Raw genomic sequence first — 46,244 nt, 5'->3', positions numbered from 1 at the left:
ACCGACCTGCGCCCCACCGGCCTCGGCACCCCCGCCCCCGTCGGGGGCGGCTTCGACACCGCCGCCGACGGCCGACTCCTCCCCACCGACGGCCGGGCTCCGGCACCGCTGTGGACGCTGGGGTCGATGCGGCGCGGCAACCTGCTGGAGACGACCGCCATCCCGGAGATCCGCTGCCAGGCCGACGACCTCGCCCTGCTGCTGGGCCGCAGCGCGGTGGCGGCGCCGAGCGGGCCGGGAGCGCCGAACGGAGCCGTACCGGCCCGCTGAGCGGGCGCGCACCTCAGCGGCCCGCGGCGCGACCGGACGCGCCGCGGGCCGCGGTCCTACCCGGCCGGGCCCGGTCAGGCCTGGCCGGTCGTCGAGAGCACCACCACCTTCGTCACCGAGCCGTCGTCCCCGACGACGTCACGCAGGTGCCGGAAGCCCAGCCGCCGGGACATCGCCAGGCTCGGGGCGTTCTCCGCGCCCACCATGCCGAAGACCTCCTTGAGCCCCAACTCGTCGGCGGCGTACCGGACCAGGCCGCGGACCACCTCGGTGCCCAGGCCCCGGCCCCAGAACTCCGGGGCGAGGGCGGTGACCAGCTCGTGGCCGTCGACGTTCCCGGTCTTCTTCACCTCGGCGTGGCCCGCGTACCGCCCGTCCAGCCACAGGCCCCACACGTCGAAGAGCTGCTGCGGGTAGACGTCGGTCAGGATCGCGCGGAACAGCGCGCGGATCTGCGGCTCGGGCACCAGGTCCTGGCCCATCCAACTGCACACTTCAGCGTTGCGGAGGAGGGAGACGAAGGCGTCCTCGTCCTCGGCCCGGTAGGGGATGAACTCCAGGTGTTCGGTGCGCAGCGAAGGGGTCACGGTCAGCTCCTCGGGGTTGTCGTGGGACGGGCGTGCTACGGCCGGTCAGGATCCGGCGTTCTCCATGCGCTCGCGCAGGCTCCGCGGCCGCATGTCGGTCCACACCTCGTCGACGTAGGCGGTGCACTCCGCCTCGGTGCCCTCCTGGCCGACGGGCTGCCAGCCGGCGGGCACGTCGAGGTCGACCGGCCAGAGGGAGTACTGCTCCTCGTCGTTGCGCAGCACCTGGTAGCGGGTGTTCTCGTCCATGTCGTGCTCCTTCGTCGTTGTCGGGTTTCCAGCGGTGGTCTTGCGGCAGTGCCCTTGCGGTGGTGGTCCTTTCAGCGGCGGGTGGGCGGCCGTCACCGTCCTCCCCGGGCGTGCCGGGCGATGTGCCGCAGCGCCGCGGCGAACTCCTCGGCCGCCCGGCGCACGCTCGCCGTGTCGTGCAGGGCGGGGCGGTGGTGCCAGGTGAAGGCGAGGCGCCCGTGCTGCGCCGCGCCCACCACCTCCACCGGGTGCGAGCCGCCGTCCCGGGGGTCGTGGTCCTGCCCGAAAGAGCCGTGCTCGGCGCGGACCAGGCCGTCGCCGGCGGTCTCGGGCCGCGCGTCCCACTGGCCGAGGTAGTTGAAGACCACCTGGCCGTGCGCGCCGGCGGCCAGGCGCTCACGGACCTCGGGCGGGCCGAAGGTGCGCAGGGCGCCGAAGCCCAGCCCGTTGCCCGGCACGGCGCGCAGCTGGCGGCGGACCGACTTCACCAGGGCGCGCCAGTCGCGGTCCGGGCCGAGGTCCTCGGGATCGGGGACGTGGAAGGTGACGGGGTACATGGTGGTGAACCAGCCGACCGTGCGGGACAGGTCCACGCCCTCCACGACGTCCTCCCGGCCGTGCCCCTCCAGGTCCAGCCGGATCCGCTCGTGGCCGGTCCAGCGGGCCAGGGCCAGGGCGAGGGCGGTCAGCAGCACGTCGTTGACGCGGGTGCGGTAGGCGGCCGGGGCCGCGCGCAGCAGTGCCTCGGTGTCCTCCTCGTCCAGTTCGACGGTGACCGTCGCGGTCTCGGCCGCACCGGGGTCGGCGGTCCCGGGCTCGGCGGCACCGGGGTCGGCGGGTCGGCCGGGCAGCGCCTCGGCGGCGCTCACCGCCTCGTCCCAGTAGGGCAGTTCGTGGTCCAGGCCGCCGTCGGCGACATGGACCGCGAGCCGGAGCGCCCAGTCCCGGTAGGAGGTGCCGCGCTCCCCCAGCGTGATCGCCGCGCCCAGGACGGCCTGCCGGTAGGCGCTCTCCAGGTCGTCGCGCAGCAGGCGCCAGGAGACGGCGTCGACGACCAGGTGGTGGGCGACCAGCAGCAGGAGCGCCGGGCGGTCCGGGGCGCCGGTGAACAGGGCCGCCCGCAGCAGCGGGCCCCGGGCCAGGTCGAAGCCGGCGTGCAGTTCGTCGGCCGCCTTGGCCATGGCCGCGTCGGCGGCCTCGGCGCTCTGCCCGGTCAGGTCGTACCGGACGAGGACGTCCTCGGCGGGGGCCGGCGGCGGGTTGAACTGGTGCCAGCCCGCCTCGTCGTGGGTGAAGCGCAGGCGCAGGGCGTCGTGGTGTTCGAGCAGGGCGTCCAGCGCGGCCCGCAGTGCCAACGGGTCGGGGTCCGCGCCGAGTTCGAGCAGGGTCGACTGGTTGAAGTGGTGGTGGGCGGCGCGCGGGGTGGTCAGGAACCACTCCTGGATGGGGGTGAGCGGCACGTCCCCGGTGACCGGGCCGTCGTCCTCGCGGTCGGGGGCGGTGCGCACCACGGTGGCCAGTTCGGCCACCGTCTGGTGGGTGAAGAGCTCCCGGGTGGCGAGGTAGAGGCCGTCCCGGCGCAGCCTGGACACCACCTGCATGCTGAGGATGGAGTCGCCGCCGAGCAGGAAGAAGTTGTCGTCGGCGCCGACCTCCTCGATGCCCAGGACGTCGGCCCAGATCCGGGCGATCCGGCGTTCGGTGTCGGTGCCCGGCTCCCGGCGCGGACCGGCCGCGGCCTGCGTGGGCCCGGGTTCGGGCAGGGCCCGCCGGTCGAGCTTGCCGTTCGGGGTGAGCGGCAGCCGGTCCAGCGGGACGAACACCGACGGGACGAGGTGCGGCGGCAGCAACCCGGCCAGGTGGGCGCGCAGTTCGGCGGCGGGCAGGCCCGCAGTGGCCTCGCCCTCGTCGTCGCCCTCCGGTGCGGCCCCCTCCGGTGCGGCGCCACCCGGCACGGCACCGACCGCTGCGGCCCCGACCGCCGGGACGACGTAGGCGACCAGCCGGCCGGCTCCGGAGCCCGCGCCGCTCCCGGGGCCGTCGGCGCGCACGGTGACGACGGCGTCGCGCACCAGGGGGCTGCGGCGCAGCGCGCTCTCGATCTCGCCCGGTTCGATCCGGAAGCCGCGCAGCTTGACCTGGTCGTCGACGCGGCCGGCGAAGCGCAGTTCGCCGTCGGCGTCCCGGTGGGCGAGGTCGCCGGTGCGGTACATCCGCTCGCCCGGCGCGCCGAACGGGTCGGCGAGGAACCGCCCGGCCGTCAGTCCCGGGCGGCCGAGGTAGCCGCGGGCGAGGCCGGGGCCGGCCAGCCAGAGCTCTCCGGTCACGCCGGGCGGTACCGGCCGCAGGGCGGCGTCCAGGACGTAGCTGCGGGCGGCGCCGCCGGGGCGGCCGATCCCCGGGGCGCCGGTGCCGGGCGACAGCGGGCCCGTCCAGGTGGCGACCACGGTGGCCTCGGTGGGGCCGTAGGAGTTGATCATCCGGCGGCCGGGGGCCCAGGTGTCGACCAGATCGGCCGGGCAGGCCTCCGCCCCGACGACCAGGGTGCGCAGGGCGGGCAGGGTCGCGGCCGTCTCCGGGTCCACGGTGGCCAGGGCCGCCGGGGGGATCAGGACGTGGGTGATGCGCCGTTCGACCAGGGCCTCGGCCAGCCGCTCGCCAACGAGCGGCCCCTCCTCCCCCGTGACCAGGGTGGCCCCGCTGAGCAGGGAGACGCACAGTTCCAGGACGGAGGCGTCGAAGCTGGGCGAGGCGAACTGGAGCACCCTGGCCCCGGGGCCGGCGGTGTACTGCTCGGCGGCGGCCGCCGCGAAGACGGCGAGTCCGGCGTGGGTCACCAGGACGCCCTTGGGCGTGCCGGTCGATCCGGAGGTGTAGATGACGTAGGCCGGGTGTCCGGGGGTGAGCGGGGTGGCGCGGTCGGCGTCGGTGGGCGGGGTCGGCGGATCGTCGGTGGACCACACCTCGGCCGGGTCGTCGAGCACCAGGTGGGCGCCCGCGTCGCGCACCATGAACTCCCGCCGGGGCGCCGGGTAGTCCGGGTCGACCGGGAGGAAGGCGCCGCCGGCCTTGGCGACGGCGAGCTGGGCCACCACCGCCGCCGCCGAGCGCGGCAGGGCGAGGGCGACCAGCCGCTCCGGCCCGACGCCGCGCCGGATGAGCCGGTGGGCCAGCCGGTTGGCCGCCCGCTCCACCTCGGCGTAGCTCAGCTCGCGGCCACCGTCGAGCAGCGCCACCGCGTCGGGGGTGCGGGCGGCCCAGCGCTCGAAGAGTTCGGCCAGGGTCGCCTGGGGGACGGCGCGGAAGGTGCCGCGCGCCCGGTCCAGTTCGGCGGCCAGCTGGTCGTCACCGGCCAGCGGCAGCGCGCCGATGGCGCGGTCCGGGTCCTCGGCGACGGCGGTCAGCAGGGTGGCGAGCTGGCCGGCCATCCGCTCGGCCGTGGCCGGGTCGAACAGGTCGGTGTTGTAGGTGATCAGGCCGTGCAGCGCGCCGGAGTCGGCCTCCGCGAACTCCAGCGCGAGGTCGAAGGCCGCCTGCGTGGTGTCGGTCTCGACGTCGGTCACGTGCAGGCCGGGGAGGTCGAGGTCGGCGGCCGGGGTGTTCTGGAGGACGACCAGGGCCTGGAAGAGCGGGCTGCGGCTGGTGTCGCGCACCGGCTGCACCTCGTCGACCACGCGCTCGAACGGCACGTCCTGGTGCGCGAAGGCGTCCCGGACGGTCTGCCGGACCTCGCCGAGGAAGTCGCCGAAGGGCTGCCCGGGTTCCACCCGCGAGCGCAGCACCAGGGTGTTGACGAAGAACCCGACGAGGCTCTGGGTCTCCGCCTGCTCGCGGCCGGAGGTGACGGTGCCGACGGCGATGTCCTGGTCGCCGCCGAGCCGGGCGAGGTAGGCCTGCGCGGCGGCGACCAGGGTGGTGAACAGGGTGGCGCCGCGCTCCCGGCCGACCCGGGCCAGCCGGCGGGCCGTGTCGGCGGGCAGCTCCAGGCGGGCGGTGGCCCCGTTGGTGGTGCGGACGGCGGGCCGGGGCCGGTCGGTGGGCAGGCGCAGCGTCGGGACGTCGGCCAACTGCTCCTTCCAGTAGGCGAGTTGGTCGGCCCCGGCGGCACCGACCGTGCGCTGCCAGTGCGCGTAGTCGGCGTACTGCACCGGCAGCGGCGCCAACCGGCTCTCCCCGGAGCCGAGTTCGACGCGGTAGAGGTGGGCCAGATCGGTGAGCAGGACGGCGGTCGACCAGCCGTCGGTGACGATGTGGTGCAGGGTCAGGGCCAGCACGTGGTCGCCCTCGGCCAGCCGCACCAGGGCGGTGCGCAGCAGCGGTCCGCGGCGCAGGTCGAAGGGGCGGGCCCGCTCGGCGGCGAGCAGGCCGCGCAGGGCCTCCGCCCGCGGCTCCTCCGGCCGGCCGGACAGGTCGTGCAGCGGCAGCGGCACGTCCTGCGGCGGGTGGACGAGCTGGACGCCGTGGCCGTCGACGCTGTCGAAGGTGGTGCGCAGCGACTCGTGGCGGGCCGCGAGGGCGCGCAGGGCCGCGCCGAGGGCGTCGGCGTCCAGGGCGCCGCGCAGGCGCAGCGCGAGCGCGGTCACGTACTCGGCGCCGCCGGGTGCGAACTCCTCCAGGAACCAAAGGCGTTGCTGGGCGTAGGACATCGGCGCGGCGCCGTCGCGGGCGACCGGGAGGACGGGCGGGCGCCCCGGGCTTCCCGGGCGGCCCTGCTCCTCGGTGAGCAGGCGGGCCAGGCCGGCCGGTGTGGGGTGGTCGAAGACGGCGCGGGGGGTGAGGTCGGCGCCGAAGGCCTCGGACAGGCGGGCGGCGAGCCGGATGCTGAGGATGGAGTCGCCGCCCAGCTCGAAGAAGCCGTCCTCCACGCCGGGCGGGCGGATGCCCAGGACGTCGCCGAAGACCTCGGCGGTGCGGCGTTCGGCCTCGGTGCGCGGCTCGGTCCGCGTGCGGCGCCCGCTCCCGTGCTCCTCGTCCGGCACCGGGAGGGCCGCCCGGTCGACCTTGCCGTTGCGGCTCAGCGGGAGGGCGGCGAGCGGGACGAAGGCGGCGGGGACGAGGTAGTCGGGCAGCGCGCGGGCGGCGAAGGCCCGCAGTTCCCCGGGTTCGGCGCCCGCCGGGCCGACCACGTAGGCGACCAGGCGCCGGGCGCCGGGCCGGTCCTCGCGGGTGACCACGGCGACGTCGGTGACCTGGGGGTGGCGGGCGAGTGCGGCCTCCACCTCGCCGGGTTCGACCCGGAAGCCGCGGATCTTCACCTGGTCGTCCGCGCGGCCCAGGAACTCGACGGTGCCGTCCGGGCGCCGCCTGGCCAGGTCGCCGGTGCGGTACATCCGGGCGCCGGGCGGGCCGGAGGGGTCGGCGAGGAAGCGGGCCGCGGTCTCGCCGGGCCGGCCCAGGTAGCCGCGGGCCACGCCCTCGCCGGCCACGTACAGTTCGCCCGCGCAGCCCGGCGGGACGGGCCGCAGGCGCCGGTCGAGGACGTGGACGCGGCGGTCGTCCAGGGGGTGGCCGATCGGCAGGGTGTCGGGCACCGCCGCCGCCTGCGCGACGGCGAAGGCGGTGGCGAAGGTCGTGGTCTCGGTGGGCCCGTAGCCGTCCACCACGGTCAGCCCGGGGCAGGCCGCCAGGACGCGGCGCACCGCGGCGGCGGGCACCACGTCCCCGCCGGTCCACAGCGTGCGCAGGCCCGCGAAGCAGTCCGGCGCGTCCTGGGCGAGCAGCCGGAAGAGCCCGGCGGTGAGCCACAGCGCCGTCGGCCCGCCCGGTCCGGCGAGCCTCCGCAGCAGGGCGGCGTCCACCGGGCCGTCGGGGGCGACGAGCACGCAGCCGCCGCCGAGCAGCGGCGCCCAGACCTCGAAGGTGGCGGCGTCGAAGGCGACCGGCGAGTGCAGCAGCACCCGTGCGCAGCGGCCGTCGGCGAAGCGGCTGTCGGTGGCGAGCGAGGTCACGTCGCGGTGCCGCACCGCCACCGCCTTGGGCACCCCGGTGGAGCCCGAGGTGAACATCACGTACGCCAGCCGGTCGGGGTCGGCGGGCGGCAGGGTCGCCGCCGCCGGCCCGGCCGCGCCGGTGCGCACGGCGGCGACCAGCTCTGCGGCGACCTGCTCGGCGGTGAGCCGCAGGGCGGCGCCGACCTGGTCGAGCAGGGCGCGGCGGCGCTCCTCGGGGGCCCGGAGGTCGACGGGCAGGTAGGCGCCGCCCGCCTTGAGGACGGCCAGTTGGGCGGCGACGAGTTCGGCGGAGCGGTCCATCAGCAGCGCCACCCGGCCTTCGGGGGCCAGGCCGTCGGCCAGCAGCCGGGCCGCCAGGCGGTCGGACCAGTCGTCGAGCTGGCGGTAGGTCAGTTCGCGGTCGCCGTCGCGCACGGCGGGCGCGCCGGGGGTGCGCCGGACCTGCTCGGCGAAGACCTGGAGCGGGCTGCGGGGCGCCGCCGGGCGGGCGGTGCCGTGCCAGGAGGCCAGCTGCTCCCGGTCGGCGGGGGTGAGCCGGTCCAGCTCGGAGACATCGCCGTCGCGGCCGTCGGCGAGGGCGTCGGCGAGGGCGGTGAGCAGCAGGACCAGGCGGTCGGCCGCGCCGTGGGCCGTCCGGTCGTCGAAGAGCGCGGGGTCGTAGGCCAGGTCGAAGCCGAGCCGCTCGGCCAGGTGGGCGCGCAGGCACCAGGGGAAGGTGGTGGCGTCGTCGGCGCGCACCTCGACCACCCGCACCCCGGTCCGGTCGGCGGCCGACTCGTCGACGGGGTAGTTCTCGAAGACCGCCATGCTGTCGAACAGCGGCTCCCCGGCGGGCACGTCGCTCAGGGCCTGGACGCGCGGCAGGGCCAGGTGGTCGAAGCGGCGGCCGTCGCTCTGGCGTTCCTGGAGCTCCCGCAGCCAGGGCAGCACGCCGCCCGAGGGGATCGGGACCCTGGTCGGCACGGTGTTGATGAACAGGCCGATCATCGACTCGACGCCGGGCAGTTCGGCCGGGCGCCCGGACACGGTGGTGCCGAAGACCACGTCGTCGCCGCCGCTGTAGCGGGCCAGCAGCAGCGCCCAGGCGCCCTCCACCACGGTGTTGACGGTCAGTCCGGCAGCGGCGGCGTTCTCGCGCAGCCGGCGGGAGAGCGCCTCGTCGAGTTCGCGGTGGGCGGCGGCGCCGGAGCGGGCGCGGTGGGCCCGGGTCGGCGGGCGGTCGTACGGCAGCGGGGTCCGGCCGGTGAACCCGGCCAGCAGGCCGCGCCAGTGGGCCTCGGCCGCCTCCTCGTCCCGGTCGCGCAGCCAGCCCAGGAAGTCCGCGAACGGCCGTCGGACCGGCCGGGGCGCCTGCGGGCCGCCGGTCAGCGCGGCGTACTCCTCGCACACCTCGGTGAGCAGCTGACCGGTGCTCCAGCCGTCCAGGATCAGGTGGTGGGTGGACCACAGCAGCAGGACCTCGTCACCGGGCAGCGCGGCCAGGGTCAGCCGGGTGAGCGGCGCGGCGGCGAGGTCCATCCCGGCGGCGCGCTCCTCGGCGAGCAGCCGCTCCGTCCGGTCGGCGCGCTGCCCGGGCGTCAGGTCGCGCCAGTCGAGGTGGCGGACGGGCAGTGCGGCGTGCCGCGCGACCAGCTGGACGGGGTGCGGCAGGCCGCGCCAGTGAACGCTGGAGCGCAGGGCCGGGGTGCGGTCGGCGACCTGCTGCCAGGCCTCGGCGAAGGCCCGCGGGTCGGCGACCCCGGCCAGGCGCACCGCGATCCGGTCGACGTAGGCGCCGTCGGCGTCGACGAGCCCGTGGAAGAGCATGCCGGACTGCAGCGGCGTCAGCGGCAGCACGTCGTCGGTCCCGCGCCCGTCGCCGACGAGCCGGTCCAGCCCGTCCTGGTCGAGGCCGGCGAGCGGGAAGTCCGACGGGGTGCGGCCGCCGGCGTCCGGGCGGGCGCAGTGCGCGGCCAGCTCGTGCAGCGCGGCGACCGTCTCCTCGGCGAGCCCGCGGACGGTGGCCTCGTCGTAGACGGCGGCGGGGTAGGTCCACGCCAGTTCGAGGCGGCCGTCCTGGACCGCGCCGGTGATGTCCAGCAGGTAGGGGCGGGGCTCGTCGGGGTCGGTGTCGCGACCGGCCGGGGGCAGCGCGCCGCGGACCAGGCCGTCGGCGCCGCCGCGGGTGTCCCACCGGCCGTGGTAGTTGAAGCCGATCTGCGGCGTCGCCGCGCCGGTCGGCGGGCCGTCCGGCCGCAGGTGGCGCAGCGCGCCGTGGCTGAGTCCGCGCAGCGGGACGGCGCGCAGCTGCTCCTTGACCGAGCGCAGGGTGTCGTGCCATCCGGCGTCGGGGTCGACGCGCAGGGCGAGCGGGAACTCGGCGGTGAACCAGCCCACCGTCCGGGAGAGGTCCAGGTCCTCGAAGAGGTCCTCGCGGCCGTGCCCCTCCACCCCGACCAGCACGGTGTCCCGGCCGCACCAGCGGGCCAGGGTGCGGCCCAGGGCGCTGAGCAGGACGTCGTTGACCTGGGTGCGGTAGACCTCGGGGACGCGGCGCAGCAGCGCCTCGGTGGTCCGCTCGTCCAGCGTCACCTGGACGGTGGCGGCGGTGCCGTGGGTGTTGGGGGCGGGCCGGCCGGCGGGCAGGTCGGCCGGGACCGCGCCGGTGCGCGTCCAGTGGCCGAGGTCGCCGTCCAGGGCTCCGGCGCGGGTGTGCCGCTCCAGCCGGGTCGCCCAGCGGCCGTAGGACGTGCCGGTCGGCGGCAGGGCGACGGGGGCTCCGGCGCGGGCCGTGCGGTACGCCGCTTCGAGGTCGGCCAGCAGGATGCGCCAGGAGACGCCGTCCACGGCCAGGTGGTGGACGGTGAGGACGAGTTGGCCCGGCTGCCCGGGGCCGGGGTCGAAGAACAGGGCGCGCAGCACCCGGCCCTCGACGGGGTCGAGGCAGCGCTGGGCCTCGTCGGTGGCACGCTGGACCCGCGCTTCCACGTCATGGCCGGTGACGTCGTGGTGGGTGAAGACGCCGTCCGCCCCCTGGGCGAGCACCTCCTGGCGCCAGCCGGCCTCGGTGCGGTGGAAGCGGGTGCGCAGGGCCGCGTGGTGTTCCACCAGGGCCAGCACCGCCCGACGCAGGGCCGCCGGGTCGGTGCCGGGGGCCAGTTCCAGGCGCTGGGTCATGGTGAAGCGCAGGGTGTCGCCGGGGCGGCGGCCGTCGAGGTACCAGTGCTGGATCGGGGTGAGCGGCGCCTCGCCGGGCTCGGCTTCACCGATTTCCTGGTGTTCCGTCAGATCTCCGGCACACAGGGCGAGTTCGGCGATGTTCTGGTGACGGAAGACGTCCTTGGTGGTGAGGGCGATCCCGGCGGCGCGGGCGCGGGAGACGATCTGGATGCTGAGGATGGAGTCGCCGCCGAGCGCGAAGAAGTTGTCCCGGGTGCCGACGCGCTCCACGCCCAGCACCTCGGCCCAGATCGCGGCGAGCCGTTCCTCGGCGCCGGGCCGCGGCGCGACGTACGGGGTGGTGCGGTCGGGCTGGGCGGGCGGCGCGGGCAGCGCGCGCCGGTCGGTCTTGCCGCCGGTGGTCCGGGGTATTCGGGCCAGCGGGACGAACGCGGCGGGCACCAGGTGGTCGGGCAGCGTCCGCCGCAGCCAGGTCCGCAGTTCCTCGGCGGGCGGCACCCGGCGGCCGGCGGGCACCGGGTAGCCGACGAGCAGCGTACGGCCGGCGTGCTCGCGCGCGGCGACCGCGCAGTCGGCGACGTCCGGGTGGGCGAGCAGGGCGGCCTCCACCTCCCCGGGCTCGATCCGGAACCCGCGGACCTTGACCTGTTCGTCGGCCCGGCCCCGGAACTCCAGCTGCCCGTTCGCGTCCCAGCGGGCCAGGTCGCCGGTGCGGTACATCCGGGCCCCGGGCGGGCCGTAGGGGTCGGCGAGGAAGCGGGCGGCCGTCAGCCCGGGCCGGTTCAGGTAGCCGCGGGCGACCTGCTCCCCCGTCAGGTACAGCTCCCCCGGCATGCCGGGCGGCACCGGCCGCAGGGCGGCGTCCAGCAGGTAGGCGCCCAGGTTGCGGCCGGGGCGGCCGATGACGGGGCGCTCGGGGTGGTCCGCGCACCGGGCGTAGGCGGCGTCGACGGTGCACTCGGTGGGCCCGTACATGTTGTAGGCGGTGACGCCGAGGTCCGCGTGCGCCGCGCACAGCTCCCGCCAGGTGGCGGCGGGGACGGCCTCACCGCCGACCAGCAGCAGGCGCGGGTGGTGCGGGCCGGGGGCGAGCAGTCCGGCGGCGGTGAGTTCGCGCAGGAAGGAGGGGGTGACGTTGACCAGGTCCAGGCGGCGGTCGACGACCTGGGCGCAGAACGCCTGCGGGTCCAGCCGGACGTCCTCGTCGATCAGGTGGAGCTCCTGGCCCAGCGCGAGCAGCAGCGGGCCCTCCCAGCTGGTGTCGAAGGAGAAGGAGGCGCTGAGCGCGGCCCGCAGCCGCCCTCCGTCGGCGGTGTGCGGCGCGACCAGGCCCTCCTGGTGGTCCCGGCAGAGGTTGACCAGCTGGCGGTGTTCGACGACGACGCCCTTGGGGCGGCCGGTCGAGCCGGAGGTGTGGACGAGGTAGGCGGCGTGCTGCGGCAGCAGGGGGGCGGTCCGCTCGGCGTCGGTCAGGTCGTGGACGGGCAGCGCCTCCCACGGCACCTCGCGCAGGGCCGCCTCGGTCAGCACCACCCGGGGCCGGGTGTCGTCGAGGAGCAGGGCGGCCCGCTCCTCGGGCAGGTCCGGGTCGACGAAGAGCAGGGCGGCGCCCGCCTTGAGCACCGCGAACAGCGCCACCAGCAGGTCCGAGGTGCGCGGCAGCCGGACCGCGACCACCTGCTCCGGGCCGGCGCCGAGGGCGACGAGGTGGCGGGCGAGCCGGTTGGCCCGCGCGTTGAGGGCGGCGAAGTCGAGGGTGGCGTCCCGGGCGACCAGGGCGGTGGCGTCCGGGGTGCGGGCGGCCTGCGCCTCGAACAGGGCGGGGAAGGTGGTGTCCGGCGCGGGCAGCGTCGCGCCCCGGCCCTGCCGCAGCACCCGGCGCCGTTCGTCGGCCGTCATCAGCGGCAGCGCCCCGACGGCCGTCTCCGGCGCCTCGGCCGCGGCCTCCAGCAGGGTGCCCAGCCGGTCGGCCAGGTGCTCGGCGGTCCGCGCGTCGAACAGCCCGGTGTTGTACTCCAGGTAGCCGGTCAGGCCGCCGTCGCGCTCGACGAAGTCGAAGGACAGGTCGAAGGTGGCGCCGTGGACGGGCGGGGTGACCGGCTCCACCGCCAGGCCCGGCAGGTTCGGCACCTCGGCGCCGAGGTTGTGCAGGGCCACCATGACCTGGAAGAGCGGGGTGCGGCTGGTGTCGCGCTCCGACTGGAGGGCGTCCACCAGCCGCTCGAAGGGCACCTCCTGGTGGGCGAGCGCGTCCAGGACGGTGCCGTGGGCGGCGGCCAGCAGTTCGCGGAACGACAGCTCCGGCCGGACGGCGCCGCGCAGCACCAGGGTGTTGACGAACATGCCGACCACGTCGTGGAGTTCGCCCTGTTCGCGGCCCGAGGTGACGGTGCCGACCGCGATGTCCTGCTGCCCGGACCAGCGGGCGAGCAGGACCTGGCAGGCCGCCAGGAGGGTGGTGTAGAGGGTGCCGCCGGCCTCCCGGCCCCGTTCGCGCAGCCGCGCGGTCAGCCCGGCGGGCAGGGTGAAGGCGACCAGCGCGCCGTCCCGGGTGCGGACGGCCGGGCGCGGCCGGTCGGTGGGCAGCTCCAGCGGGGTCAGGCCGTCCAGGGCCCGGCGCCAGTGGGCGAGGTCGGCCTCGGCGAGGTCGGTGCGCGCGCGCTGCCAGGCCGCGTAGTCGGTGTAGCGCACGGGCAGCGCGGGCAGCCGTGGCGGGCGCCCCTCGCGGGCCGCCGCGTACAGCTCGCCCAGGTCACGGCCCAGGACGCCCATCGACCAGCCGTCGGTGGCGATGTGGTGCACGGCCAGCACGAGCACGTGCTCGGCCGCGGCCGTCCGGACCAGCCGGGCGCGCAGCAGGGGCCCGGCGGCCAGGTCGAACGGGGTGGCGGCGATCCGCTCCAGCAGCGCGTCCAGGGCCGCCGGAGGCGCCCCGGCGAGGTCCTCGCACGGCAGCTCGACCGGCTGCGGCGGGCGCACCACCTGCCGGGCGCGGCCGTCCCGCTCGGCGAAGGTGGTCCGCAGCGCCTCGTGCCGGGCGACCAGGGCGTCCAGGGCGGTGCCCAGCGCGGCCCGGTCGAGCTCGCCGCGCAGGCGCAGCACGGACAGCGAGGTGTACTCGGTGCTGCCCGGCTCGAACCGGTCGAGGAACCAGAGCCGCTGCTGGGCGTACGACAGCGGCGGCTCGGCCGCCGGGTCCGCGGCCGGGATGACCGGGGCCGACGGGCCGTCCGCCGCGCCCGGCTCGCCGAGGGAGCCGAGGGAGCCGAGGGAGCCGAGGGCTTCGGCCAGGTCCGCCAGCACCGGGTGGCTGAACAGCAGCCGGGGCGAGAGGTCCGCCGCCCCGAAGGCCGCGCGCAGCCGGGCGGTGACCCGGACGGCGAGGATGGAGTCGCCGCCCAGGGCGAAGAAGTCGTCCCCGGCGCCGATCTCCCCGGTGTCCAGGACCTCCGTCCAGGCCGCGGCGACCAGCTGCTCGGCGCGGGTGCGGGGTGCGGTGCGCTGCCGGCCGGCGGCGAAGCCCTCCGGGCCGGGCGCGGGCAGCGCGCGCCGGTCGAGCTTGCCGTTGGGGGTGAGCGGCAGGGCCGCCAGGGGGACGTACGCGGCGGGCACCAGGTAGGCGGGCAGCAGCCGTTCGAGGTGAGCGCGCAGGTCGGCGGCGGCCGGGGGGTGGGCCGTGCCGGGGCCGGCGACGACGTGGGCGACCAGCCGGCGGGTGCCGGAGGCGTCCTGGTACACGCCCACGGTGGCGGCGTCCACGCCCGGGTGGGTCTGGAGGGCGGCCTCGATCTCGCCGGGTTCGATCCGGTAGCCGCGGATCTTGACCTGCTGGTCGGCGCGGCCCAGGTAGCGAAGGGTGCCGTCGGCCTGTCGGCGCGCCCGGTCGCCGGTGCGGTACATCCGGGTGCCCGGGGCCCCGAACGGGTCGGCGAGGAAGCGGGTGGCGGTCAGGCCGGGCCGGTTGAGGTAGCCCCGGGCCAGGCCCTCCCCGGCCACGTACAGCTCGCCCACGGCGCCCGGGGGCACCGGGGCGAGGTCGGTGTCGAGGACGTACAGCCGCAGGTCCTGGAGGCCGGTGCCGATCGGTGCGGGGCCACCGGCGGCGGCGGTCGTGCGGTCCAGCGGGGCGTGGGTGACGTGCACGGTCGTCTCGGTGATGCCGTACATGTTCACCAGGCGCGGCGCGTCCTGCGGGTGGCGGTCGTACCAGTCGGCGAGGCGGCCGGCGTCCAGCGCCTCGCCGCCGAAGACCACCGTGCGCAGCGCCAGCCGGCGGGAGAGCTCGGGGTGTTCGGCGTCGGCGCGGGCCAGCGGGTGGAAGGCGGACGGGGTCTGGTTGAGGACGGTGACGCCTTCGTCCACGAGCAGCCGCAGGAAGTCCTCCGGGGAGCGGGCGGTGTCCTCGGGCACGACGACGAGCCGGCCGCCGTGCAGCAGCGGGCCCCACAGCTCCCAGACCGAGAAGTCGAAGGTGTAGGAGTGGAAGAGCGTCCAGACGTCCTCGGCGCCGAAGCCGAACACGTCCTGGGTCTGCTCGAACAGCCGCACCACGTTGGCGTGCGGCACCACGACGCCCTTGGGGCGGCCGGTGGAGCCGGAGGTGAAGATGGCGTAGGCGGGGCTGTCGGGCAGCGGGCGGTGCCCGGCGGCGAGCGGGGCAACCGGGCCCCGGTCCAGGTCGGCGCGCAGCTGCCGGTCCGCCAGGGAGAGGACGGGCACCCCGTGCTCGAAGCTCTCGGGCGGCCCGTCGGGTGCGTGGGTCACCAGGGCCACCGGGGCGGCGTCGCCCAGCAGTTGGGCGCGGCGCTCGGCCGGCAGGCCCGGGTCGAGCGGCAGGTAGGCCGCGCCGGTCTTGAGGACGGCGAGGACGGCGACGACCAGGTCGGCCGTGCGGGGCAGCGCGAGGGCCACGAACCGCTCGGGCCCGGCGCCGAGTTCGGCCAGCCGGTGGGCGAGCCGGCCGGCCCGCGCGTCCAGGGCGGCGTAGTCGAGGTGCTCGTCGCCGCAGGTGACGGCCTCGGCGTGCGGGGTGCGGGCGGCCTGCGCCTCGAAGAGGTCGACCAGGGTCCGGTCGGGGCGGCCCTTCACGGTGCCGTCCCACGCGGTCAGCAGCCGCCGCTCCTGCGCGGTCGTCCACTCCAGGGCGCGCAGCGGCCGGTCCAGTCCGGCGGCCAGTCCGGTGAGCAGCAGGCAGAGCCGGTCGGCGAGGGCGCGGACCGTCGCGGCGTCGAACAGCTCCGGGTCGTAGGCGAGGTCGAAGCCGAAGTGCCCGCCCTGGTAGGCGCGCAGGACGAGCGGGTAGTTGGTGGCGTCCCGGGAGGTGACCTCCACCAGGCGCACCCCGCTGCCGGCCGTGCGGGCGTCGTCGAAGGGGTAGTTCTCGAAGGCGACGATGCTGTCGAACAGCGTGCCGCCGGACGGCACGCCGCTGAAGGCGGTGAGTTCGGCGAGGGAGACCGCGGCGTGGCGCCGGGCCTCGGCCTGGGCCTCCTGGAGCTCGCGCAGCCAGTCGGCGGCGGTGCGGCCGCCGTCGACCAGGACCCTGGTGGGCAGGGTGTTGATGAACATGCCGATCATCGACTCGACGCCGGGCAGTTCGTCGGGGCGTCCGGAGACGGTCGTCCCGAACAGCACGTCCGGCTCGCCGCTGTAGCGGGAGAGCAGCAGGGCCCAGGCGCCCTGCACCACGGTGCCGAGGGTGAGCCCGGCCTGCCGGGCGGTGCGGGCCAGCCGCTCGGAGGCCTCCGGCGACAGGCCGGCGGTGTGCGCGAGCGCCGAGCGGGCCCGGTGGGCCTCGCGCCGGACGCGGTCGGCGGGCAGCGGGGTGGCGGTGGCGAAGCCGTCCAGGACGCCCCGCCAGTGCGCGCGGGCGGCCGCGGTGTCCTGCCCGGCCAGCCAGTGCACGTAGTCGGCGAAGGGCCGGCGCACCGCGGGCGTCGGCACGCCGCCGGCGGTGAGGGCCGCGTACTCCTCGAACACGTCGGTGAGCACCTGGGCCAGGCTCCAGCCGTCCAGGATCAGGTGGTGGGAGGTCCACAGCAGGTGCAAGCGGGCCTCGGGCAGCCGGACCAGGGTGAGCCGGGTGAGCGGCGCCGTGGCGAGGTCCAGCCCCTGGGCGAGGTCGTCCGCGCGCAGCCGGGCCAGCCGGTCGGCGCGCTCGTCCGGGTCGACCGCCCGCAGGTCCAGGTGGGCCACCGGCAGCCGGACGCCGCGGCGCACGACCTGGAGGGGGGCGGGGACGCCCTCCCACACCACCGAGGTGCGCAGCGCGGGCGTGCGGTCGGCGACCCGCTGCCACGCCAGGGCGAAGGCCTGCGGGTCGCCCACGCCCTCCAGCAGCAGGCCGGCCTGGTCCACGTAGACGTCGTCGGGGCCGCCGACCAGGCGGTGGAAGAGCATGCCCTCCTGGAGCGGGGTGAGCGGCAGCAGGTCCTCGACGTCCCGCCCGTCGCCGGCGATCCGGTCCACTCCGGCCTGGTCCAGTCCGGCCAGCGGGTAGTCGGAAGGGGTGCGGCCGCCAGCGCCGGGGCGGGCGCAGTGCTCGACGATGCCGGTCAGCGCCGCGGCCGTGGCCTGCGCCAGCGCGCGGACGGTGGCCGCCTCGTGCGCCTGGTCGCTGTAGTGCCAGGTGAGTTCCAGCTCGCCGTCGGCGACGACGGCGGAGACGTCGAGCAGGTGGTCCAGGGGCTCGTCGGGGGCGAGCTCCCGGCCCGGCGCCTGGCCGGCGGGCGCGAAGTCGCCGGTCCCGGGGGCGGTCCACTGCCCGTGGTAGGTGAAGCAGACCTGCGGCAGCGGACGCTCCCTCAGGGCGCTCGCGGCGGGCGAGCCGAGCCGGGCCAGGGCCTCGTAGCCGAGGCCCCGGCGGGGTACGGCGCGCAGCCGCTCCTTGACCTGCTTGAGGGTGGCGGCCCAGTCGGGGGCGCCGGCCGGGCCGGCCGGGGCGAGGGTGACGGGGTACTGGGTGGTGAACCAGCCGACCGTCCGGGAGAGGTCGACGCCGTCGAACAGCTCCTCGCGGCCGTGGCCCTCCAGGGCGATGGTCACCCGTTCGGTGCCCGTCCAGTCGGCGAGGGCCCGGCCGAGCGCGCTGAGCAGCACGTCGTTGACCTGGGTCCGGTAGGCCTCGGGGACCCTGCGCAGCAGGGCCTCGGTGGTGGCGCGGTCGAGGCGGGTGCGCAGGGTGCGCACGGAGGCGGCCGTGGGCGTGCCGGGGTGGTCGACGGGCAGCGGGGCGGCCGGCGCCCGGGTCTCGGCGCTCCAGTAGGGCAGGTCGTCGTCGAGGCCCCCGGCCCGGACCAGTTCGGCGAGGTGGTGGGCCCAGTCGGTGAACGGGGTGGGCTCGGGTTCCAGGTACGGGGCGTCCCCGGCCGCCGCCTGCCGGTAGGCCTGTTCCAGGTCGGCGAGCAGCACCCGCCAGGAGACGCCGTCGACGGCCAGATGGTGGGCGGTCAGGACGAGTTGGGGCCGGGCGTCGCCGCCGGCCCGGAACAGGACGGCGCGCAGCAGGGTGCCGGTGGCCGGGTCCAGGGCGGCGCGGGCGGCCTCGGCGGCCTCAACCCGGGCGGCCTCGAGGGCGGCCTCGGAGTCGGCGCCGGGGGCGGGCGGGTCGAGTCTGGCCAGCAGCCCGGTGCCCGGGTCCTCGACCGGCTCCTGGCGCCAGGTGCCCCCGGCGCGGGTGAAGCGGGTGCGCAGCGCCGGGTGGGCCGCCAGGACCGCCCGCAGCGCCTGCTCCAGGGCCGGCTCGTCGAGGTCGCGCGGCAGGTCGAGCAGCATCGACATGGTGAAGTGGCGCAGCGGGCCGTGGGCGGCGAAGAACCACTCCTGGACCGGGGTGAGCGGGGCCGGTCCGTCCGCGCGGCGCGGCCGGGGGGACGGGGCGGCGGCCGGACGGGCGGCGGCGACCAGGTCGGCGACGGTCTGGTGGCGGAAGACGTCCTGGGAGCCGATCCGCAGGCCGGCGGCGCGGGCCCGGGAGACGGCCTGGATGCTCAGGATCGAGTCGCCGCCGAGCTCGAAGAAGTTGTCGGTGACGCCGACCCGCGCCACGCCCAGCACCTCGGCCCAGATCCCGGCGAGGGTCTCCTCCTCGGGGGTGCGCGGGGCGACGAACTCCCCTTCCCGTCCTTCGCCTTCGGGGTCGGGGGCGGGCAGCGCCCGGCGGTCCAGCTTCCCGCTGGTGGTGAGCGGCAGGGTGTCGAGGGCGGTGAACGAGGACGGCACCAGGTGGTCGGGCAGCACCCGCCGCAGGGCGGCGCGCAGGTCGGCGGACGGGCGGGCCGCGCCGTCGGCGAAGACCAGGTAGGCCGCCAGCCGGGTGTGGCCGCGCGCGTCGGGTACGGCGGCGACCGCGGCCGCGGCGACCTGCGGCAGGTCGAGCAGCGCCGCCTCGATCTCGCCGGGTTCGATCCGGTGGCCGCGCACCTTGACCTGGTCGTCGGCGCGCCCGAGGTACTCCAGGCTCCCGTCGGCCGTCCAGCGGGCCAGGTCGCCGGTGCGGTACATCCGGGCGCCGGGCGGCCCGTACGGGTCGGCGGTGAAGCGGGCGGCGGTCAGCCCCGGCCGGCCGGCGTAGCCGCGGGCGACCTGGGCGCCGGCGAGGTGGAGTTCGCCGCTCACCCCGGGCGGCACCGGCTGGAGCCGGTCGTCGAGGACGTAGGCCCGCAGGTTGGGCAGCGGGCGGCCCACCAGCGGCCGGTCACCGCCCGCGATGCGGCAGGCGAGCGCGTCGACCGTGCACTCGGTGGGGCCGTAGTAGTTGTAGGCGGCGACGTCCGGGTGCCCGGCGAGTTCGCGCCAGAGCCGGGGCCCGACGGCCTCGCCGCCGAGCATCAGCACCCGGGGGCGGTGGCGCGGGTCGTCGAGCAGCCCGGCGGGCAGCAGCTGGCGCAGGTAGGAGGGCGTCAGGTCGAGGAAGTCGACGCGGTGGCGCACGACGTACTCGACCAGGGCGGCCGGGTCCATCCGGGTCGTCTCGTCGACCAGGTGCAGCGGGTGGCCGTCGGCCATCAGCAGCACGCCCTCCAGGGAGGTGTCGAAGGAGAACGAGGCGGTCAGCGCCACGCGCAGCGGCCCGCCGCCCGCGTCGGCGACGAAGCCCGCCCGGTGGGCGGCGAGCAGGTTGACCACCGCGCGGTGCGGGACGGCGACGCCCTTGGGGCGGCCGGTGGAGCCGGAGGTGTAGAGCACGTACGCGGTGTTGGAGGGGTCCAGCGGGGCCGTCCGGTCGGCGTCGCCGGGGTCGGTGTCCGGGCCGGTGTCGGGCAGCGCCCGGAGCGCCTGCTCGTCCAGGACCAGGGCCGGGCGGGCGTCGTCGAGCAGGTAGCGCAGGCGCTCGGCCGGCAGGGCCGGGTCCAGCGGCAGGTAGCCGGCGCCGGCCTTCCAGACGGCGAGGATCGCCACGATCATGTCGGCGGTGCGCGGCAGCCGCAGCGCGACCAGCCGTTCGGGGCCGGCGCCGCGGGCGATGAGCTGGTGGGCGAGCCGGTTGGCGCGGGTGTCGAGCGTCGCGTAGTCGAGCCGTTCGGCTCCGGCGACCAGGGCCGGGGCGTGCGGGGTCAGGGCGGCCCTGCGCCGGAACAGCTCCGGGTAGCTGGTGTCCTCGACGGGCAGCGCGGTGGCGTTCCAGTCCCGGGTGACCTGCCGGGTCTCCCGGGGCGAGAGCAGCGGCAGGGTGCCGAGCGGGCGGTCGGGCTCGGCGGCGGCGCCGTCCAGCAGCAGCAGGAGCTGGTCGGCCATCCGGCGGGCGGTGGGCGCGTCGAAGAGGTCGGCGCGGTACTCCAGCAGGCCGGTGAGCGCCTCGCCGTCCGGGACGAACTCGACGCTGAGGTCGAAGGTGGCGGCCTGCCGGGGCACCGCGACCGGGGCGGCTGCGAGCCCGTGCGGGGTGGTGGCCCCGGCCGGCGCGGGGTGCAGCAGGACCAGCACGTCGAACAGCGGGTTGCGGCCCGCCTGGCGGGGTGCGCCGACCGCCTCGACGAGCCGTTCGAAGGGCGTGTCGCCGTGCGCGAGCGCGTCGTTGCCGGTCTCGGTGGCGGCCGCGAGCAGGTCGCGGAAGGATCCGGCGGGCTCCACCCGGGTGCGCAGGACGACGGTGTTGACGAAGCAGCCGACGGCCCGTTCCAGCTCGGTGCGGGAGCGCCCGGGCGTCAGGGAGCCGACGGTGACGTCCTGCTGGCCGGACCAGCGGGCCAGCAGCGCCTGGGTGGCGGCGACCAGGGCGGTGTGCAGGGTGCCGTGCCGCTCGGCCGCGAGCTCGCGCAGCCGGGCGGTGAGCGGCGCGGGGACGGTGAAGGCGTGGACGGCGCCGGGGCCGGCCTCCTCGCCGCGCCGCGGGTGGTCCAGCGGCAGTTCCGGCGGCACCGCACCGGCCAGTTTCGCCTTCCAGTGGGCCAGTTGGCCCTCCAGCCGGGCGCCGGAGAGCTGTTCGCGCTGCCACACCGCGAAGTCCGGGTACTGGACCGCCACCGGGGGCAGGTCCGGGTCGGCGCCGCGGGCCAGGGCCTCGTAGCCGGTGCACAGTTCGTCCAGGACGACGCCCATCGACCAGCCGTCGGTGACGATGTGGTGCGCCGTCACCTGGAGGACGTGCGAGCGGTCCGACTCGCGCACCAGCAGGGCGCGCAGCAGCGGCCCCTGCCGGAGGTCGAAGGGGCGGGAGTACTCCTGGAGCAGGATCGCGTCGAGGCTCTCCCCGTCGGCCGGCTCCCGGACGGGCAGCGGCACCGGCCCGGCCGGCCGCACGGTCTGCACCGGTCGGCCGTCGGCCTCGTCGAAGGTGGTCCGCAGCCCCTCGTGGCGGGCCACGACGGCGGCCAGCGCCCCGGCGAGCGCCGCGCGGTCCAGCGGGCCGGTGAACCGTACGGCGACCGCGCTGTTGTAGCGGGGGTCGCCGGGGCGCAGCCGGTCCAGGAACCACAGGCGCTGCTGGACGAAGGAGGGCGGCAGCGGTCGGCTGCGGTCGGCTCGCGGGATGGACCGGTCGGCGGCGGCCCGGGCGCCGCCGGAGCGCCCGGCCAGCCGCAGGCGCAGCGCTTCGCGCAGGTCGGCGGGCAGGGCCTCGGCGCGGTCTCGCTTCGAAGGCGTCATGGTCGTCGGATCCTCACCGTTCGTCATCGTCGGGGCCGCCGGACGCGGCGTCTTCGAGTTCGCTCAGCACCTGGTCCTCCACCAGTTCCGCCAGGGCGGCCACGGTGCGGGAGACCAGGACGTCGCGGGGGGTGAGCGTGACGCCGAAGGCATCGTTGGCGCGGGAGGCGATCAGCAGGGCCCGCATGGAGTCGCCGCCCAGCTGGAAGAAGTCGTCCGTCACGCCGACGTCCGTCCGCAGGGTCTCGGCCCAGATCTCGGCCACGGCCTCCTCGGTGGGCGTGCGGGGCGCCAGCCGGTCGGGCCGCTGCTCCTCCTCGGGTGCGGGGGCGGGCAGCGCGGCGCGGTCGGTCTTGCCGCTCGCGGTGAGCGGGAAGCGGTCGAGGACGGCGAAGGCCGAGGGGACGAGGTGGCCGGGCAGGGAGCGGGCGGCCAGGGCGCGCAGTTCGGCGCCGGTCGGCGGTTCGGCGCCGGGGGCCGCGAGCAGGTGCGCGACCAGGCGGGGCAGTCCGGGCTCGTCCTCCCGCACCGTCACCACGGCGTCCAGCACGGCCGGGTGGCGTGTCAGGACGGCCTCGACCTCGCCCGCCTCGATGCGGTGGCCGCGCAGCTTGAGCTGGTGGTCGGTGCGGCCCAGGTAGTGCAGTTCGCCCCGGTGGTCGCGGCGCACCAGGTCGCCGGTGCGGTACATCCGGGTGCCGGGCGGCCCGTACGGGTCGGCGGTGAAGCGGGCGGCGGTCAGGCCAGGACGGCCGAGGTAGCCGCGGGCCAGGGCCGGTCCGCTCAGCCACAGTTCGCCGGTGACGCCGTCGGGCACCGGCCGCAGCCGGGCGTCCAGGACGTAGGCGCCGGTGCCGGGCAGCGGGCGGCCGATCGGCGGCGCGGCGCCGTCCGGGGCCAGCGGCGCGGACCAGGCGGCGACGACGGTGGCCTCGGTGGGGCCGTAGGAGTTGACCATGCGGTGGTGCGGGGCCCAGCGGGCCACCAGGTCGGCGCCGCACGCGTCGGCGCCGACCACCAGGGTCCTGAGCGCGGGCAGCGTGCCGGGGGTGTCGGCGGGCAGGGTGGCGAGGGCGGCCGGCGGCAGCAGGGTGTGGGTGATCGCCTCCGTCCGGAGCACCTCGGCCAGTTGGGCGCCGAGCAGCGGTCCGGGGGCGGGCACCACGAGCCGGGCGCCGTGCGGCAGGGACATGCACAGTTCGAGCACGGAGGCGTCGAAGCTGGGGGTGGCGAAGGCCAGCACCCGGTCCCCCGGCGCGACTCGGTAGTGCTCGGCCTCGGCGGCGGCGAAGGCGGCCAGCCCGCGGTGGGTGAGGACGACGCCCTTCGGGGTGCCGGTGGAGCCGGAGGTGTAGATGACGTAGGCGGGGTCGTCCAGGTCGAGCGGGCGGATCCGGTCGGGGTCGGCGGGGCGGTGGTCGGGGGCGCCGTCCGGCGGGGCGGCCAGCAGCGCCGCGACCTCCTTGGCGTCCAGGGTGAGCGCGGGCGCGGCGTCGCGCAGCATGAACTCGACGCGCTCGTCGGGGTAGTGGGGATCGACCGGCAGGAACGCGGCGCCGGTCTTCGCCACCGCCAGCTGGGCGAGCACCATGTCCGCCGAGCGCGGCAGCAGGAGGGCGACCACCTCGCCGGGGCCGGCGCCGCGCGCGATGAGCCGGTGCGCCAGGCGGTTGGCGTGCGCCTCGGCCTCGGCGAAGGTCAGCTCCAGTCCGGGGGCGCTCAGCGCCGGGGCGTGCGGCCGGCGGTCCACGGCGGCCTCGACCAGGGCGGGCAGGGCCGCCGGGGGCACCGGGCCGCCCGCCGGACGGGCCGGGCCGCGCAGCAGCCGCTCGCGTTCCCCGGGCGGCAGCAGGTCGAGGTCGTCCAGGCGGGCGGTGCCGTCCGAGCCGGCCAGCGCGGCCAGGGTGTGCAGCAGCTGCGCGACCAGCTTCTCGGCGGTGGCCCGGTCGATGTACCGGGGGTCGTGGCCGAGTTCGACGGCGAGCCGGTCGCCGGGCGAGACGACCACGGTGAGCGGGTAGTTGGTGGCCTCCCTGGCGTCCAGTTCGCGGATCAGCAGGCCGTGGGCGCCGGCCGTCGCGTCGCCGACCGGGTAGTTCTCGAAGACCACCAGGCTGTCGAACAGCGCCGTCCCGGGCGCCAGCCCGCTCAGACCGTGCATCGCGGCCAGCGGCAGGTGGTCGAAGCGGCGGTCCTCGGCCTGCTCCTCCTGGAGCGCGCGCAGCCAGGCGGCACAGGGCTGGGCGCCGTCGACGGTGACGTGGGCGGGCAGGGTGGTGATGAACAGGCCGACGATGGCGTCGGAGCCGGCCAGGTCGGCCGGGCGCCCGGAGACGGTGGTGCCGAAGCACACCCGCTGCTCGCCGCTCCACCGCGACAGCAGGAGCGCCCAGGCGCCCTGCACCAGGGTGTTGAGGGTGAGGCGGTGCCGGCGGGCGAACTCCTGGAGCCGGTCCGTCTCGGCCTCGGCCAGCCGGTGCGAGAGCCAGGCGCCGGAGCGGGCCGTGTCGCCCTGGGCGGGCTTGCGGTCGTAGGGCAGCGCCGTGGTGGTGAGGTCCGCCAGGACGCCGCGCCAGTGCCCCGTGGCGGCGGCGGTGTCGCGGGCGGCGAGCCAGCCGACGTAGTCCGCGAAGGGCCGGCGCTCGGGCAGGCCCGGCCGGTCGCCGCGGGCGAGCGCGGCGTGGGCGGCCAGGACGTCGGACAGGACGTGGAAGACGCTCCACCCGTCGAGCAGCACGTGGTGGAAGGTCCACACCACGCGCGCCGCGTCCGGCCCGAGCCGGATCAGGTCGAGCCGCAGCAGCGGGGCCCGGTCCAGGGCCAGCGGGCGGGCCCGCTGGTCGGCGAGCAGTCGCTCCAGGCGGGCTTCGCGCTCGGCTTCCGGCAGTGCGCTCCAGTCGTGTTCGGTGACCGGCAGCGTCACGTCCCGGTGGACCACCTGGAGGGGTACGGGCACGTCGCGCAGGACGACGGCGGTGCGCAGCACGGGGGTGCGGTCGACGACGTGCTGCCAGGCGGCGGCCAGCGGCCGCAGGTCGCGGGCGCCGTCCAGCACGAAGGTGATCTGCTCGACGTACAGGCCGTGTTCGGCCTCGTCCAGGCCGTGCAGCACCATGCCGGTCTGGGTGGGGGTGAGCGGCTGGATCTCCGTCACGTCCCGTCCGGTGCCGGCCAGTCGGTCGACGGCGGCCTGGTCCAGGGGGGCCAGCGGGTAGTCGGCGGGGGTGCGGCCGCCCGCGCCGGGTTCGGCGCAGTGGCGGACGATCTCCCGCAGCTCGTCCAGCAGTTCGGCGGCGAGCCGGGCGACGGTGGCGCGATGGTGCACCGCGCGGGAGTACGACCAGGTGAACGCCAGCCTCCCGTCGCTCACCCGGCCGAGCACGTCCAGCAGGTGCGGCCGGTCCGCGGCCCGGTCCATGCCGCCGGTGAGCGGGCCGGCGGGGGCGTGCAGCAGGCCGCCGGGGGCGGGGGTCCGGTCCTGCCGGCCCAGGTAGTTGAAGCCGATCTGCGGCAGGTCGGGCAGCCGCTGCGGCGGGTCGGGCAGCCGGGGCTCGGCAGCGGCGGTGGGCCGCAGGTGGCGCAGGGCGCCGTAGCCGAGCCCGCCGCGCGGTACGGCGCGCAGGTTCTCCTTGACGGTCTTCAGGGCGGTGCCGGTGTCGGCGTCCCGGGGCACGTCCAGGGCCACGGGGTACAGCGTGGTGAACCAGCCGACGGTCCGGGAGAGGTCGACCCCGTCGAACAGTTCCTCGCGGCCGTGGCCCTCCAGGGCGACCGTCACCCGGTCCCGGCCGGTCCAGCGGGCCAGCACCCGGCCCAGGGCGCAGAGCAGGACGTCGTTGACCCGGGTGCGGTAGACCTCCGGGACGTCCTGGAGCAGCCGGCGGGTGTCCTCGGCGTCCAGGGCGAGGTCCAGCGACTCCTCGGTGGCGGCGGTGTTGGCGCCGTCGAGGTCGGTCGGCAGGGCGGTCGCGGCGCCGTGCTCCAGCCCGTGCCAGTGGGCGTGCTCGTCGTCGAAGCCGCCGGCCGCGGTGTGCTCGGCGAGGCGTTCGGCCCAGGCCCGGAAGGAGGTGCTCTTGGGGCCGAGGTCGGGGCGTTCGCCCGCGCTCAGCGCGCGGTGGGCGGTGTCCAGGTCCTCCAGGAGCACGCGCCAGGACACCGCGTCGACCACCAGGTGGTGCGCGGCCAGCAGCAGGACGGGGTGCCGCTCGCCGTCGAAGCGGCACAGCGCGGCCCGCAGCAGCGGCCCTTCGGCCAGGTCGAAGCCCGCGGCCAGGCGCTCGGCCAGCTCGCGCAGCGTCGCCTCGCGCTCCTGCGCCGGGGCGGCGGGCAGTCGGTGCGTGCGCAGTTCCGGCTCCTCGCCGGGCGCGGTGCCGTGCTGGCGCCACCGGCCGTCGCCGAGCGGCTCGAACCGCAGGCGCAGCGCGTCGTGGTGGTCCAGGACGGCGGCGAGCGCGGCCCGCAGCAGCGGCTCCTCGGTGCCGGGGGCGAGGGTGAAGGAGACCGACTGGGTGAACCGGGCGGTGTCCCCGCCGAGGGTGTCCAGCAGCCAGTGCTGGACGGGGGTGAGCGGGGCGTCGCCGACCACGGCGCCCTGTTCGGCGGCGACCGCCGGGCTCGGCGACTCCTCGGCGGCGAGGGCGAGTTCGGCCAGGGTCTGGTGGGCGAACAGGTGCCGGGGGGTGAGCGCGAGCCCGGCCCGGCGGGCCGCCGAGACGATCTGGATGCCGAGGATCGAGTCGCCGCCGAGCGCGAAGTAGTTGTCGTCCGCGCCCACGTCGGGCACGCCGAGCACCTCGCGCCAGATCGCGGCGAGGGTGCGTTCGGTCCCGGTGCGCGGCGGTCGGTCGCCGCGTGCGGCCGGGGCCGCCCACACCGGGGCGGGCAGCGCGCGGCGGTCGAGTTTGCCGGTGGCGCCGAGCGGCAGCCGCTCCAGCGGCACCACCAGCGCGGGCACCAGGTGGTCGGGGAGGGTGCGCCCGAGGAAGGCGCGCCACTCGACGGGGTCGGGCAGTCCGCCCTCGCGGGCCACCGCGTAGCCCACCAGGCGCCGGTGGCCGTCGTGGTCGACGACCCGGGCGGCGGCCGCCGACACCTGCGGGTGGCGGGCCATCGCGGCCTCGACCTCGCCGAGTTCGATCCGGAAGCCGCGCACCTTGACCTGGTCGTCCGCGCGGCCGAGGTAGCAGAGGTCGCCGTTGGCCGTCCAGCGCACCAGGTCCCCGGTGCGGTACATCCGGCGCCCGGGCGGGCCGAAGGGGTCGGGCAGGAACCGGGCGGCGGTCAGGCCCGGGCGGCGCAGGTAGCCGCGGGCGACGCCGGTGCCGGCCAGGAACAGCTCCCCCGGCGCGCCGACGGGCACCGGGCGCAGCCGGTCGTCCAGGACGTAGGCCCGGGCGCCGCCGACCGGGCGGCCGATCGGCGGGTCGCGGTCGGGGTCGGCGGGGTCGCAGGCGAAGGCGGTGGCGTAGACGGTGGCCTCGGTGGGGCCGTAGATGTTCAGCACCCGGCAGCCGGGGACGGCCTCGCGCAGCCGGCGCACGGTGCGGGCGGGCAGGGCCTCGCCCGCCAGGACGACGGTGTCCGCGCCGAGGCGCACGGCGTCCTCCGCGAGGAGGCCGCCCAGGGCGGAGGGCACCGCGCTGAGCAGGCCGGCCCGCCACGGCCCGGGGCGCTCGGCCAGGGCCAGCAGGTCCCGGACGAGTTCCACGCAGCCGCCGGCGAGCAGGGGCGAGAAGATCTCGAACACCGACACGTCGAAGTTGAGCGAGGTGGCGGCCACCACGTGGGCCAGCCCGTGGTCGGCGAACTCGGCGGCGGCCCAGTCGGTCAGGGCCAGGACCGAGGCGTGGGCGACCACGACGCCCTTGGGGCGGCCGGTCGAGCCGGAGGTGTGGATGACGTACGCGGGGTGCTGCGGCAGCAGGGCGCCGAGCCGTTCGTCGTCGCGCACGGCGTCGGGGCGGGCGGCGGCGAGCCGTTCGGCGCACCCCGGGTCGTCGAGCACGATCCGGGTGAACGGGCCCGCCGGCAGCCGCCCCGCGGTCTCCGCGTCGGTCACCACGGCGTCGGGCCGGACGTCCGCGAAGAGGAACGCGATCCGCTCGGCCGGGTACCCGGGGTCGACCGGCAGGTAGGCGGCGCCGCTCTTGAGCACCGCCAGCAGTGCCACGGCCAGGTCGGCGGTGCGGGGCAGCGCGAGCGCGACGAACCGCTCGGGCCCGGCGCCGGCCGCGATCAGCAGCCGGGCCAGGCGGTTGGCCCGCTCGTCGAGCTCGCGGTAGGTCAGCAGCACGTCGGCGCAGCGGACGGCCGGGGCGTCGGGCGTGCGGGCGGCCTGCCGGGCGAAGGCCTCGGGCACGGTGTCCTGCGGTGCCTCGACCGCCGCCCCGCCGAAGCGGTCGACGAGTTCGCGCGCCCGCGGCGGGTCGAGCAGCGGCAGGTGCGCCGCCGGCCGGTCGAGGCCGTCCGCCATCGCCGTCAGCAGGGTGCACAGGCCCGCCCCGAGCGCCTCGACGGTGGCGGTGTCGAAGACGGCCGGGTCGTGGTCGAGGCTGACCGCGATGGCGTCGCCGGGGGCGACCACCACGCCGAGCGGGTAGTTGGTCGGCTCCAGGACGTGCTCGGTCTCGACGCCCAGGCCGTGCCGGGTCAGCGCCTGCGCGTCGAACGGGTAGTTCTCGAAGACCACGATGCTGTCGAACAGGGCTGTGCCGCCCGGCAGTTCGCTCCAGTTCTGGAGCTGCGCCAGGGAGACGGCGTCGTAGCGGCGGGCCTCGGACTGGGTGTCCTGGAGCTCCCGCAGCCACTCCAGCAGCGAGCGGCCGGCGTCGATCCGCACCCGGGTGGGCAGCGCGTTGATGAACAGCCCGACCATCGAGGTGACGCCCGGGAGTTCGGCGGGCCGGCCGGAGACGATCGTGCCGAAGACCACGTCGTCCCCGCCGCCGTAGCGGGAGAGCAGCAGCGCCCAGGCGCCCTGGAGCACGGTGTTGACGGTCAGCCCGGCCTGCCGGGCGGTGGTGCGCAGCCGCTCCGACAGGTCGTTGTCGAGGGTCACCCGCACCGAGGCGGAGGAGGAGGCGCGGTGCGCCTCGGCCGGGCGCCGGTCGCGGGGCAGTTCGGTGGGGGCGGGGAACCCGGCCAGGGTGTCGCGCCAGTACCGCTCGACCCGCGCCGGGTCCTGCCCGGACAGCCACCGCAGGTAGTCGGCGAAGGGGGCGCGCGCGGCCGGGTTCGGCCGGCGTCCGGCGGCCAGGGCGGCGTACCGCTCGCACACCTCGTCGAAGACCTGGGCCGCGCTCCACCCGTCGAGCAGGACGTGGTGGAAGGTCCACACCACCCGCACCCGGGTCGGCGACAGCCGGACCAGGGTCAGCCGCATCAGCGGTGCGGCGGCCAGGTCGAGGCCGGCCGCCCGGTCCTCGGCGAGCAGCCGGGCGGTGTCCCGTTCGATCCGGTCGGCCGGGCGGCCGGTCCAGTCGTGGTGGGTCACCGGGACGGCGGCCCGGTGCTGGACGACCTGGAGCGGTTCGGCGGTGTCCTGCCAGGCGAGCCGGGTGCGCAGCACCGCGTTGGCGTCCACGGTCTGCTGCCAGGCGGCGGCCAGGGCGTGCGGGTCGGTGATCCCGGAGAGGACCAGTTGGACCTGGTTGACGTAGGTGTGGGCGTCCGGGTCCAGCAGGCTGTGGAAGAGCATGCCCGCCTGCATCGCCGTCAGCGGGTACGCGTCCGCGACGTTGCGGCCGTCCCCGGCGATCCGGTCCACCGCCGCCTGGTCCAGCCTGGCCAGCGGGAAGTCGGCGGGGGTGCGGCCGCCGGCGCCGGGCTCGGCGCAGTGGGCGACGATGTCCTCCAGGGCGCGCAGCATGGCGTCCGCGAGCGCGGTGACGGTCCGTTCGTGGTGCCGGCCCGCGCTGTAGTACCAGCCGATCTCCAGCCGGTCGTCCTCGACCCGGGCGATCACGTCCAGCAGGTGCGGGCGCTCGGTGCCGGGCGCCTCCGCGCCGCCGAGGCCGCCGGGGACGGCGCGGACCAGGGCGGCGCCGTCGGCGGACCAGTCGAAGCGGCCCAGGTAGTTGAAGCCGATCCCGGGGGCCGGGGCGTCGGCGAGCTGCTCGTCCCGGGCGAGGTGGCGCAGCGCGCCGTAGCCGAGGCCGCGCTCCGGCACCGCCCGCAGCTGCTCCTTGACGGCCTTCAGCGCGGTGCCCCAGTCCCCGTCCGGGACGTCGAGGGCGACGGGGTAGAGCGAGGTGAACCAGCCGACGGTGCGGGACAGGTCGACGTCCTCGAACAGCTGGTCCTCGCGGCCGTGCCCCTCCAGGCCGATCGCGACGGTGCGCCGTCCGGTCCACCCGGCGAGCACCCGGCCCAGGGCGGTGAGCAGGACGTCGTCGATCCGGGTGCGGTAGACCCCGGGGACCTTGCGCAGCAGGTCCCCGGTGCGCTCGCGGTCCAGCCGGACGGTGACGGCACGCAGGTCGGCGGCGGTGTTGCCGCCGTCGCCGTCCACCGGCAGCGCGGCCGCGCAGTGCCGGGCGGCCGCCGCCCAGTGGGCGCGCCGGGCCGCGAAGCCGCCGGCCGCGGTGTGCTCGCGCAGGCGGCGGGTCCACTCCCGCACGGAGGTGGTGCGGGCGGGCAGGCGCAGCGGCCGGCCCTCGACGGCCTGCCGGTAGGCGGTCTCCAGGTCCTCCAGCAGGATCCGCCAGGAGACGCCGTCGACGACCAGGTGGTGGACGGCCAGCAGCAGCCGGGCGGGCCGGGTGCCGTCGGTGGTGAACAGGCGGGCGGTGAGCAGCGGGAGGGTGTCCAGCCGGAACGCGGCGTGCGCGGCCTCGGTGGCCCGGGCCTCGGCGGCCTCGGCCGCCGCCACGTCCAGGGCGCCGAGGTCGACGACCTCCAGCAGTTCGGGGGCGGCGGCGTCCGCGGGGGCGCAGTGCTGCTGCCAGGCACCGTCCGCCCCGGTGGTGAAGCGGGAGCGCAGGGCGTCGTGGTGGGCCCACAGGGCGGTCAGGGCGCGGCGCAGGGCCTGCGGGTCGACCTCGCCGGGGGCCTCCACCACGACGGACTGGTCGAAGGCCGCGGCGTACGGCGGGTGCGGGTCGAGGAACCAGTGCTGGATGGGCGTCAGGCCCACCTCGCCGCTGACCGGTTCGGTCCCGGCGACGGTGGCGGTGGTGCCGGCGGCGGCGGCCAGCGCGGCGACGGTGGGGTGCCGGAACAGGTCGCGGGGGGACAGTGCGAGACCGGCGGCGCGGGCGCGGGAGACGACCTGGATGCTCAGGATCGAGTCGCCGCCGAGCAGGAAGAAGTCGTCGTCGACCCCGACCCGCTCCACGCCGAGCAGTTCCGCCCAGATCGCGGTGAGGACGCGTTCGGTGTCGGTGGTCGGGGCGCGGTGGGCGCGGTCGCCCGCCGCCGACCAGTCGGGGGCGGGCAGCCGCCGGCGGTCCACCTTGCCGTTGGCGGTCAGCGGCAGTTCGGCGACCGTGACGAAGGCCGCGGGCAGCATGTAGTCGGGCAGGTCGGCGGCCAGGTGGGCGCGCAGCGCCGCGGCGGAGGGCGGCTCGGCGCCGTCCGCCGGCACCAGGTGGGCGGCCAGCCGCTTGCGCCCCGCGTCCTCGTGGAGCGAGACGACGGCCTCCGCGACGGCCGGGTGGGCGGTGAGCCGTGCCTCGATCTCGGCGGGTTCGATGCGGAAGCCGCGGATCTTGATCTGGTCGTCCGCGCGGCCCACGAAGTGCAGTTCGCCGTCCTCGCTCCACCGGGCGGTGTCGCCGGTGCGGTACATCCGGCCGCCGGGCGGCCCGAAGGGGTCGGCGAGGTAGCGGGCGGCGGTCTCGCCGGGCCGGCCCGCGTAGCCGCGCGCGACTCCGGCGCCGGCGATGTACAACTCGCCGGTGATGCCCGGCGGTTGCGGCTGGAGGGCGCCGTCCAGCACGTACACCCGGGTGTCGTCCAGCGGGCGTCCGATCGGCAGCACGGCGGGCAGCCGGTCCCCGGCGCGGAAGGCCCGGCGGGTGGCGAAGGTGGTGGTCTCGGTCGGGCCGTAGCCGTCGACCACGGTGAGGTCGGGGCAGGCCTCCAGGACGCGGCGCACGACCGCGCCGGGTACCGCCTCGCCGCCGGTCCACACCTCCCGGGCGCCGCGCAGGCAGCCCGGGTCCTCCTGGGCGAGGAGCCGGAACAGGCCGGCGGTCAGCCACAGGCACTGCACGCCCTGCTCGGTGACGGCGCGGCGGACGGCGGCGGCGTCCAGGTCCTCCGGCGGGGCCAGCACGGCGGTGCCGCCGCGCAGCAGCGGCACCCACAGCTCGTAGGTGGCGGCGTCGAAGGCGTGCGGGGAGTGCACGAGCACCCGGTCGTGGCCGGTGAAGGCGCGGTCCAGGGCGAGCGCGGCGACGTCGCGCCGGCGCACCGCGACGCCCTTGGGGGTGCCGGTGGAGCCCGAGGTGAACATCAGGTACTGGACGTTGTCGGGGTGGGGCACCGGGGCCGCGGCCGGGGCCGGCAGGTCGGCGAAGGTCTGCCCGTCGACGCGAAGCACCTGCCCGTCCGGCCGCAGTTCGCGGGCCATCCGGTCCCCGTGCGCGTCGGTGAGCAGCAGGTCCGCGCCGGCCTCGGCCAGCATCAGGTGCAGCCGCTCGCGCGGCGCCCTGCCGTCCAGCGGCACGTAGACCCCGCCGGTCCGGACCAGCGCCAGCTGGGCGACGACCAGGTCGACGGAGCGGTCCATGAGCACGCCGACCGGGTGTTCGACGCCGACGCCGAGCGCGGCCAGCCGGCCGGCCAGGGCGGCGGCGCGGGCGTCGAGGTCGCGGTAGCCGATGCGCTCGTGGCCCGCCTCCAGGGCGACGGCGTCCGGGCTGCGGCGCACCTGCTCGGCGAACAGGTCCGCGATGTCGCGCTCGGTCCGTTCGACGGCGGTGGCGTTCCAGTCCACGAGGATCCGTCGGCGCTCCCCGGCGGTCAGCAGCGGCACGCGCGCGGGCGGGCTCCCGGCGCCCCGGGGCAGTCCCGTCAGGACAGCCGTGAGCTGCCCGGCCATCCGCCGGACGGTGGCCTCGTCGAACAGCCGCGGGTCGTAGCACAGCCGCAGGGCCAGCTCCGGCCCCGGGTAGGCCAGCAGGGCGAGCGGGTAGTTGGTGGTCTCGATGCCGTCCAGGTCGCGCAGGCGCAGGCCGTGCGCGGCGGCCGCGTCGTCCTCGACCGGGTAGTTCTCGAAGACGACGATGCTGTCGAACAGGGCGGTCTGCTCGGGGAGTTCGGTGGCGGCCCGCAGGCGGGTGAGCGGGACGAAGCCGTGGCGCCGGTCCTCGCCCTGCTCCCGTTGCAGCGTGCGGAGCCAGTCGAGCAGGGTGCCGCCGGCGGGCACGGCCGTCCGGGTGGGCAGGGTGGTGATGAACAGGCCGGTCATCGACTCGACGCCGGGCAGCTCGGGCGGCCGCCCGGAGGAGGTGGTGCCGAACACCACCTCGTCCCGGTTCGCCTGACGGCCCAGCAGGATCGCCCAGGCGCCCTGGACCAGGGTGTTCAGGGTCAGGCCGGAGCTGCGCGCGAGGCCTTCCAGCGCCCGGGTCGCGGCGGCGGGGAGGGTGAACGGCACGGCCCGGGTGGATTCCGCGCGGTGGCTCTGGCGCGGCTCGCGGTCGTACGGCAGCGGCGTCGGCTCGGCCAGCCCGGCCAGGCGCCCGCGCCAGTGCTGTTCGGCCTCCGCCGGGTCGCGCTCGCGCAGCCAGGCCACGAAGTCGCGGTAGGGCCGGCGTTCCGGCACCGTGCCGTACGGGACGGCGCCGAAGGGCTCGGTGTCGGACGGGACGGCGCCGAAGGGCTCGGTGCCGGGCGGGACTTCTGCCGTCTCCGGCCCGGAGCGGGCCAGCGCGGCGTGCACGGCGAACACGTCCGACAGCACCTGGAAGAGGCTCCAGCCGTCCAGGACAAGGTGGTGGAAGGACCACAGCACGCGTACCCGGGTGTCGGAGAGGCGGACGAGCAGCAGGCGCTGGAGCGGGGCCCGGGCCAGGTCCAGGCCGAGGGCCCGGTCGCGGTCCAGGAGCTCGGCCAGCCGGCCCCGGCGCTCGGGCTCGGGCAGCCCCCGCCAGTCGAGCTGGGTGACCGGCACGGCCGCCCGCCGCCGCACCACCAGCAGCGGTTCGGGCACCTCCTGCCAGCGGACGTGGGCGCGCAGCACCGGGGTGCGGTCGGTGACCCACTGCCAGGCGGCGGCGAGCCGCCCCGGGTCGGGCACGCCGTCCAGGACGAAGTCCAGCTGCTGGAAGTAGGCGCCGCTGTCCTCCTCGGCGAGGCCGTGGAAGAGCATCCCGGACTGGGTCGGCGTCAGCGGGAGGACGTCCTCCACCGCGCCCGGGTCGTCGCCGGTGATGAGGTCCACGGCCGCCTGGTCGAGCCGGGCCAGCGGGAAGTCGGACGGGGTGCGCCCGGCGGCGCCCGGGCGGGCCGCGTACCGCGCGAGGTCGGCCAGTTCGGCGGCGAAGCGCCGGGCCAGGGCCTCGACGGTGTCGCGCCGGTGCACGGCGCCGGAGTAGAACCAGCTGAACTCCAGCGCGTCGCCGTCGAGCCGGCCGACCACCTCCAGGGCGTGCGGGCGCTCGACGTGCGGGTCGGCGTCCAGCTCCAGGGGCCGGAAGGTGCCGCGGTAGAGCCCGGCCTCGTCCTGCGGGAAGGACATCCGGCCGAGGTAGTTGAAGCTGATCCGCGCGGCCGGGGCGTCGGGGGCCGTGCCGGGGCGCCCCAGGTGGCGCAGGGCGTCGAAGCCGAGGCCCCGTCGGGGGACGGCGCGCAGCTGCTCCTTGACCTGCTTGAGGACGCCGTCCCAGTCGGCCCCGGCGGGCACGGCCAGCGCCACGGGGTGCCGGGTGGTGAACCAGCCGACCGTGCGGCTCAGGTCGAGGTCGGCGAACAGCTCCTCGCGCCCGTGCCCCTCGACGTCCACCACGACCCGCTCCAGCCCGCTCGCCCCGCACAGGGCCCGACCGAGGGCGCTCAGCAGCACGTCGTTGGCCTGGGTGCGGTAGGTGTCGGGCAGGGTGCGCAGGAGGGCGGCGGTGTCGGCGGGGTCGAGGCGCACGGTGACGGAGCGGGCCGAGGCGTGGGTGTCGGCCCCCGTGAGGTCGGCCGGGAACGGGTCCGCCGGGGCGTCACCGTCCTGCGCGGGGACGGCCCGCGCCCAGTACTCCGTCTCGTCCTCGAAGCCGCCGGCCGCGGCGTACGCGCCGAGCCGCTGGCCCCACTGCCGCAGCGGGGAGGACTTCGCCGGCAGGGCCGCCGCCCCGTCCCGACCCTCGCGGCGGGCGCGGTAGGCCGTGTCGAGGTCCTCCGCCAGCACCCGCCAGGAGACCCCGTCGACCACCAGGTGGTGGACGGCCAGGTGCAGGACGGGCGGCAGCCCCGCGCCGCGCTCGTGCAGCACGGCGCGCAGCAGCGGGCCGTCGCCGCCGGCCAGGTCGAAGGGGCCGAAGTGCGGGGTGTCGCCGTCCGGGCCGGTGTGCCGGCCCAGGCGGATCCGGGGCGCCCGGTCGTCGATCCGCCAGCGCACGCCGGGGCCGGTACCGCTCTCGCCGTCGCGGGGCTCTCCGTTGCTGGGCTCCGCCGATTCGGGCTCCGCCAGGTCGGGCTCGCCGGCGTCGGCCGTGAAGGCCGAGCGCAGCGCGTCGTGGTGGGCGACCAGGTCGTTCAGGGCGTCCTCCAGCGCCGCCCGGTCCACGTCGGTGCCCAGCAGGAGGGAGAGCGCCTGGTTGAAGTGCCCAGCGCGCCCGGCGGCCCGGTCGAGCCACCAGCGCTGGATCGGGGTAAGGACGCCCGCCCCGGCGGCGGCCACCCGGGCCGTCACGGCCGGCCGTTCGGCGTCGTCCGCGCACCGGGCCAGCGCGGCGACCGTCTGGTGCCGGTAGAGGTCCCCGGAGGTCACCGCCAGCCCCGCCTGCCGGGAGCGGGCCACCACCTGGATGCCGAGGATGGAGTCGCCGCCGAGGTCGAAGAAGTTGTCGTCCGCGCCGACCCGTTCCAGCCGCAGCACCTCCGCCCAGATGGTGGCGAGCGCCTGTTCGGCGGGGGTCCGGGGGGCGACGTGGCGTACGGCGGGCACGGCCGGCCCCGGGTCGGGCAGCCGGCTCCGGTCGAGCTTGCCGTTGGGGTTGAGCGGCAGCGCGGGCAGCGGCACGACGACCGAGGGCACCAGGTAGTCGGGCAGGGCCAGGCCGAGCGCCCGGCGCACGGCCTCGGGCTCCACCTGCCCGCCCGGGACGGGGACCACGTAGCCGACCAGGCGCCGGTTGCCCCCGCCGTCGGCGACGGTGGCGGCCGCCTCCGCCACGCCCTCGCAGCGCCGCAGCGCCTCCTCCACCTCGCCCAGTTCGATCCGGAAGCCGCGCACCTTGACCTGCTGGTCGATCCGGCCGAGGTATTCCAGGTCGCCGTCGGCGTTCCACCGCACCCGGTCTCCGGTGCGGTACATCCGCTCCCCCGGCGCGCCGTACGGGTCGGCGACGAACCGGGCGGCGGTCAGCCCGGGGCGGCCCAGGTAGCCGCGCGCCAGGCCGCCGCCCCCGAGGTACAACTCGCCGACCACGCCCGGAGGTTGCGGGCGCAGCCCGGGGTCCAGGACGTACGTCCTGGTCAGCGCGAGCGGCCTGCCGATCGGCGGCGCCTGCTCCGGCAGCCGGTCACCGGCGAACCAGGCGGTGGCGTAGACGGTGGCCTCGGTGGGGCCGTAGATGTTGGCGATCGCGCTGCCGGGCAGGGCGCGCCGCAGGTCGCCCACCGCCTGGGCGGAGAGGGCCTCGCCGGCCAGCACGACGGTGCCCGCGTCGACCGGGGCCGCGCCCCCGGCGAGCAGCCGGGAGATCACCGAGGGCACGCCGCTGACCAGGCCGACGCGGCGCGGGGCCGGCTCCTCGGCGAGGGCGGCCAGGTCGGCGACCACCTCGACGCTCCCGCCCGCGAGCAGCGGGCAGAGCAGTTCGAAGACCGACACGTCGAAGTTGAGCGAGGTGGCGGCGACCACGTGGTCCAGCCCGCCGGGCCCGAACCGCTCGGCCGCCCAGCGGGCGAGGGCGACGACGCTGCGGTGGGTGATCACGACGCCCTTGGGGCGGCCGGTCGACCCCGAGGTGTAGATGACGTAGGCGGGGTGCTCCGGCAGCAGCGGCCGGAGGCGGTCGGCGTCCGTGAGGTCGGCGTCTCCGGTGTCGCCGGTGTCCGTGAGGTCGGCGTCGGCGTCGGCGTCGGCGGCCAGGCCGGCGCCGTCCTCCAGCAGCAGGACGGGCCACCCCTCGGGCAGCGCGGCCGCCGTCTCCCGGGTGGCGAGGACCAGCGCGGGCCCGGCGTCCGCCAGCATGAAGCGGATCCGCTCGGCCGGGTAGCCCGGGTCCACCGGCAGGTACGCCGCACCCGACTTGAGCACGGCCCACAGCACCGACGGCAGGTCGGCGGAGCGCGGCAGGCACAGCGCGACCAGCCGCTCGGGGCCCGCGCCCCGGGCGACCAGCAGCCGGGCGAGGCGGTTGGCCCGCCGGTTGACCTCCGCGTAGTCCCGCCGCACCGGGCCGCAGCCGACGGCCGTACGCCCGGGCGTACGGGCCGCCTGCGCCTCGAACAGCCCGGGCAGCACGGTGTCCGGGAGGTCGCCGGTGCCGTGCGCGGGCGGGTTCCAGGAGTCGAGCAGCGTGCGGTGCTCCTCCTCGGAGAGCATGGGCAGTTCGGCGAGGATGCGCTGCGGGCCGTCCGCCATGCCCGCCAGCAGGCGGTGCAGGTGGCGCGCCATCCGGGCCACCGTCCGAGCGTCGAACAGGTCCGTGTTGTACTCCACCGTCAGCGCGCAGCCGTCGGCGTCCTCCGGGGTGAACTCCAGCACCAGGTCGAACCGGGCGGCCGGGCGGGGCAGCGGGTGGTCCTCGAAGCGCAGGCCTGCGGCGGGCGGCGGGGTGGTGGGGCTCTGCTGGACGACCATGACCTGGACCAGCGGGGTGCGGCTCGGGTCCCGGGGCGGGGCCAGTTCCTCGACCACCCGGTCGAAGGGCACCGCGGCGTGGGCGAAGGCGTCCAGCAGGGTGGTGCGCACGCTCTCCACGAACCGGTCGACGGTGGCCCGCTCGTCCACGTCGCCGCGCAGCACCACGGTGTTGACGAAGAAGCCGGTCACCTCCTCCAGCTCCCGCCGGTCGCGCCCGGTGGTGACGGTGCCGAACGCCACGTCCCGCTGGCCGGAGTAGCGCGAGAACAGCAGCGCGGACGCCCCCGCGAACAGGGTGAACAGCGTCGTGCCGCGGCCCGCGGCGAGGTGCCGCAGCCGGGCCACCAGTTCGGCCGGGAGGCGGTGGCGGTGCGCCGCGCCGTTCGTCGTGCGCTGGGCGGGCCGGGGCCGGTCGGTGGGCAGTTGCAGGGGTTGCAGCTCCGCCAGGTTCCGCTTCCAGTAGGCGAGGTCCGGCGCGTCCTCCGCTCCGGCGCCCTCGGTCCGCCGGCGCTGCTCCCAGTGCGCGAAGTCGGGGTACTGGAGGCCGGGGGCGGCGAGCGCGTCCGGTTCGCCGGAGGCCTCCGCCCGGTAGAGCGCGGCCAGTTCGCGGGTGAGGACGCCCACCGACCAGCCGTCGGTGATGATGTGGTGCTGCGCCAGCAGCAGCAGGTGCTCGTCGGCGGCGAGGCGGACCAGCAGGGCCCGGGCGAGCGGGCCGTCCGTCAGGTCGTAGGGCCGGTTCAGCTCCTCGGTCAGCAGCCGTTCGGCCGCCTCGGCACGCTCCCCGGCCGGCCGGTCGCCGACGTCCGCGGTGCGCAGAGGCGGGGTGCCCGCCGCCGCGACGCGCTGCACGAGCTGCCCGTCGACGGTGGCGAAGGTGGTGCGCAGCGAGTCGTGGCGGGCGGCGAGCCGGGCCAGGGCCCGGCGCAGGGCCGCCGGGTCCGTCGGTCCGTGCAGCCGCAGGGCCACGCCGGTGTTGTACTCCGTCCCCCCGACGGTGAGGTCGTCGAGGAACCACAGGCGGCGCTGGGCGCTGGACAGCGGCAGCGGCTCCTCGCGCGGGGCGGGCGGGATCGGCTCCGGCGGCGCGGCGGCGCGCCGCTCGTCCACCAGCGGGGCCAGGGCGGCGACGGTCCGCGCGGTGAAGACGTCCCGGAGCGTGAGCCGTACGCCCAGCCGCTCGGTGACCCGGGCCAGGGTCCGGGCGGCGAGGATCGAGTCGCCGCCCAGGTCGAAGAAGTCGTCGGTGGCGCCCACCGCGTCGACGCCGAGGACCTCGGCCCAGATGGCGGCCAGCGCGCGTTCGCGCTCGGTGCGCGGGGCGACGGGCCCGGCCGCGCCGGAGCGGGCGGGGGCGGGCAGCGCCTGCTGGTCGATCTTGTGCTGCGGGGTGAGCGGCAGCGCGGCCAGGACGACGACGGCGGACGGCACCAGGTGGGCCGGCAGGGCGGCGGCCAGCGCCGCGCGCAGCTCCGCCTGGTCCGGGGCGTGCTCCGGGTCGGCGGGCGTGGCGTAGCCGACCAGGCGCGCGCGGCCCGGCTCGTCCTCCCGGACCACGACGACGGCCTGGTCGACGGCGGGGTGGGCCCGCAGGGCGGCCTCGATCTCCCCCGGCTCGATCCGGAAGCCGCGGATCTTCACCTGCCGGTCGAGCCGGCCGAGGAACTCCAGCTCGCCGTCGGCGGTCCACCGGGCCCGGTCGCCGGTGCGGTAGAGCCGGGCGCCGGGCGGGCCGAAGGGGTCGGCGACGAAGCGCCCGGCGGTCAGGCCGGGGCGGCCCAGGTAGCCGCGCGCCACGCCCTCCCCGCCGACGTACAACTCGCCGTCGGTACCTGCTGGTTGGGGTCGCATGGCCGCGTCGAGCACGTACGCCCGGGTGTGCGGCAGCGCGCCGCCGATGGGGGGTGCGCCGCTGCCGGCGGTCAGCGGGCCGGTCCAGGTGGCGACGATCGTCGCCTCGGTCGGGCCGTAGGAGTTGACCATGCGCCGGCCGGGCGCCCAGCGGTCGACCAGTTCGGCGGGGCAGGCCTCGGCTCCGACGATCAGGGTGCGCAGGTGGCGGCCCGCGCCGCCGGGCACGGTGGCCAGGGCGGCCGGCGGGATGAGGGCGTGGGTGATGCGGTGCTCGTCGAGCACGGCGGCGAGTTCCTCGCCCAGCCAGGGGCCGTGCGGGGGGATCACCAGCGTGGCCCCGGCCAGGACGGAGATGAACAGTTCGAGGACGGAGGCGTCGAAGCTGGGCGAGGAGAACTGCAGCACCCGGTCTCCGGGGCGCACGGCGTAGTGCGCGCGGGCCGCCTCGGCGAAGCCGCCGATCCCCCGGTGGGTGACGACCACGCCCTTGGGCGTCCCGGTGGAGCCCGAGGTGTAGATCACGTACGCCGCGTGGTCGGTGCCGGTCGGGCCCGGCAGCGCGGTACCGGTCGGGCCCGCCGGGCCGGCGTCGGGCGCGGCGGCGGTACCGGGCGTGTCCGCGGTGCCGTCCCGGTTCGTGGTGCCGGCCGGGTCGGCCTCCAGCAGCGCGCGGACCCGGGCCGGATCGTCCAGGACGACGGCGGGGGCGGCGTCGGCGAGCATCAGCGCGCGTCTCCCGGCGGGGTAGGCCGGATCCACGGGCAGGAAGGCGGCGCCCGTCCGGGCGACGGCCAGCTCCGCCGCGACCAGTTCCATCGAGCGCGGCAGGACCAGCGCCACCGTCCGGTCCGTCCCGGCGCCGCGCCGCGCCAGGTCGCGGGCCAGGCGCTCGACCCGGTCGGCGAGTTCCCGGTACGTCCAGCTGCGCCGGCCGTCGGTCACCGCGGGCGCGTGCGGCGCGCGGGCCACCTGGGCGGTGAACAGCGCGTCGAGCGTCCGGTGCGCCGGCGGCGGGGCGGCCTCGGTCCCCGGGGCGCCAGGGGTGTCGCCGGCCTGCGGCGGAGCGGACGAACGCACGGGCCGGGCAGGCCGGTCGGTCATGGCGGAAGGTCCTTCCGGACGGGGAGGAGGCGATGCGGGCGCCGGAGCAGGCGGGGGTGAGCCCTCGGGCCCGGGAACGGGGGCCGGGGGAACGGAACGAGCGGGGGTGAGCCCGGTGGAGCGGCGTCGGCACGGCGGCGGACACCTCAGCCGACGGGCAGCGGCCGGCGGCCGGGCGGCGGAGGGCGCCTCAGGCGGGGTCGGCGCGGCGCGCCGTGCGCCCGGACACCTGCACCCGGTCGATCACGCCGGTGGCGGGATCGCGGTGGAAGCGCCCGCCCGGCTCGGGGCGGCCGGTGTCGGGGGCGAGCAGGTCGTAGGAGAGGTCGGCGAAACAGCGCAGGGGTATCGGCAGGTCTCCGTCCACGGAGAGCGTGGACGATCCGTCGCCCGCGGGCTCGACGACGTACCGGATCGAACCGTTGCGGTAGGTGCCCGCGCACTCGGGCAGGAGGGCGGGCTCGGCCGCGCCCACGGGCGCGGTCGCGGCGGGCACCCGGACGCCCGCCAGCTCGGCCAGGTCGGCCGCGAGCTCGCGCCAGAGCGCGGTGGCGGCGGAGGCGTTGCCCGCGAAGGCGACCACCACGCCGCTGTCGGGGTCGGCCCGCAGGTGGCAGGAGGTCCCCATGGCGTTGCCGTCGTGGCCGCACCACAGCCGGCCGTCCTGCTGGTAGAGGGCGAGCCCCGGGCCCCAGCCGTCCGCGAGCGCACCCGGCCGGGCGCCGGGCTGCGGGCGGCGCATCTCCTCGGCGACGGCGGGGGGCAGGGCCTTGGCCCGGCCGACCAGGGCGCCGCCGAGCGCGGCGAGGTCCGCGGCGCTCGCCAGCAGGGCGCCGGCCGGGGCCTCCAGCGGGGCCAGGTTCTGCCGGACCGGCCGGGCCCGGCCGGTCGCGGCGTTGAGCGCGTGCCCGGCGGCGACCGGGCGGGCGGGTGCGCTCTCGTCGACGAACACGGGCACGGTGCCGAGCGGTTCGAGCAGCAGGGCGGCCACGGCCTCGTGCCAGGGCATCCCGGTCACCGCCTCCACCAGGCGCCCGGCGGCGACGTAGCCGGCGTTGGAGTAGGAGAAGTCCGTCCCGGGCGGGAAGAGCGCGTCCCCGGCCGTGCACACCGACGACAGGTAGTGCGCCGCGGTGGTCCGGGCGGCGGCGTCGGAGTCCGGCCCGGTGGGCAGTCCGCCGGTGTGGCTGAGGAGTTGGCGAATCGTTACTGCGGGCATCCGGCGGAGCTCGGGCAGGTGATCGGCGACCCGGTCGTCGAGGTCGAGGTCGCCGTCGTCGGCGAGGAGCATCACCAGAGCCGCCGTGTAGGGCTTGGTGAGCGATCCCACCGGCACGGCGGTGTCCCCGGTGAAGGGCGCACCGGTGGCGGCGTCGGCCACTCCGGTGTGCAGGGCCACGACCTCGGAGCCGGTGTCCAGCACCACCTGGGCGCCGGGCACCCGGTGGGTGCGCGCGAGCGTGTCGAGCCGGTGCTGCAGTTCGCGGTGTAAGAGGAACGGCGCGCGCTCGCGGACGGGCGCGGAACTGGGGTACGGCATGGGCGGACGCTCCCGTTGACTGGTTCTCAGATGCGGGCGCGGCGAGCGTCCGCGGATGAATTCCGGATTACTGTGGAGCACGCCGTGAAATTTCCTGCCACCTGCGCTCCTCGACTCAAGACTCGCGGGAACAACGGGAATCGACGGAAGTCCTGCCGATGACGGCCGGCGGGTGCGAACGGGAATCCCCGACGGGTCCCCGCGGGGCGCCGCACGCGCCCCGGAGGAACCGTTCCGGGCCGCTTCGGCGCTCCCCGACCGGACGGTGCGAATGCGACCCGAATTCCACGCCGCCCGGGAACGACGAACGGGGGAACGGCGAGCGGGAACAGTGAGCGGCGAACGGCCGACCGCCGAATGACCTCACCCCGCAGGCGGGGCCGGACAGGAATCCCGAACGCTCCAGTCGGCCGCTCCAACGGCCCTGACCTGCGCGATCGTTGCGCCCGACATACCTATCCCCCCTGCGATCCCTCCCCGCAACCACCGTGCGGAACCTGCCACGACCGTCGCGAGGACCGGGCAATACCTTGACGGCCCGAACGCTCGGAACGACGAACGCGGAACAGTCTTCACGGCGGGTCACCCGCTCGCAACCCCTGGCGATTGAACGGAAAGCAACTCTCCCCGGAATCGGAACCGCAAAATCGCTGGTGTGACTCCCGGGCACGCCCGGAACGCCTGATGACGGGTGTGAATTCTTTGGCCGAAACTGTGGCACCCGGATCCCTCCGGATACCCGGCCGGGTTTCCGGGGGGGAATAGCCGAGTGATTCCCCTGACGCCTGGGGCGGTTGTGCAGGAATGCGACGGGATCGATCGGATGCGTCGCGGGTGAATCCATGAGGGCTCTGATGCGCGCGTGCCCTGCCGCGCTTGCGCCGTGGTGCGCGTGTGCCCCGTTCCACGCATGCCCTGGTTCGCGCATGCCCTGGTTCACGCATGCTCCGGTTCACATCGGCCGCCCCGGGGCGCGGGGCGGCCGAGCGGATCCGCCACGCGCCGGAACGCGGACGGACTCAGGGCTCAGGACATCCGCCGGCTCAGAACATCCGCCGGCCCAGAACGCCCGTCAGCCCTGCCAGGAGCTGCCGGTCGAGGGCCGGGTCGCCGTGCCCCCGGTGGACGTCACCGCGCGCGACGGAGCGGACGGGGCCGACCCGGCCGACCCGGCCCCCGAACCGCTGGTCCGCACGGTCGGCGCCGACGAGGTGGTCGACGTCCCGCGCACCGGCGCGGCCGAAGTCCGCGGAGCCGACGCCCCGGACGCCCCCGACTGCCCCGCCGAGGTGCGCGGCACGGTGGCGCGGCCCTGCGCGGCCACGTCCACGGGCGTGCCGTCGCCCGGTTCGACCCGCTCGATCCGCAGCACCAGGTTCCGGTCGTTGCGGTCACTGCCCCCGTCCCGGTTGCGGCTGTGCACCAGCTGCGTCAGCACACCCCGGACCTCCTGCCAGCGCCCCTGCACCGCACGGATGTTGGGGCACCACTCGCCCTCGCGCCGGTGCTCCAGGTCGAGTTCCCAGCGCTCGGCGTCCACCAGGTGGCTCGCCCCGACCGCCCCGGGGATCTCCACCGGACGGCCACCGCGCACCGTCACCACCGCCCGCTGCGGCCACTGCCCCTCCACCGCCGTCACCGTGATCCGGCTCCGCCCCTGGTACCAGGCCATCGCTGTCCTCCCACATCCGTCCTCGCGCCGACCGCCGAGCGCCGACCGGCCTCGGCCGGTATCACGGCCGACACCCCCTCCCGGGTTCGAACGGCGGGTGCGACAGCGCACGTCAGGGGGTGCGTGCACCCCGGGACGGCACAGCCGTCGAACAGTTTGCCGACAGGTTCAGGTCAGGGCGATGGCCAGATCACCCCCTTGTCCGTAGTCGTTCACACACCTAGCGTGACTGGCCTGCCGCTGTGCGGCGGCACCCTCACCTGACCATGGAGGTGGTTTCGCCATGTCCGGAACGCCCGAGTACACCGAGCCCATCGAGCCCACGCCCGCCGTCGCCGAAGCGAACCGGAAGGCCGCCGAGGCGGCCAGGATCGCCGACGAGAAGGACGGCCGGGACTTCGCCGACGCCAGCCGGTTCATGATCGCCCCGCCGGACGTGCCCGTCATCATGTCCCGCAAGGACCCGTCAAAGGTGGTCTGGGACTTCACCGCGTACGAGTTCCTGGAGCCGGACCTGCGCACCGAGATGCCCACGGTCAACGGCAGCCTGCACCGGCAGGGCGAACTGACCGCCATCGCCGGGCTGTTCCAGGTCACCAGCTGTCCCGAGTACCGGATCTACCAGATACGCGGCTACGACCTGTCGAACATGACGATCGTCGAGAGCGACGCGGGCCTGGTCGTCATCGACCCGCTGGCCTGCTACGAGACCGCGCAGGCCGCGCTCAGGCTGTTCCGGGACAAGACCGAGCTCACCCGGGAGCAGCGGCCCGTCCTGGGCGTCGTCTACACCCACTGCCACGTCGACCACTTCGGCGGTTCCCGGGGCCTGTTCGCCGAGCAGGGCGACCCGCTGGAGCCGGGCGTCCCCGTGGTCGCGCCGGAGGGCTTCCTGGAGCACGCGATCAGCGAGAACGTCTACGCGGGCCCGGCGATGGCGCGGCGCGCGCAGTACATGTACGCGGCGCAGCTGGACAAGAGCCCGACGGGGCAGGTCGGTTCGGGCCTGGGCACGACCATCTCCACCGGCGAGGTGACGCTCGTCCCGCCGACCGACTACATCGGCGGGCCCGCCCACCCCGCGGTCTCCAAGGACCAGTGGAGCAACGCCTACGTCATCCCCTGGCGGCCGGGGCTGTACCAGTTCGAGCTGGCCGGCGTGCAGATGGTGTTCCAGCTCACGCCGGGCACCGAGGCCCCCGCGGAGATGAACATCTACTTCCCCGCCGCCCGCACCCTGTGCATCGCGGAGAACGCCACCCACACCATGCACAACATCCTCAGCCTGCGGGGCGCGCAGGTGCGGGACGCGCACGCGTGGTCGAAGTACCTGACCGAGGCGATCCAGACCTTCGGCAAGGAGACCGACGTCCTGTTCGCCTCGCACCACTGGCCGATGTGGAGCGAGGCGGGCGAGGGCAGTGCGCCCGGCAACGCCCGCATCCTCGAATTCCTCAACACCCAGCGCGACATGTACGGCTACCTCAACGACCAGTCGCTGCGGCTGATCAACGCCGGCCGCACCGGCATCGAGATCGCCGAGGAGCTGGAGACCCTTCCGCCGGGCCTGGACGACCACTGGTACAACCAGGGCTACTACGGCTCGATGAGCCACAACCTCAAGGCGGTCTACCAGCGGTACATGGGCTGGTACGACGCCAACCCGGCCCACCTGTGGCAGCTCCCGCCCGTCAAGGCCGGCGCGGCGTACGTCGAGGCGATGGGCGGCGCCGAGGCCGTCGTCACGGCGGCCCAGCGGGCCTACGACACCGACACCACGGACGGCTTCCGCTGGGCCGCCGAACTCCTCGACCACGTCATCTTCGGCGCCGCCGCCGACTCGGGCAGCCCGCTCGCCGAGCCGCAGGTCACCCGGGCCAAGGAGCTCCAGGCCAAGGTCTTCACCCAGCTCGGCTACGGCAGCGCCAACGGGACCTGGCGCAACGCCTACCTGACCGGCGCCCAGGAGGTCGTCGACGGCCCGCAGCCGCTGGTCACCAGCCAGACCTCCGCCGACCTGATCCGCAGCACCACCCTGGACCAGTACTTCTCCGCCCTCGCCCGCAGCGTGGACGGGCCGACGGCCGCCGAGCGGAACCGCCTCCCGATCACCCTGAACTGGGTGTTCACCGACACCGGCGACACCTGCACCACCACCCTGCGCAACGGCGTGCTGGTGTTCGTGGCCGGCGTCGACCGCCTCGTCGACGTGCCGGACGCCACCATCACGCTCAGCCGCCGGACCCTCGACGACCTCGCCCAGACCCCCGGCTTCCGGCACAACTTCGACCAGGCCGTCCAGGACCAGCGCATCACGCTGACGGGTGCGAACGCCCAGCAGTCGGCCGACGCCGTCTTCGACACCCTGACCCTCCCCGACCCGAAGTTCCCCATCGTCACCCCGCCCGCTCGGTAAACCTTGCAAAACAGCGCCCCTCTTGCCCGGCACTCACGTGCCGGGCAAGAGGGGCGCCTTCGATCTTCCGACTCAATCCGAATACCCGGCTACGGGTTGTTCGGCGACCACGGATCGAGCCTGAATCAGAATGGGTGCAGCGAAGGAGCGCCGCCTGATGCGCGCGGGCAGCTATCCGTGGTAGTCAACCGCGACACCGCTCCGTGCATTTCACGACGTCGCGGTGATTCCCCTCCGCGCCCGTCCCAGCCCCCACCATCCGACTTGGCAAATTGGCGCGGGGCCCCCCCCCCGGGGGGGGGGGGGGGGCCGGCCCGGCCGGGGGGGGGGGGCGGGCCACCCGCGGGTTGTGGGCGGGGGGGGGGGGGGGGGAGATTCCCCCCATGGGGAAGC

Annotated in this window: 7 protein-coding genes and 1 pseudogene; 2 read left to right on the top strand and 6 right to left on the bottom strand. The window is 76.6% G+C overall.

Going from position 1 to position 46,244, the window contains the following annotated elements:
* Positions 1-270 (top strand): annotated as a pseudogene (locus ACFVTF_RS18700) (hypothetical protein); the annotation flags it as partial.
* 74 nt (positions 271-344) lie between these two features.
* On the opposite strand, the gene ACFVTF_RS18695 reads toward ACFVTF_RS18700, so the two are convergent.
* The 6 genes from ACFVTF_RS18695 to ACFVTF_RS18670 all read right to left on the bottom strand — a co-directional run bounded on the left by ACFVTF_RS18695 (position 345) and on the right by ACFVTF_RS18670 (position 43,435).
* Positions 345-857 carry a GNAT family N-acetyltransferase gene (locus tag ACFVTF_RS18695; RefSeq protein ID WP_387814715.1) on the bottom strand — a complete coding sequence of 171 codons (513 nt, stop codon included), beginning with the start codon at positions 855-857 and terminating at the stop codon, positions 345-347.
* Positions 858-902: 45 nt separating this feature from the next.
* Positions 903-1,106: an MbtH family NRPS accessory protein gene (locus tag ACFVTF_RS18690; protein ID WP_063350451.1), complete on the bottom strand. Its 204-nt coding sequence runs from the start codon at positions 1,104-1,106 to the stop codon at positions 903-905.
* A 92-nt stretch (positions 1,107-1,198) separates the two neighbouring features.
* A complete protein-coding gene (locus ACFVTF_RS18685) occupies positions 1,199-21,301 on the bottom strand; it encodes a non-ribosomal peptide synthase/polyketide synthase (protein WP_387814712.1) in 20,103 nt (6,700 codons plus the stop codon).
* Positions 21,302-21,314: 13 nt separating this feature from the next.
* Positions 21,315-40,223 carry a non-ribosomal peptide synthase/polyketide synthase gene (locus tag ACFVTF_RS18680; protein ID WP_387814710.1) on the bottom strand — a complete coding sequence of 6,303 codons (18,909 nt, stop codon included), beginning with the start codon at positions 40,221-40,223 and terminating at the stop codon, positions 21,315-21,317.
* 190 nt (positions 40,224-40,413) lie between these two features.
* Complete coding sequence (locus tag ACFVTF_RS18675) at positions 40,414-41,763, bottom strand: serine hydrolase domain-containing protein (RefSeq protein ID WP_387814708.1); 1,350 nt, start codon at positions 41,761-41,763, stop codon at positions 40,414-40,416.
* A 1,072-nt stretch (positions 41,764-42,835) separates the two neighbouring features.
* A complete protein-coding gene (locus tag ACFVTF_RS18670; RefSeq protein ID WP_387814706.1) occupies positions 42,836-43,435 on the bottom strand; it encodes a hypothetical protein in 600 nt (199 codons plus the stop codon).
* Positions 43,436-43,718: 283 nt separating this feature from the next.
* Between ACFVTF_RS18670 and ACFVTF_RS18665 the strand changes: the two genes are divergently transcribed.
* Positions 43,719-45,851, top strand: a complete 2,133-nt coding sequence (locus ACFVTF_RS18665) for an alkyl/aryl-sulfatase (RefSeq protein WP_387814704.1) — start codon at positions 43,719-43,721, stop codon at positions 45,849-45,851.
* Positions 45,852-46,244 lie beyond the last annotated feature (393 nt).

The sequence above is a fragment of the Kitasatospora sp. NPDC057940 genome, assembly GCF_042887425.1.
GTDB lineage: Bacteria > Actinomycetota > Actinomycetes > Streptomycetales > Streptomycetaceae > Kitasatospora.
Note: the sequence above shows the minus strand (reverse complement) of the source record. Positions and strands in the feature narration are given on the sequence as shown.

Bases quoted from the DNA above. Each gene is read 5' to 3' on its own strand.
- ACFVTF_RS18675 (WP_387814708.1), bottom strand. From the start codon at position 41,763: ATGCCGTACCCCAGTTCCGCGCCCGTCCGCGAGCGCGCGCCGTTCCTC.
- ACFVTF_RS18690 (WP_063350451.1), bottom strand. From the start codon at position 1,106: ATGGACGAGAACACCCGCTACCAGGTGCTGCGCAACGACGAGGAGCAG.
- ACFVTF_RS18685 (WP_387814712.1), bottom strand. From the start codon at position 21,301: ATGACGCCTTCGAAGCGAGACCGCGCCGAGGCCCTGCCCGCCGACCTG.
- ACFVTF_RS18670 (WP_387814706.1), bottom strand. From the start codon at position 43,435: ATGGCCTGGTACCAGGGGCGGAGCCGGATCACGGTGACGGCGGTGGAG.
- ACFVTF_RS18680 (WP_387814710.1), bottom strand. From the start codon at position 40,223: ATGACCGACCGGCCTGCCCGGCCCGTGCGTTCGTCCGCTCCGCCGCAG.
- ACFVTF_RS18665 (WP_387814704.1), top strand. From the start codon at position 43,719: ATGTCCGGAACGCCCGAGTACACCGAGCCCATCGAGCCCACGCCCGCC.